This window comes from Streptomyces sp. NPDC040718, assembly GCF_055593565.1.
Window position 1 is genome coordinate 109,053 of record NZ_JBVIXO010000010.1, and the last position, 57,671, is coordinate 166,723.

General features: G+C 74.3%; 50 protein-coding genes and 1 pseudogene (2 of these 51 cut by a window edge). 22 read left to right on the forward strand and 29 right to left on the reverse strand.

Translation table 11 applies throughout. From position 1 onward, the window contains the following. On the forward strand, positions 1–942 hold the end of the coding sequence (katG, locus tag ACZ597_RS24310; protein WP_471333742.1) for a catalase/peroxidase HPI. Its footprint begins 1,290 nt before the window's first position; the window shows 942 of its 2,232 coding nt (coding positions 1,291–2,232); the start codon falls outside the window, past its left edge; the stop codon is at positions 940–942. Positions 943–1,000: 58 nt separating this feature from the next. On the opposite strand, the gene ACZ597_RS24315 is transcribed toward katG, so the two are convergent. After that, positions 1,001–1,486: a DUF6193 family natural product biosynthesis protein gene (locus tag ACZ597_RS24315; RefSeq protein ID WP_471333744.1), complete on the reverse strand. Its 486-nt coding sequence runs from the start codon at positions 1,484–1,486 to the stop codon at positions 1,001–1,003. Between the two features lie 65 nt (positions 1,487–1,551). On the opposite strand from ACZ597_RS24315, the gene ACZ597_RS24320 reads away from it, so the two are divergent. From ACZ597_RS24320 to ACZ597_RS24340, 5 genes are all read left to right on the forward strand, one after another. Next, the gene (locus tag ACZ597_RS24320; RefSeq protein ID WP_471333747.1) at positions 1,552–3,396 is read left to right on the forward strand and encodes a serine/threonine-protein kinase; all 1,845 of its coding nucleotides are present in this window, start codon (positions 1,552–1,554) and stop codon (positions 3,394–3,396) included. A 110-nt stretch (positions 3,397–3,506) separates the two neighbouring features. Next, a complete protein-coding gene (locus tag ACZ597_RS24325) occupies positions 3,507–4,856 on the forward strand; it encodes a cytochrome P450 (protein WP_471333750.1) in 1,350 nt (449 codons plus the stop codon). Further along, complete coding sequence (locus tag ACZ597_RS24330) at positions 4,853–6,088, forward strand: cytochrome P450 (protein WP_471333752.1); 1,236 nt, start codon at positions 4,853–4,855, stop codon at positions 6,086–6,088. Before ACZ597_RS24325 ends, ACZ597_RS24330 begins: the two co-directional genes overlap by 4 nt. 42 nt (positions 6,089–6,130) lie before the next feature. Beyond that, entirely contained in the window at positions 6,131–6,433 is a 303-nt protein-coding gene (locus ACZ597_RS24335) for a DUF1876 domain-containing protein (RefSeq protein WP_471333755.1), read from the forward strand. Between the two features lie 34 nt (positions 6,434–6,467). Continuing rightward, positions 6,468–6,851: a hypothetical protein gene (locus tag ACZ597_RS24340; protein ID WP_471333757.1), complete on the forward strand. Its 384-nt coding sequence runs from the start codon at positions 6,468–6,470 to the stop codon at positions 6,849–6,851. A 398-nt stretch (positions 6,852–7,249) separates the two neighbouring features. Here the strand turns inward: ACZ597_RS24340 and ACZ597_RS24345 are convergent. From ACZ597_RS24345 to ACZ597_RS24370, 6 genes and pseudogenes are all read right to left on the reverse strand, one after another. Continuing rightward, positions 7,250–7,432, reverse strand: a pseudogene (locus tag ACZ597_RS24345) (NADH-ubiquinone oxidoreductase chain 4L); the annotation flags it as partial. After that, positions 7,432–8,214, reverse strand: coding sequence for an MnhB domain-containing protein (locus ACZ597_RS24350; protein WP_471333760.1), 783 nt, complete (start codon positions 8,212–8,214; stop codon positions 7,432–7,434). The pseudogene ACZ597_RS24345 and the gene ACZ597_RS24350, both read right to left, overlap by 1 nt. Further along, positions 8,211–8,480: a Na(+)/H(+) antiporter subunit B gene (locus tag ACZ597_RS24355; RefSeq protein WP_471333762.1), complete on the reverse strand. Its 270-nt coding sequence runs from the start codon at positions 8,478–8,480 to the stop codon at positions 8,211–8,213. The genes ACZ597_RS24350 and ACZ597_RS24355 overlap by 4 nt, the downstream gene beginning before the upstream one ends. Continuing rightward, a complete protein-coding gene (locus ACZ597_RS24360; protein ID WP_471333765.1) occupies positions 8,473–8,784 on the reverse strand; it encodes a monovalent cation/H(+) antiporter subunit G in 312 nt (103 codons plus the stop codon). Before ACZ597_RS24360 ends, ACZ597_RS24355 begins: the two co-directional genes overlap by 8 nt. A 1-nt stretch (position 8,785) precedes the next feature. Beyond that, on the reverse strand, positions 8,786–9,070 hold the full coding sequence (locus ACZ597_RS24365; RefSeq protein WP_471333768.1) for a monovalent cation/H+ antiporter complex subunit F: 285 nt from the start codon (positions 9,068–9,070) through the stop codon (positions 8,786–8,788). After that, positions 9,067–9,531: a hypothetical protein gene (locus ACZ597_RS24370; protein WP_471333770.1), complete on the reverse strand. Its 465-nt coding sequence runs from the start codon at positions 9,529–9,531 to the stop codon at positions 9,067–9,069. The genes ACZ597_RS24365 and ACZ597_RS24370 overlap by 4 nt, the downstream gene beginning before the upstream one ends. 169 nt (positions 9,532–9,700) lie before the next feature. Between ACZ597_RS24370 and ACZ597_RS24375 the strand changes: the two genes are divergently transcribed. Further along, positions 9,701–10,540, forward strand: a complete 840-nt coding sequence (locus tag ACZ597_RS24375) for a class II glutamine amidotransferase (RefSeq protein ID WP_471333773.1) — start codon at positions 9,701–9,703, stop codon at positions 10,538–10,540. Positions 10,541–10,580: 40 nt separating this feature from the next. On the opposite strand, the gene hypE is transcribed toward ACZ597_RS24375, so the two are convergent. The 17 genes from hypE to ACZ597_RS24460 all read right to left on the reverse strand — a co-directional run bounded on the left by hypE (position 10,581) and on the right by ACZ597_RS24460 (position 26,388). Further along, positions 10,581–11,642 (reverse strand): hydrogenase expression/formation protein HypE, encoded by a 1,062-nt coding sequence (gene hypE, locus ACZ597_RS24380; RefSeq protein ID WP_471333776.1) that lies wholly within the window; start codon positions 11,640–11,642, stop codon positions 10,581–10,583. Beyond that, positions 11,635–12,768, reverse strand: coding sequence for a hydrogenase formation protein HypD (gene hypD / locus ACZ597_RS24385; RefSeq protein WP_471333779.1), 1,134 nt, complete (start codon positions 12,766–12,768; stop codon positions 11,635–11,637). The genes hypE and hypD overlap by 8 nt, the downstream gene beginning before the upstream one ends. Then, a complete protein-coding gene (locus tag ACZ597_RS24390; protein WP_471333782.1) occupies positions 12,765–13,100 on the reverse strand; it encodes a HypC/HybG/HupF family hydrogenase formation chaperone in 336 nt (111 codons plus the stop codon). Before ACZ597_RS24390 ends, hypD begins: the two co-directional genes overlap by 4 nt. Beyond that, on the reverse strand, positions 13,069–15,468 hold the full coding sequence (hypF, locus tag ACZ597_RS24395; protein WP_471333785.1) for a carbamoyltransferase HypF: 2,400 nt from the start codon (positions 15,466–15,468) through the stop codon (positions 13,069–13,071). The genes ACZ597_RS24390 and hypF overlap by 32 nt, the downstream gene beginning before the upstream one ends. Then, on the reverse strand, positions 15,468–16,319 hold the full coding sequence (hypB, locus tag ACZ597_RS24400; RefSeq protein WP_471333788.1) for a hydrogenase nickel incorporation protein HypB: 852 nt from the start codon (positions 16,317–16,319) through the stop codon (positions 15,468–15,470). Before hypB ends, hypF begins: the two co-directional genes overlap by 1 nt. 3 nt (positions 16,320–16,322) lie before the next feature. Then, the gene (locus ACZ597_RS24405; protein WP_471333791.1) at positions 16,323–16,706 is read right to left on the reverse strand and encodes a hydrogenase maturation nickel metallochaperone HypA/HybF; all 384 of its coding nucleotides are present in this window, start codon (positions 16,704–16,706) and stop codon (positions 16,323–16,325) included. Positions 16,707–16,816: 110 nt separating this feature from the next. Then, on the reverse strand, positions 16,817–16,918 hold the full coding sequence (locus ACZ597_RS24410) for a DUF6893 family small protein (protein WP_471333793.1): 102 nt from the start codon (positions 16,916–16,918) through the stop codon (positions 16,817–16,819). After that, positions 16,915–17,403, reverse strand: a complete 489-nt coding sequence (locus tag ACZ597_RS24415) for a hydrogenase maturation protease (RefSeq protein ID WP_471333796.1) — start codon at positions 17,401–17,403, stop codon at positions 16,915–16,917. Before ACZ597_RS24415 ends, ACZ597_RS24410 begins: the two co-directional genes overlap by 4 nt. Continuing rightward, on the reverse strand, positions 17,400–18,794 hold the full coding sequence (locus ACZ597_RS24420) for a hypothetical protein (protein WP_471333799.1): 1,395 nt from the start codon (positions 18,792–18,794) through the stop codon (positions 17,400–17,402). Before ACZ597_RS24420 ends, ACZ597_RS24415 begins: the two co-directional genes overlap by 4 nt. Continuing rightward, complete coding sequence (locus ACZ597_RS24425) at positions 18,791–19,498, reverse strand: DUF6084 family protein (RefSeq protein ID WP_471333801.1); 708 nt, start codon at positions 19,496–19,498, stop codon at positions 18,791–18,793. The genes ACZ597_RS24420 and ACZ597_RS24425 overlap by 4 nt, the downstream gene beginning before the upstream one ends. After that, the gene (locus ACZ597_RS24430) at positions 19,495–20,166 is read right to left on the reverse strand and encodes a DUF5947 family protein (protein WP_471333804.1); all 672 of its coding nucleotides are present in this window, start codon (positions 20,164–20,166) and stop codon (positions 19,495–19,497) included. Before ACZ597_RS24430 ends, ACZ597_RS24425 begins: the two co-directional genes overlap by 4 nt. Next, positions 20,163–20,696 carry a hypothetical protein gene (locus ACZ597_RS24435; protein WP_471333806.1) on the reverse strand — a complete coding sequence of 178 codons (534 nt, stop codon included), beginning with the start codon at positions 20,694–20,696 and terminating at the stop codon, positions 20,163–20,165. The genes ACZ597_RS24430 and ACZ597_RS24435 overlap by 4 nt, the downstream gene beginning before the upstream one ends. Next, a complete protein-coding gene (locus ACZ597_RS24440) occupies positions 20,693–22,477 on the reverse strand; it encodes a nickel-dependent hydrogenase large subunit (RefSeq protein WP_469116361.1) in 1,785 nt (594 codons plus the stop codon). Before ACZ597_RS24440 ends, ACZ597_RS24435 begins: the two co-directional genes overlap by 4 nt. Before the next feature lie 82 nt (positions 22,478–22,559). Beyond that, positions 22,560–23,615, reverse strand: a complete 1,056-nt coding sequence (locus tag ACZ597_RS24445; RefSeq protein WP_470964181.1) for an NADH-quinone oxidoreductase subunit B family protein — start codon at positions 23,613–23,615, stop codon at positions 22,560–22,562. A 70-nt stretch (positions 23,616–23,685) separates the two neighbouring features. Continuing rightward, entirely contained in the window at positions 23,686–25,458 is a 1,773-nt protein-coding gene (locus ACZ597_RS24450) for an enoyl-CoA hydratase-related protein (RefSeq protein WP_471333810.1), read from the reverse strand. A gap of 160 nt (positions 25,459–25,618) precedes the next feature. Further along, positions 25,619–25,873, reverse strand: a complete 255-nt coding sequence (locus ACZ597_RS24455) for a hypothetical protein (protein ID WP_471333812.1) — start codon at positions 25,871–25,873, stop codon at positions 25,619–25,621. Beyond that, a complete protein-coding gene (locus tag ACZ597_RS24460; protein ID WP_471333815.1) occupies positions 25,870–26,388 on the reverse strand; it encodes a DUF6328 family protein in 519 nt (172 codons plus the stop codon). Before ACZ597_RS24460 ends, ACZ597_RS24455 begins: the two co-directional genes overlap by 4 nt. A gap of 398 nt (positions 26,389–26,786) precedes the next feature. Between ACZ597_RS24460 and ACZ597_RS24465 the strand changes: the two genes are divergently transcribed. The 15 genes from ACZ597_RS24465 to ACZ597_RS24535 all read left to right on the forward strand — a co-directional run bounded on the left by ACZ597_RS24465 (position 26,787) and on the right by ACZ597_RS24535 (position 49,197). Continuing rightward, a complete protein-coding gene (locus tag ACZ597_RS24465) occupies positions 26,787–28,007 on the forward strand; it encodes an MFS transporter (RefSeq protein WP_471333818.1) in 1,221 nt (406 codons plus the stop codon). Between the two features lie 245 nt (positions 28,008–28,252). Beyond that, entirely contained in the window at positions 28,253–32,032 is a 3,780-nt protein-coding gene (locus ACZ597_RS24470) for a non-ribosomal peptide synthetase (protein ID WP_471333821.1), read from the forward strand. Then, the gene (locus ACZ597_RS24475; RefSeq protein ID WP_471333824.1) at positions 32,029–33,324 is read left to right on the forward strand and encodes an ATP-grasp domain-containing protein; all 1,296 of its coding nucleotides are present in this window, start codon (positions 32,029–32,031) and stop codon (positions 33,322–33,324) included. Before ACZ597_RS24470 ends, ACZ597_RS24475 begins: the two co-directional genes overlap by 4 nt. Beyond that, complete coding sequence (locus tag ACZ597_RS24480) at positions 33,321–34,295, forward strand: peptidase (protein ID WP_471333827.1); 975 nt, start codon at positions 33,321–33,323, stop codon at positions 34,293–34,295. Before ACZ597_RS24475 ends, ACZ597_RS24480 begins: the two co-directional genes overlap by 4 nt. A 3-nt stretch (positions 34,296–34,298) precedes the next feature. Further along, positions 34,299–36,107, forward strand: coding sequence for an asparagine synthase (glutamine-hydrolyzing) (gene asnB, locus ACZ597_RS24485; RefSeq protein WP_471333830.1), 1,809 nt, complete (start codon positions 34,299–34,301; stop codon positions 36,105–36,107). A 31-nt stretch (positions 36,108–36,138) separates the two neighbouring features. Next, positions 36,139–36,969, forward strand: coding sequence for a hypothetical protein (locus tag ACZ597_RS24490; RefSeq protein ID WP_471333832.1), 831 nt, complete (start codon positions 36,139–36,141; stop codon positions 36,967–36,969). A 13-nt stretch (positions 36,970–36,982) separates the two neighbouring features. Next, positions 36,983–37,897 (forward strand): aminotransferase class IV, encoded by a 915-nt coding sequence (locus ACZ597_RS24495; RefSeq protein ID WP_471333835.1) that lies wholly within the window; start codon positions 36,983–36,985, stop codon positions 37,895–37,897. Positions 37,898–37,961: 64 nt separating this feature from the next. After that, positions 37,962–38,912 (forward strand): AEC family transporter, encoded by a 951-nt coding sequence (locus tag ACZ597_RS24500; RefSeq protein WP_471333838.1) that lies wholly within the window; start codon positions 37,962–37,964, stop codon positions 38,910–38,912. Positions 38,913–38,978: 66 nt separating this feature from the next. After that, entirely contained in the window at positions 38,979–39,941 is a 963-nt protein-coding gene (locus ACZ597_RS24505) for a TauD/TfdA dioxygenase family protein (protein WP_471333840.1), read from the forward strand. 60 nt (positions 39,942–40,001) lie between these two features. Beyond that, positions 40,002–40,970 (forward strand): cyclase family protein, encoded by a 969-nt coding sequence (locus ACZ597_RS24510; RefSeq protein WP_471333843.1) that lies wholly within the window; start codon positions 40,002–40,004, stop codon positions 40,968–40,970. A gap of 103 nt (positions 40,971–41,073) precedes the next feature. Then, positions 41,074–43,818: an ATP-binding SpoIIE family protein phosphatase gene (locus tag ACZ597_RS24515; protein WP_471333845.1), complete on the forward strand. Its 2,745-nt coding sequence runs from the start codon at positions 41,074–41,076 to the stop codon at positions 43,816–43,818. Between the two features lie 36 nt (positions 43,819–43,854). Further along, a complete protein-coding gene (locus tag ACZ597_RS24520) occupies positions 43,855–45,384 on the forward strand; it encodes a sugar ABC transporter ATP-binding protein (RefSeq protein ID WP_471333848.1) in 1,530 nt (509 codons plus the stop codon). Then, the gene (locus ACZ597_RS24525; protein WP_471333851.1) at positions 45,381–46,442 is read left to right on the forward strand and encodes an ABC transporter permease; all 1,062 of its coding nucleotides are present in this window, start codon (positions 45,381–45,383) and stop codon (positions 46,440–46,442) included. Before ACZ597_RS24520 ends, ACZ597_RS24525 begins: the two co-directional genes overlap by 4 nt. 32 nt (positions 46,443–46,474) lie before the next feature. Next, complete coding sequence (locus tag ACZ597_RS24530) at positions 46,475–47,635, forward strand: substrate-binding domain-containing protein (protein WP_471333854.1); 1,161 nt, start codon at positions 46,475–46,477, stop codon at positions 47,633–47,635. Between the two features lie 134 nt (positions 47,636–47,769). Further along, the gene (locus ACZ597_RS24535) at positions 47,770–49,197 is read left to right on the forward strand and encodes a hypothetical protein (protein ID WP_471333856.1); all 1,428 of its coding nucleotides are present in this window, start codon (positions 47,770–47,772) and stop codon (positions 49,195–49,197) included. Positions 49,198–49,241: 44 nt separating this feature from the next. On the opposite strand, the gene ACZ597_RS24540 is transcribed toward ACZ597_RS24535, so the two are convergent. The 5 genes from ACZ597_RS24540 to ACZ597_RS24560 form a co-directional block, all read right to left on the reverse strand. Then, on the reverse strand, positions 49,242–50,585 hold the full coding sequence (locus ACZ597_RS24540; RefSeq protein WP_471333859.1) for a M1 family metallopeptidase: 1,344 nt from the start codon (positions 50,583–50,585) through the stop codon (positions 49,242–49,244). A gap of 35 nt (positions 50,586–50,620) precedes the next feature. Then, entirely contained in the window at positions 50,621–54,568 is a 3,948-nt protein-coding gene (locus tag ACZ597_RS24545; protein WP_471333861.1) for a Pls/PosA family non-ribosomal peptide synthetase, read from the reverse strand. A gap of 152 nt (positions 54,569–54,720) precedes the next feature. After that, a complete protein-coding gene (locus ACZ597_RS24550) occupies positions 54,721–55,080 on the reverse strand; it encodes an NYN domain-containing protein (protein WP_471333864.1) in 360 nt (119 codons plus the stop codon). A gap of 6 nt (positions 55,081–55,086) precedes the next feature. Next, complete coding sequence (locus tag ACZ597_RS24555) at positions 55,087–56,517, reverse strand: alpha/beta hydrolase (RefSeq protein ID WP_471333867.1); 1,431 nt, start codon at positions 56,515–56,517, stop codon at positions 55,087–55,089. Between the two features lie 11 nt (positions 56,518–56,528). Then, positions 56,529–57,671: the 3' portion of a CHAT domain-containing protein gene (locus ACZ597_RS24560; protein ID WP_471333870.1), read on the reverse strand. Its footprint extends 1,005 nt past the window's final position; only the last 1,143 of its 2,148 coding nucleotides appear in the window; its start codon lies off the right edge, out of view; its stop codon occupies positions 56,529–56,531.

Genomic DNA, 57,671 nt, shown 5'->3' on the forward strand with positions numbered 1-57,671 from the left:
GGCCCCGAGGTCCCGTCCGAGACCCTGCTGTGGCAGGACCCTCTGCCGGCCCTCGACCACGAGGTGGTCGACGCCGCGGACATCTCCGCCCTCAAGGAGCGGATCCTCGGTTCCGACCTGACGGTGTCCCAGCTGGTCTCCGTGGCCTGGGCGGCGGCCTCGTCCTTCCGCGGCAGCGACAAGCGCGGCGGCGCCAACGGCGCCCGCATCCGCCTCCAGCCGCAGGCCGGCTGGGAGGTCAACGAGCCCGACCAGCTCGCCGCCGTGCTGCGCGTCCTGGAGGGCGTCCAGGAGTCCTTCAACTCCGCCCAGACCGGCGGCAAGCGGGTCTCCCTCGCCGACCTGGTCGTGCTCGCCGGCACCGCCGCCGTCGAGCAGGCCGCCAAGGACGCCGGCCACGAGGTCGAGGTGGCCTTCACCCCGGGCCGCGTGGACGCCTCCCAGGAGCAGACCGACGTCGAGTCCTTCGCGGCGCTGGAGCCCGCCGCCGACGGCTTCCGCAACTACCTCGGCAAGGGCAGCCGCCTGCCGGCCGAGTACCTGCTGGTCGACCGGGCGAACCTGCTGAACCTGTCCGCCCCCGAGCTGACCGTCCTCGTCGGCGGCCTGCGCGTCCTGGGCGCGAACCACCAGCAGTCCAAGCTGGGCGTGTTCACCGACGCCCCCGGCACGCTGACCAACGACTTCTTCGTCAACCTGCTCGACCTGGGCACGACGTGGAAGCCCGCCTCGGCGGACCGGAACACCTTCGAGGGCCGCGACGCCGCGACGGGCGCCCTGAAGTGGACCGGCACCCGTGCCGACCTCGTCTTCGGCTCGAACTCCGAGCTGCGGGCGGTGGCCGAGGTGTACGCGAGCGACGACGCGGAGCGCAAGTTCGTGGAGGACTTCGCCGCCGCGTGGAGCAAGGTCATGGACCTGGACCGGTTCGACCTGGTCTGAGCGTCCCCGCCCTTCTGATCACGACGCCCGGGCCGGCCGGCCCGGGCGTCGTGGCGCTTCATCGCCCGCGGGTGTCGTCCCCCGGGCGGGCGGGCGCGAGGTCCGCCGGGCGGTGGGCCAGCACGAGGGCGAGCGCTTCTTCCGGGGTGCCGAACTCCTCCACGACGCCGGCACCTTGGCCGTGGCGGACCCGGAACCGCCCGTCGGCCAGCGGCTCGACGGAGGGCAGCGGGGTGACGTACGGGATCGTGGTGGTCGCACTGAACTTCAGGATCATGTGACTGGTGAACGGGTACAGCTGCCGCAGCTCCGGGACGGCGCGGGCCGCCTCGACGAGCTCGACGATCCCGGGGTGGCGCCTGCCCGGGCTGCGGACCATGGCGTATTCGGTCGACCACTTCCAGGACCGGGCCACGCACTCCCACTTCGCCTCCACGGCGGCGGCCGGCCCGCGCCGGTGGGCGGCGGCCAGGTCGACGCGCTCCGGGAACGGGGGGAAGTCCGGGTGGCCGCTCCCGATGGGGCGGAATTCGTTCGGGATCACCACTGGAGTATGGCGGCGCGTCAGGTAGATTTCTAGAAACTCATTCCAATTCTGACGGGGCTGACGTGTTAGAGCTGAGGGGAAGCGGCGCCGAGCCGCTGGAGGCGGACGACCCGCGGCTGATCGGGCGTACGCCGCTGGCGGGCCGGCTGGGCGCCGGCGGCATGGGGCGGGTGTACCTCGGGGTCCTGGACGGACGGTACGTCGCCGTCAAACAGCTCCTCGCCTCGGTCGTCGGCGAGGACGAGGACTTCCGGCGCCGCTTCGGGCACGAACTCGACAACCTCGCCCGGCTGCCCGAGAAGGCCACCGCACCGCTGCTCGACAGCGACCGCACCGCGAACCCCCCCTGGTTCGCCACGGCCTACATACCCGGGCTCACCCTGCGCGAGGCGCTCGCCCTGCACGGCGGGCCGCTGCCCGCGCGGGCGCTGTGGCTGCTGCTGCGGGAGGCCGCGGAGGGTCTGGCGGCGGTGCACGCGCTGGACATGGTGCACCGGGACCTGAAGCCGTCCAACGTCATGCTGACCCTCGACGGGCTCACCCTCATCGACTTCGGGGTCGCCCGGGCCGCCGAACAGAGCCAGCTGACCCGGACCGGGATGGTCGTGGGCACCCCGGCGTACATGGCACCCGAACAGGCCTCGGGGGCGAAGGCGCTGAGCGGCGCCACCGATGTGTTCGCGCTGGGCTCGGTGCTGGCGTACGCGGCCTGCGGCCGGCCGCCGTTCGGCGAGGAGTCCGGCCACGGCGTGCTGTACCGCATCGTCCACGAGGATCCCGACCTGGAGCCGCTGCTGGAGATCGACGCCGGCCTCGCGGAGGTCGTCGCGGCCTGCCTGGCCAAGGACCCCGAGGGCCGGCCGACCGCCGCCGAGCTGCTCGAACGGGCCTCGGAGCAGGGGCCGTTCGAGGCCCCGTCGTGGCCCGCGGCGGTCGCCGGACGGCTGGCCGAGCGGGCGGCGTTCGCGGCGGACGTGCAGGAGATCGACGTACCGACGCTCCCGCTGGGCGGCGGGAAACCCGCCCCGGATGCCGGGACTCCGGCTGAGGCGCCGGCCGCCGCCGCCCGGCCCGACCGGCGCCGCCGTACCAGGGTCCTGCTGGCCGTGCTCCCGGTCGTCGTGGTCGCCGGCGGTACCACCATCGCCGTCCAGTACATCCCGCACGTGACCGCGCCGCCCCGGGCGGGCGCGCAGCCCTCCGGGTCCTCCCCGGCTCCGGGCGGGGCCCAGGGCCCGGGCCCGGCCCCGTCGTCCGCGCCGTCGGGCCCGCAGCCGTCCGCGCCGGGCGGCAGCCCGTCCGGTCCCGCCTCCGCGCCGCCGGGGCAGCAGCCCCCGGCTCCGGGCCAGGGGCCGGGCGCCCAGCCGGCCCCGCCCGCCGCGAACACCGGCGCGGAACCGGGCACGGGCTCCGGCGCGGGGCCCGGCACGGGCACGGCCCCGACGGCCGGCACCCCGAACGGCCCGGGCGGTTCCACCGGCCCCGGCGGCTCCGCCGGCACGCCCGGGGGCGGCGGCACGCCGCCGAAGCCCACCCCGCAGCCCCCCGCCTCCGGCACCCACCGCTACGGCAACGGCGACAACGGCCAGTGCATCACCCAGGTGTTCGGCTCCTCCGACTACGGGAGCTGCTCCGACTCCACGGCCCGGTGGACGGTGCGCAGCCAGGGCGACGGCAGCTTCAAACTGGTCAACCAGCAGACGGGCGGCTGCCTCTACGGCAACATGCTCGGCCAGGCCGTCTTCGTGGGCGACTGCGGCCAGGACCTCGCCCGGACCTGGCGCACGGGCTCGGGCGGCACCCTGCGCAACGACTGGAACGGCGGCTGCCTGGACCTGGGCATGAGCAGCGGCCTCGTCACCAACTCCTGCAACGGCAACGCCTCACAGCGCTGGTCGCCCCAGTAGCCGCCGACGGCGTGTTGGCCACGCGATGTCGGCTCAAGGCGCCCTCGTACGCCGGCCCGCGCCCGCGTACAGTCCGTGCTGCCCGACCTCTGCCGGACAGGAGAACAGCCTTGGCCACACACGCCGTTACCGGGCAGCCCGCCCGGGGAGGGGCTTCCGGAGGGGGCCTGCCGGTACCCGAGCTCGACGCCGCCGACGTCGAGCGGTGGCGGGCCGGAGGGGGCGGGCTGATCGAGCTGCTGGGCCTGGCGCGCGAGCGGCTCGGCGGCCTCGCCGCCGTGCGGATCGGTCCGGAACCCACCGTGCTGGTGACCGGGCCGGAGGCCGTGCAGCACGTGCTGGCCCGCAACCCCGACGGGTACGTCAAGCGCTCCCACCGGGCCCGCCTGCTGATCGGTGACGGGCTCCTGGCGGCGACCGGGGACGCGTGGAAGCGGCAACGGCGGCTGCTCCAGTCGCAGTTCACCGGTACGGGCATGCGCCGGTACGAGGGGCGGATCGCCGCCGCGGCCCGCACCACGGCGGAACGCTGGGCCGGGTACGCGTGCAGCGGGGAGGCCTTCGACGTCGGCGAGGAGATGCGCCGCTTCGCCCTGGACACCATCTGGCGCGCGCTCACCGGCCACCCCCTGGACGACGCCACCGCGCGGGAACTCACCGCCGTGGCGGCCGTGGTGGCGGCCCTGCCGAGCCTGCCCGCGGACGAGGTCGGGGCGCGGGGTTCGGTGGCCGCCGACCTCGCCCGGATCGACGCGGTCGCCCGGCACGCCGTGGCCGCCGCCCGGGGCGGGGAGACGGGCCCGGAGGGTCCGGGGCTGCTCCAGGTGCTGGTGGAGGCGTCCGACACGTACCCGGAGTACACGGACCGGTTGCTGCGCGACGAGCTCGTCACGCTGCTGGTCGCCGGGCACGAGACCACCGCCACCACCCTGACCTGGCTGTACCTGCTCCTCGACCGCCACCCCTCGGCCCGCGACGAGGCCCTCGCCGCCGGCCCGGAGGGCTCCCCGGAGCGCCGGGAGGCCCTGCAGGCGCTGGTCAGCGAGACGCTGCGGCTCTACCCGTCGGCCTGGATCCTGCCCCGGCACGCGGCCGTGGCCGACACCGTCGCCGGCCACGCCGTCCCGGCGGGGACGGACCTGCTGGTGTGCCCGTACCTCACGCACCGCGACCCGGAGCTGTGGCCGGACCCCGAGCGCTTCGACCCCGGCCGGTTCACCACCCCGGGCGCCAAGCCCTCCCGGCAGGGCGCCTACCTGCCCTTCGGCATGGGCCCGCGGGCCTGCCTCGGCACGCAGTTCGCCCTGCGCGAGTCGACCGCCCTGCTGGAGCTGCTGCTGCCCCGCCACGTGCCGGTGTTCGACTCCGTCCCGGCCGGGGCGGAGTACGGCATCACGGTCCGGCCGGACGGCCCGGCCCCGGCGAGGCTGGCTCCCCCGCTCGGCGGGAGGCCCTCGTGACCCTGCCCGAGCGGACGCCGGGACACGCCTGGCGCGACGACCTGTACCGCGACCCGTACCCGCTGTACGCCCGGGCCCGGCGGACCGAGGGGCTGACGTACCTGCCCGCCTTCGACGCCTGGCTGGTGGCGCGCGACCGGGACGTACGGGAGGTGTTGCTGCGCGCGGAGGACTTCTCCTCGGTGAACGCCCTGACCCCCGACGTCGCGCTCCCGGACGCCGTCCTCGGGGTGCTGGCGGGCGGGTTCGGGCCGCGGCCCACCGTCGTCTCCTCCGACGGCACCGCCCACCGCCGGCACCGGGCACCGCTGAACCGGGGGCTGTCCTCCGCCCGGGTGGCGGCGCTGCTCCCGCACGTCCGCTCCTGCGCGCGGGAGCTGGTGGACGGCCTGCCCGCGTACGGGCCGGTCGAGCTGGTGGCGGCGTACGCCCGGCAGCTGCCGGGGCAGGTGATCGGGCGGCTGATCGGGCTGGACCCGGCGGACGTGCCGGCCGCCGTGCACGGCGGCTACCGGGCGGAGGAGCTGCTGTTCCGGCCGCTGTCGCCGCAAGAGCAGGTGGCGGCCGCCGGGGACGTGGTCGCCCTTCAGCACCTGCTGGACGGATACGTACGCGCGCGGCGCGAACGGCCCCGGGACGACCTCTGCTCGGCCATGGTCGCGGCCCTGGCCCCGGGGGCCGGCGCGCTGACCGCGGAGCAGCGCCACGAGCTGGTGGCGAACCTCCAGAACCTGCTGATCGCCGGCTTCCTCACCACCAGCGCGCTCATCGCCACCGCCCTGATGCACCTGCTCGGCGACCGGCGGCAGTGGCGGATGCTCCGCGACGACCCGTCCCTGGTCCCGGCGGCGGTGGAGGAGGCCGCACGCCACGACTCGGCGGTCCAGGCCTTCCGGCGCAGGACCACCCGCCCGGTGACGCTGGCCGGGACCCGGCTGCCCGCCGGGGCGACCGTGCTGGTGGCGTACGGGTCGGCCAACCGCGACGGGCGGCGGCACGAGCGCGCCGACGCGTTCGACATCGGCCGCGGGGCCGCCGGACGGCCGCACCTGGCCTTCGGCTACGGGCCCCACGGCTGCCCCGGCTCCCGGCTGGCCCGCGAGCAACTGCGCCTGACCCTCGACCTGTTCGTCCGCCGCCTGCCGGGTCTGCGGCTGGACGGGGAGCGGCCGCCGCGCATGCGGCCCACCCTGATCCACCGGTCGCCGGAGGAGCTGTACGTGTCCTGGTGAGACCCTGGTAGCAGGAGGCCCCGTGAGGTCAGGAGGCACGCCATGTCACACGCCGAGGAATGGAAGGTCGGCGTCTACCTCATCGAGGAGGACGGTACGACGAAGGCCCGGGCGGTGCTGGAGACCGGGAAGGACACGCTCGTCGGCCGGGGCCGGGCGCGGTGCAATCCGCAGGACGTGGAGGTCCCCGCGATCGGTGACGAGCTGGCGGCGAGCCGGGCGATGCGCGACCTGGCCGGCCAGCTGAGCCGGGCCGCCGACAAGGACCTGGCCGCGCTGGGCGCCGCCCCCGACGCCCCGCGCACCGGGTACGGCTGGCCGGACGACTCCGGCGGCGGCCGGTAGGTGTGCGGCGGGCCGTGGCGGGCAGGCGCCCGGCATGGTCTTCCGTCATCCGGCGGAGAAGAGCGAGGACGGCGGGCGGGCCGGCCGCTTCGAGCGGCTGGCCGAGTTCGCCTCCAATTTCACCAGTTCCGCCTTCTTCTCCGCCCTGTGCGTGGCCCTGGTGGCCTGTTTCGTCGTCGTGCACGTGCTGGGTCTTCCCACGGACTGGCAGCACCTGGTCGGCGACTCGATCGGCGCGGTGTCCCTGCTGCTGCTGGCCCTGCTGAAGAACTCCGAGCGGCGCGCCGAGCACGCGATCCAGCGCAAGCTCGACGCGATCGCCGAGGCACTCCTGGAGGAGCGGGAGGGCAAGGAGGGCGCGCAGGGGAAGGCCCACGAGGACCTGGAGTCGGCGATCCGGATGGAGGAGCGCCTGTAGCGAGCGCCGCGCCCCGCTTCACATCTGGAGGGCGACGGCGACCAGGAGCGCGGCCATGCCCACCGCCAGCCAGGCCAGGTAGTCGCCGAGCAGCCCCGAGTGCAGTCGGCGCAGCGGCAGCAGCACGGCGGCCGCTGCCCTGCGCGGGGCCCGCTCGGGGCCTCGTACGGCGGCGGCGGCCAGCAGGCAGGCGAAGGCCGCGGAGGCCAGGCCGAGCCAGGTGCCGGCCGGGGTCCACTCCGCGGCGACGGCCTCCCCCGCCGCCGCGGCCGCCCCGCCGGTGCCGCCGGCCGAGGCGGCGTATCCGGCCGGGTCGGTGAAGAGCGCCGCCCCGTGGCCCAGGCTCTCGGCGACGGCCGGGACGGTGCCGACGAGCAGGCCGAGGAACAGCAGTGCCGGAGGTCCCCGAAGACGGGGGCGGTGGCGCCGCGCCGGTATCCGACGCCGAGCAGCATCAGGTAGGTGGAGGACTGGGCGACGGCGAGGCAGCCGACGGCGTGGATCAGGTTGCGGCTGGTGACCAGGCCGTACAGGGCGACCAGGAGCACCCATCCGGCGGCCAGGAACGGCAGGACGTCCATCAGCGCGCTTCCTCCTGCGGGTCGGTGGCGGCCGGGCGGCGGGGCCGTCCGCGGCCGGGTTCGGTGATCTCGACGGCCTGGTCGAGGAAGTGGGCGAGCAGCACGATCAGCCCGGAGCCGACCTCGATGCCCACGGCGAGGTTGAGGAGGGGGACGGTGCCGCCCGAGGTGATCGTGTTGAACGTGCCGAGGGGGAGCACGTTCCCCAGGAAGGCTCCGCCTGCCGCGAGGCCGGCCAGGCCCAGCGCGGTGAAGGACAGCGCGGCGAGGGCGTCGGCGACGTCCAGGGCGGCGAGCGGCCGGACCCGTTCGAGGACCCGGTAGTCGGCGGCGAGGTAGGCGAGGTGGAGGGCGGTGGCCAGGACCACTCCGCCCTGGAAGCCGCCGCCTGGGGTGAGCTGCCCGTGTGCCACCACGTACACGCCGGTGACCAGGGCGACGGGCAGCAGGACGGCGCCGAAGAGCCGGGTGGTGGGCAGGGCGCGTTCGGTGCGGGGCGGTTCGCGGTGTTCGTCGCGGGCGAGCCGCAGCAGCAGGGTGGAGCCGAGGACGGTGACGAAGAGGATCGACTGCTCACCGAGGGTGTCGAGGGCCCGGAGGTCGAAGTTCACGGCGGAGATCGTGTTGGCCGTGCGGTGGGCGAGGGCGGCGGCGACGGCGCGGTCGCCGTAGGGGTGGCGGTCGGTGCCGAAGGCGGGCAGGTCGAGGCAGGCGGCGGCGAAGAACGCCGCGAGCACGCCGGCGGCGCCGCCGAGGAGCGCGCCCCGGGCCCGTGCCTTCACGTCCGGTCCTCCCGTTCGTGCCGCTCGGCGGGCGGGCGGCGGACCTTGCGGGCCGTGAGCAGGATCAGCAGCGGGGTGAGCGCCGTGCCGACGGCCAGTTGGGACAGGGCCACGTCCGGGGCCTGGAGCACGACGAACAGCAGGGTCAGCGCGAGGCCCAGGACGGCGAGCGCCACGGCCTGCCGTACGGGCTCGCGGCAGAGCACGGCGAGCGTGGCGGCGGCGGCCACGAGGAGCAGGGTGGTGGCGGTCAGGGCGTCATCCATGCCGGGCGTGCTCCTCGTCCTCGTCGGCGGTGGCCTTGGCGACGGCGATGGTGGTCACGGTGGATCCGGCGGCGAGGAGCAGGCCGATGAGGAGGGTCTTCGCGGCGGCCCGGCCGATGCCCTGCTCCAGGGCCACCGCGCAGGCGATCAGCGGTACGCCGAGGCCGCCCGCCGGGGCCAGGGCGTGCAGCCGGGCGAGGCCCGCGGGCAGGAAGGGCAGGGCGGCCGCGGAGACGAGGAAGCAGGCCACGCCTGCCCACAGCAGGACGTGGGCCGCGAGGTGCGCGATGCCCGCTCCGGCCATCTCAGCCGTCCCCGTCGGGTGGGCGGGATCCGGCGATCCGGGTGAAGACGAGGACCCCGGCCGGGGAGAGCACCGCGAAGACGAGCGCGAGGTCCTGGTACGAGGAGCGGCCGTAGGCCATGGGCAGCAGCAGGAGGAGCGCGCCGGTGGCCGTGCCCGCCAGGCACAGTCCGGCCAGACGGCGTACCGCGCTGCCCCGGGCCGCCGCCCACAGGCAGGCCGGCCAGACGGCGGCGAGCAGTACCAGGGCGGCCGCCGACCAGGTGTCGGCCGGTACGGGGCTCACCGGGCGTCCCCTCGGCGGCCCAGCACCCGCTCCGGCCCGCCGGGGGAGGCGGCGAAGGTGTGGACGACGGTGCTCGGGCGCCCCTCGGGCAGGTCGACGACGCAGGTGTCGGCGGACCAGCCCAGCAGCACCCCGGCCCATCCCGGGTCGGCGCCCTCGCGCAGCCGCACCGTGCGGATCCGGCCGCGGCGGGCCGCGGGCCCGGCGGCGGGGAGCCGGACGAGGCGGGCCAGGCCCCGGACGGCGGCCAGGGGCAGCGCCAGGACCGCGCGCGGCGCTCCGGCGGCGCCGCGCACGCGGACGCCGGCCGCCCGGCGCAGCCGGCCCGCCACCCAGCCGGCCCCGGCCGCGCCGGTGGCCGCCACCAGCACTTCCACCGGGTCGAGGGTGGTGATCGCCAGCAGTGTGACGCCCGTCAGGACCGCCCACCACAGGAGGAACTCCAGCACCCTGCCCCTCACACGCCTCCCCCTCACCCGGTCGCAGGGACAGGTTCGCGGCATCCGGCGGCCGCCGGGGGCGGTGCGGCGGACGACTCGGGTGATGCCACCCGCCCGGCGCAACGGGAGGCGGTGCGATCGCGTGGCGGGTTAGGCTCGGACGGAGTGGCGCACGAGAGGGATGGTGCACATGTGTCGATGGCTCGCGTACTACGGCTCCCCGATGCTGCTCGATGCCGTCCTGTACCAGCCGGAACACTCGCTGATCGACCAGAGCCTGCACGCGCGGATGGGCGTGGAGTCCACCAACGGGGACGGCTTCGGCATCGGCTGGTACAGCACCGACGGTGACGGCACGCCCGCGGTGTTCCGGGACATCGGTCCGGCGTGGAACAACCGGAACCTGCGGGAACTGGCCTCGCACGTGCGGTCGCCGCTGTTCTTCGCGCACGTCCGCGCCTCCACGGGGTCGGCGATCCAGCAGACCAACTGCCATCCCTTCCGGCACGGCCGCTGGATGTGGATGCACAACGGTGCGATCACCGACTTCCACCGGCTCCAGCGCGACCTGTGCATGGCCGTGGACCCGGCGCTGTTCCCCTGCATCGAGGGTTCGACGGACTCCGAGGTGATGTTCTACCTGGCCGTCACCTTCGGCCTCGACCAGGACCCGCCCGGCGCGGTCGCCCGGATGGCGGGCCTGGTGGAACGGCTCGGCAAGGAGCACGGGGTCGCGGACCCGCTCCAGATGACGGTGGCGGTCAGCGAGGGCGAGCGCGTGTGGGCCTTCCGCTACTCCAGCCAGGGCAGGTCCCGTTCGCTGTACTACAGCAGCCGGGCCGAGACGGTGCGCCAGCTGTACCCGGAGCTGCCGTACCTGCGCTCCGTGTCCGACGAGACGCGGCTGGTGGTCTCCGAGCCGCTCGGAGACCTCCCGGGCGTGTGGAACGAACTGCCCGAGGCGAGCTACGCGGTGGTGCCGTGGGACGGCCCGGAGGACTACCTGCCGTTCATCCCCGAGCTGCCCTGACCCCGCCGCGCCCGCCCCGGGAGTCCCGGGCGGGCCGGAGTCAGCAGATCCTCGGCAGCTGCTCCCCGATCGGCAGGTCGACGACGCGCGTGCCGCCGAGGCCGGTGCGGGCCACGACGAGGCCGGGGTGGTCCTCGACCACCTCGCCGATGACCGCCGCCCGCCGGCCCAGCGGGTGGGCCCGCATGGCGTCGAGGACGGCGTCGGCGTGCTCGCGGGGTACGAAGGCGACGAGCTTGCCCTCGTTGGCCACGTAGAACGGGTCGAGGCCGAGGATCGCGCAGGCGTTGCGCACGGCCTCGGGGACCGGGACCCGGCCCTCCTGGACGGCCACCCCGGTGCCGGAGGCGGCGGCGATCTCGTTGAGGGCGGCGGCCAGGCCGCCCCGGGTGGGGTCGCGCAGGACGTGCAGATCGGGGGTGACGGCGAGCATGGACTGCACGAGGCCGCCCAGGGCCGCGCAGTCGCTGGCGATGTCCGCCTCGAAGCCGAGGCCCTCGCGGACGCTCATGATGGCCACGCCGTGCAACCCGATGTCCCCGCTGACGATGACCACGTCGCCGGGTACGACGCGCTGCGGGCGCAGGTCCACGCCCTCGGGGACGAGGCCGATGCCGGAGGTGTTGATGTACACGCCGTCGCCGTGGCCCACTTCGACGACCTTGGTGTCGCCGGTGGCCACCTCCACGCCCGCCGCGCGCGCGGCCGCGCCGAGGGCTTCGGCGACGCGGCCCACCGTGGCGGTCTCGACGCCCTCCTCCAGGATGAACCCGCAGGACAGGTAGGCGGCCGCGGCCCCGCTCATGGCGAGGTCGTTGACGGTGCCGTTGACCGCGAGGTCGCCGATGCTGCCGCCGGGGAAGAACAGCGGGCGCACCACGTACGAGTCGGTGGAGAAGGCCAGCCGGGCCCCGCCCAGGGTCAGGGTCGCGGAGTCGCCGAGCTGGGCGAGGACCTCGCCGCCGAAGGCGGGGGCGAAGACGTGCCGGACGAGTTCGGCGGAGAGCGCGCCGCCGCCGCCGTGGCCCATCACCACGCGGGGGTGGTCGCGCAGGGGGGCCGGACAGGTCCAGCCCGAGACGTCCAGTGCGGTGTCAGACAACGGGGGTCGCCTCCAGCGGTGCCGTCTTGGCGGTCGGGATCTCCAGGCGCCGGTAGAGGTAGTACGCGGCGCACGCGCCCTCGCTGGAGACCATGGTGGCGCCGAGCGGGGTGCGCGGGGTGCAGGCCTTGCCGAAGGCCTCGCACTCGTGCGGCTTGATCAGGCCCTGGAGGACCTCGCCGCTGCGGCAGGCGGCCGGCTCGCGGGTGTCGATGCCGGTCACCGAGAAGCGGTGTTCGGCGTCGAAGTCCCGGTAGCGGGGCGACAGCCGCCAGCCGCTGGCGGGGATGACGCCGATGCCGCGCCAGGCGCGGTCGGTGACCTCGAAGACGTCCTCCAGCATGGCGAGGGCGGCCGGGTTGCCCTCGGGGCGGACGGCGCGGGCGTAGGCGTTGTCGACGGTGTGCTCGCCGCGCTCCAGCTGGCGCACGGCCCGGCGCACGCCCTCCAGGATGTCGAGCGGCTCGAATCCGGTGACCACGATGGGGACGCGGTGGCGGGCGGCCAGTTCGGGGTACTCGGCGGTGCCCATCACGCTGCACACGTGCCCGGCGGCGAGGAAGCCCTGGACCCGGCAGCTCGGCGAATTCATGATCGCCTCGATGGCCGGGGGGACCCTGACGTGGGAGACGAGCAGGCTGAAGTTGGTGATGCCGCGCTTCTTCGCCTGGTACACCGTCATGGCGTTGGGCGGCGCGGTGGTCTCGAAGCCGATGCCGAAGAAGACCACCTGGCGGTCCGGGTTCTGCCGGGCGATGCGCAGGGCGTCGAGCGGGGAGTAGACGACGCGTACGTCGCCGCCCTCTCCGCGCACCTGGAAGAGGTCCCGGCCGGTCCCGGGGACGCGGAGCATGTCGCCGAAGGAGCAGAAGATCACGCCGGGGCGGGAGGCGATCTCCAGGGCCTTGTCGATGACTTCGAGCGGGGTCACGCACACCGGGCAGCCGGGCCCGTGGATCAGTTCCACCTGCTCGGGGAGGAGCTGGTCGATGCCGTGCCGGATGATGGTGTGGGTCTGGCCGCCGCAGACCTCCATCAGCGCCCAGGGGCGGGTGACGGTGGCGTGGATGTCGTCGAGCAGCCGGCGGGCGAGGCCGGGGTCCTGGAACTCGTCGATGTACTTCACTGCTGCGCCGCCTCCCGCGGGACCTCTTCGTGGTCGTCGTCCGTGAAGGGCCGGGGGGCGCCGCCGGCCTCGGCGGCCTGCTCCCACGGGTCCCCGAACTCCTCCTGGAGCATGCCGAGTTCGGCGAAGAGCTCCAGGGTCTTCAGCGCGGACTCCTCGTCCAGGCGCTGGAGGGCGAAGCCGACGTGGACGATGGCGTACTCGCCGACCCTCAGGTCCGGCAGGTATTCCAGGCACACGTCCTTGACGACGCCGCCGAAGTCGACGGTGGCCATGCGGGTGCCGTCCCGCTCACCGATGTCAATCACTCTGCCGGGTACCGCCAGGCACATGGGCCCCTCCTTGCTGTGGTTGTTCCGTGGCGCGGCCGGCCGCGGCCGCCGCCACCATGAGCTGGCCGAGGGCCAGTCCCCCGTCGTTCGGGGGGACCCGGTGCTGGCGCAGTACGGTGAAGCCGTGCTCCCGCAGCAGCCGTGAACAGGCGGCGGAGAGCAGGGTGTTGGCCATGACCCCGCCGGTCAGGGCGACGGTGTCGAGGCCGTGCTCCGCGCGGGCGGCGAGGCAGGTGTCCGCGACGAGGGCGGCCACCGCGGCGTGGAAGCGGGCCGCGACCGGCCCGGGCCCGAGGCCCGCCCGTACGTCGGCGGCGACGGCCGCCAGGACGGGCGCCGGGTCGGCGGTGTACGGTCCGGGGGTCCCGGGTGGCGGGGGGCTCAGGGCGAACCGGTAGCCGGGGTGCGGGTCGCCCGCGGGGGCGGCGAGGGCGGCCGCCTCCAGCTCGACGGCTGCCTGGGCCTCGTACCCGGCGAGGTGGCAGACGCCCGCCAGGGAGGAGACGGCGTCGAAGAGGCGCCCCATGCTGGAGGTGGGCACGCAGTTCAGGCCCCGTTCCAGCTGCCGTTCCAGTACGGGCAGTTCGCCGGGCGGGCAGGCGGCCACGGGGGGCAGGTCCGGGGTCCGGCCGAGGCCGGCGGCCCACAGGTGGGCCAGGGCCATGCGGTAGGGGCGCCGCACGGCGGCGTCGCCGCCGGGGAGCGGGACGTACGCGAGGTGCGCGAAGCGGGTGTGGCCGGTGTAGTCGGCGAGCAGCACCTCGCCGCCCCAGACCGCGCCGTCGTCGCCGTACCCGGTGCCGTCGAAGGCGATGCCGATCACGCGGCGGCCGCCGTCCAGGCCGTGTTCGGCCATGGCGGAGGCGATGTGCGCGTGGTGGTGCTGGACGCGGACCAGGGGGCGGGCGCCCGCGCGGCGCGCCGCCCAGGCCGTGGAGCGGTAGCCGGGGTGGCGGTCGGCGGCGAACAGGGCGGGCGCCACCCCGGTGATGGACTCCAGCTGCCGCTCGGCGCGTCCGAAGGCGGTCTGGGTGGCCAGGTCGTCCATGTCGCCGATGTGGGCGGACAGCCAGGCCTTGCGGCCCTCGCCGAGGCAGAAGGCGTTCTTCAGGTCTCCCCCGGCGGCGAGCGTGGGCGGCACGGCCAGCGGCAGTGCGAGCGGCAGCGGGGCGTGGCCCCGGGAGCGGCGTACGGTCAGCGGCTCGCCGTCGCAGACGCGCACCACGGAGTCGTCGCAGGGGACGTGGATGGGGCGGTCGTGGGTGAGCCAGGCGTCGGCGAGGTGGCCGAGGCGCTCCAGGGCCTCGGCGTCATCGGTGACGATGGGCTCGCCGGAGAGGTTGCCGCTGGTCATCACGAGCAGGCGCGGCCCGGGCGGGTCGCCGGGCAGGCCCAGCAGCAGGTGGTGCACGGGCGTGTAGGGGAGCATCACGCCGAGGTCCGGGCTGCGCGGGGCGACTTCGGCGGCGAGTGCGGCGGCCGACGCGGGGCGGCGGCGCAGCAGCACGATGGGCCGCTCGGGTCCGGTGAGCAGGGCCCGTTCGGCGGGGCCGATCTCGGCGAGGTGCTCGACGTCGGCGAGGGAGCGGGCCATCAGGGCGAAGGGTTTGTCCCCCCGGGCCTTGCGGCGGCGCAGTTCGGCGACGGCCGCGGGCCGGGTGGCGTCGCAGGCGAGGTGGTAGCCGCCGAGGCCCTTGACGGCGAGGACCGCTCCGGCGGCGAGGAGCCGGCGGGCCTCGGCGACGGGGTCTGCGGGGTCGGCGGTGCTCTCGCGCGGCGGTGCCCCGGTGAGCAGGCGCAGCCCGGGCCCGCAGGCCGGGCAGGCCACCGGCTGGGCGTGGAAGCGCCGGTCGGCGGGGTCGGCGTACTCGCGGGCGCAGTCGGGGCACATCGGGAAGCGGGCCATGGTGGTGTGGGCCCGGTCGTACGGCAGTCCCGTGACGATGGTGAAGCGGGGTCCGCAGTGGGTGCAGGTGATGAACGGGTGGCGGTGTCGGCGGTCGGCCGGGTCGGCGAGTTCGGCGAGGCAGTCGGCGCAGGTGGCGACGTCCGGGGGGACGAGGGTGCGGGCGGGGCCGCCGGAGCGGGAGGGGATGATCGTGAACCCGGCGCCGCCGGCGACGGGGAGCGCGTGGTGGTCGACGGCGTCGACGACCGCGAGCGGCGGGGCGGCGGCGGCGAGGCCCTCGCAGAAGGCGGTGACGGCCGCGGGTGCCCCTTCGACCTCGGCGACGACGCCGTCGGGGGTGTTGGTGACGTGGCCGGCGAGGCCGAGTCCGGTGGCGCGGGTGTAGACGTACGGCCGGAAGCCGACGCCCTGCACCACGCCGCGGACGGTGACGCGGCGGCGTTCAGCTGCCGCGTCCATCAGCGGGGTTCCGCCTCGTCGGCGGGCCCGCTGGGGGTGTGGTCGTGTACGTACCCGGCGCCCGGACCGTGGACGTGCCCGCGGGCGTGGCCGGGTCCCGGGTGGGTGTGGCCCGGCCCGTGGGAGTGGCCGTGGGTGTGGGCTCCGTGGGTGTGGGGCGGGGGTTGGTGGGACATGACCGGGGTGTGGGGGCGGGTGCCTTCGGCGGTGCGGAGGGCGTGCGCGAGGAGGAGGCCGGTGCCTTCGGCCGAGCGGGACGAGGTGCGGAGCACCTCCACGCCGGGGTTGACCCGCTGGACGTTGGCGCGGAAGGCGGCCTCGTCGAAGTCCACCGCCTCCGCGATGTCCGTCTTCGTGATCAGCACCAGCTGGGCCAGGCCGAAGGCGGTGGGGTACTTCAGCGGCTTGTCCTCGCCCTCCGTCACCGAGGCGAGCACCACGCGGAGGGACTCCCCGAGGTCGTAGGAGGCGGGGCAGACCAGGTTGCCGACGTTCTCGACGAAGAGCAGCCGGGTGTCCTCGGGCAGCCAGCCGTCGAGGTGGCGGCCCAGCATGTGGGCCTCCAGGTGGCAGAGGCCGTCGGTGAGGACCTGCTTGACCGGCGCGCCCGAACGGGCCAGCCGCACCGCGTCGTTCTCGGTCGCCAGGTCGGCCGTCAGCGCGGCCACGGGCACGCCCCGCTCCCGGGCGAGGGTCAGTTCGCGTTCCAGCAGGGCCGTCTTCCCGCTGCCCGGGCTGGAGAGCAGGTTGACCACCGCCGTTCCGCGGGCGGTGAGTTCTTCACGCAGGGCCTGCGCGGCCCCGTCGTTCTTGGCGAGCACCGCCTGTCGCAGGTCGACCACTCGGCACACGGCTCAGGCCTCCTCGGGGATCGGTTCGAGGGCGTCTTCGTCTTCCCAGACCACGCGGAGGATCCGCAGTTCGCGCCCCGTCAGGAGCTCCACGGCGGTGGCCTTCCCGCAGTCGGGGCAGCGCAGGTCGGGGGGCATGCCGACGGCCCACTCCGCCGCGCAGGACGCACAGCGGGCGCGGGCCGTCACGGCGTGCGTGACGAGCTCGGCGCCTTCGAGGGGCGTCGCGGTGCAGGCGAGTTCGAAGGAGAAGGCCAGTGCGTCGGGGACGACACCGGCCAGTTCCCCGATCTCCAGCTCCACGCGGCTCACGGAGCGTGCCGCTCCGGCGTGGGCCGCCTCCGCCACCTGGTCCACGACGGCCATGGCGATCGACATCTCGTGCATCGGACTCCGTCCTGCCGGGCCTCATTAGACCGGCGGGGCGGGTGCCCGGTGGGCGGGCGCGCCGACGCACGGGGGACCCGTACGCCGTTCGGGCGGCGCGGACCCTGCGGTCACATGCGGCTGATGCGCAGGTAGCGCTTGAGGTCGGGGAGCATCGTCACCAGGACGGCGCCGAGCACGGCGGCCATGGTGAACGCGACGGCCTTCTTCACGGGGTTCTCCTCGGGAGCAGTTCCTGGACCATGCGTACGGCGTGGGGTACGGCCGCGGCCACGGGCGGGCTCAGGCCGATGCCCTCCTCGACGGTCGCGGGTTCGCAGCCGACGACGAGGGTGCGCCGGGGCGGGGTGGCGCCGGTGCCCGCGCAGAGGCCGTCCAGGAGGGCGAGGACCGTGTCGGGGGACATGTCGTGCCCGTCGAGCACGGCTCGGCCGGGGGCGACGGGTCCGGTTCCGTCGGCCTCGATGAGGTGGAGGGTGCCGGGTGCGGCGCCCCGGGCGGTCGCGTCGACGATGACGAGGGTGTCGTAACCGTCGAGGAGCTGGTAGGCGAGGTGGACGCCGCGCACGCCGAAGTCGACGGCCTCCACGCCGTCGGGCAGCGGGTGCGCGGCCAGGGCGCGGACCGTCTCGACGCCGAAGCCGTCGTCGCCGAGGAAGACGTTGCCGATGCCGGCGACCAGGGTCCGGCCGTTCACTCGTCCTCCAGGGGGGTGACCTCGTCGGGCTGGAAGTACAGGAACCGGCCCTGTTCCCGGCGGATGTCGGCGCCGGGGTCCCCGTCGACGGTGACGGCGAGGTGCACGCCGCCGTCGACGTCGTGGAGGACCGCTTCGACGCGTGCGGCGCTGCCCCGCAGGAACAGGTCCTGGGCGTCGGTGCGGCGCAGGCCCGGCCGCAGCAGGACGCGGCTGCCGGGGCCGACGGAGCGGCCGTCGACGGTGATCCGCTCCGGGGCGGGTTCGGCGGCGGCCCCGTGGGCGGGGTCCCACCAGGGGGTGTCGGGGGTGAACACGTCCTCGGGTACCTCGGTGCGGTCCGGGCCGGTGATCTCGCGCAGGGCGCGGACGGCGCCGTGCAGGCGTTCCAGGACCTCGGGGGGCATGGAGTCCGCGAGGTCGACGACGGCGGCGGCGCGGGGATCGGTGCCGCGGGCCTCGCGTTTCTCCTGGTCGGTGAGGGCGGCGGTGCGCAGGGCGAGGATCTCGTCGATCTCCAGGGCGTCGTACATGGCGCCGGCGCTCTCGGGGGCGATGGCGGCGTGGTCCTCCAGGATGATCGGGGAGGACAGGACCACGTCGGCGCGGCCGTCCTCCCCGGCGAGCACGGGCCAGGTGTGGCGGTTGTCGCAGCCGCGGACGGCGGGCCGGGCCCATTCGGGCGGGTCGGTCATGGACAGGAAGGAGCCGGCGCTGAGGCCCAGCAGGAGGTGGGCGGCGACCAGGGACCGGGGCAGGGCGCTGTCGCGGCCGGCGCCGGGTTCCGGGGTCCACGTGGCGGTGTTCTCGACGACGGCGGTGAGCCTCAGCGCCCGGTAGGGCACGTCGAGTTCCTCGGCGCGCAGCCGGACCTCGGCGTCGATCCGCTCGGCGCGCCGGACCAGCCGGCCGCGTTCGCGGCCGTCGGCGTCGAGGACGGGCTCGGTCTCCTCGCGGGCGGGGCGGACGAGGGGCAGGGTCACCTCGCCGGCGGCCAGCTCGGCGACGGGCACGGTCAGCTCGGCCTGTTCCTCGGTCCCCTCGTCCCAGGGGACCAGGACCCGGTCGGGCAGGTGCAGTTCGGGCACGGCCTCGAACGAGCCGTCCCCGAGGGCCTCTTCGACGGTGCGCCGCCAGGCCTGGAGGAAGCGGAGTTCGAGGTGGAGGACGGCCTCGCCCCTGGGCTCCATCACGAGTTCGGTCCGCTGGAAGGAGTGTTCGCCGTGCGCGGGGCCCCAGGCGGGCGGCACGAGGACGCCGAACTGCCAGCGCATCCGGTTCTTGGCGGCGGAGGCGCGGTAGGGGTACAGCACGTAGCCCTCGAAGAGGACGGCGTCGGCAAGTTGCCGGGCGGCCGCGAAGCGGGTGTCCGGCGGGGAGGTGGTGGTCACGGCGCGGTCCTCCCGGCCAGCCGGTCGAGCAGTGCGGCGGCCCGGAGGGGCTCGGGGCCGGCGTCGTGGGCCGTCGGGGCCGCGGCGGCGTCCAGGAGGGTGCGTACGGTCGACTCCCAGGAGGCGAGGGCGTGGCGAGAGCGGAAGGCGAGCAGCTCGTCCATGGTGTCGCGGGGCAGTCGCAGCCATCCGCAGCCGGGGAAGTGCTGTTCGATCATCTCGCGCCACACGGTCACGGGCATCCGGTAGGAGGCCTCGCGGTCCCAGGGGACGGGTTCGACGCGGAAGCCGCCGGAGCCGGTGAAGGCCGTGCCGGAGAACAGCATCAGCAGCGGTACGTCGCCGTCCTCCAGGGCGTCGAAGTAGCGGGTGGCCGCGATGTCCATGTCGTAGGTGCAGGGCACCGGCACCTCGGTCTCGGTCTCCCCGGTGAAGCTCGGGACCATGACGGCGACCTGGGCGAACTGGACGGGCTGGAGGGTGGTGCCCCAGCGGGAGCGCTCGCCGAACAGGTCCTGGAGCGCGGCGGCCTCCCCGGGGCCGTAGCCGCGGCGGGCCGGTTCGATGCGCAGCTGGCAGCGCAGCGCGAGGGCGTGGACGCGGGTGGCGCCGGGGGCGGCGACGCGCAGCCGCAGCAGGAGGGTGGGGCCGGCGGCGTAGGGGTCGGCGCGCACCCCGGTGCAGGTGAAGGTGAGGTCGGTCATGGCCGCGGCTCCCCGGCTGCCGTGGCGGGCTGCCGTCCGGCGGGTACGGCGCGCCGTTCGACCTCGGCGAAGAAGGCGTCGAGGGCGGCGCGGGCTTCGGCGCCTCCGTCGAAGCCCTGCCACAGCAGTCTCATGCGGCCCACCAGTTCGTAGCAGATGTCGATGGGGACGAGGTAGCAGGCGGTGCGCCCGTGCGAGCGGCGCAGCAGCAGTGCCTCGACGTCGGGTTCGAGGAGGGCGGCGAGCGGGCCGGCGCCGAGGACGCGCTGCCAGGTGGCGGGGTCGAGTTCGCTCTCGGTGGCTCCGGCGGGGCTGGGGTAGAGGGCGACGAGCCGGTCGAGGGCGGCGTTGCGGAAGAAGAAGGCGACGCCGACGGGGATCTGGAGGAGGTCCCAGGCTTCGTCGTCCCAGCGGTGGCCGGGGTCGCTCAGGTAGCGGTCGGGGACGGTGCGGAAGCGGCCCGCGGCGGCGCCGGGGCGGTCGAAGAGGAGGGCGCAGGGGGCGCAGGCGCAGACCAGGGCGCGCTTGTCGGTCTCCACGAGGTGGCGGTGGGCCTCGCGGGCCACCGCCGTTCCGCACAGTTCGCAGGTCTCGGGGCGGGGGGCGCGGGGCCGGGTGAAGCGCCGCAGTCCCCGTTCGGGGGTGGCCGGGTGGCGGTCGGGGCTCACGGGACGCGCGCCGGGGCGTGGGGCCGGGTGGTGATCTGGAGCAGCGGGGGTGCCGGGGCGGCGGGTGCCAGTTCCACGGCGGTGACTTCGGGGGCGAAGGCGGCCACGGCGTCCTCGATGCGCCGCAGGGTGTCCTCGGGGCCGCTGCCGCAGCCGCAGCCGGTGTCGGGGACGGTGCGCAGCCGCAGGGTGCCGTCGCTCTCGTCGTAGCCGGCGAGTTCGGCTTCGGGCAGGGTGTCCAGGGCGCGGGCGATGCGGGTGTGGACGTCCTCGGGGTGGAGGCCGTGCAGGGTCAGCAGGCTCGCCGTGAGCTCGTCCTCCAGGAGCGCGGCCAGGGGGTCGGCGCCGGGTGCGAGCGCGGTGAGGCCCTCCACGATGCGGCCGAGGCCCGCTCCGTAGAAGTCCATGAGTACGCGGACCAGTTCCTCGGCGGCCTCGTGGGTCTGCCGGTCGCCGGTGGCGGCGAGCCGGTCGAGGACCTCTTCGATCCGGCGGCCGGCCTGGAGGCCGTCGGTGGTCGCGGCGCTCATCCGCCCAGTCCGCTCAGGCCGGTGGGGACGTGCATGGACTTCACGGTCTTGCCGCCGCCGACGTACATGTGGACGCCGCAGGGCAGGCAGGGGTCGAAGCTGCGGACGGCGCGCATGATGTCGATGCCCTTGAAGTTCTCCGGGGGGTTCTCCTCGAAGATGGGGGTGTTCTGGACGGCGTCCTCGTACGGTCCGGGGGTGCCGTAGCTGTCGCGGACGCTGGCGTTCCAGGGGGTGGGCGGGTAGGGGTGGTAGTTGGCGATCTTCCCGTCGCGGATGACCATGTGGTGCGAGAGGACGCCGCGCACCGCCTCGGTGAAGCCGCAGCCGATGGATTCGTCCGGCACCTCGAACTTCTCCCAGGTCTGGCTGCGTCCGGCGCGCACCTCGGCGAGCCCCTTCTCGGCGCAGTGCAGGGCGATGCCGGCCGCGTACGCCTGGAAGTAGGTGCGGGCGCGGTTGCGCTCCAGGGCGTTGCTCCACTTCGGGATGCGCCACTCGAAGGTGGTCTCCGGCTTGGTCATGGTGCGCGGCAGGTTGATGACCACGCTGTGCCCGGTGGCCTTGACGTAGCCGACGTCGACCAGTCCGGACAGGGCGGTGGACCAGAGGCGGGCGATGGGGCCGCCGCCGGTGTCGAGGGCGAGGTGGTCCTTGCCGTCGAACCAGCGGGGGGACATCACCCAGCTGTACTTGTCGTCGAAGGCGCGCTTCTGCGGGGCGGGGATGGTGTGCTGGTTCCAGGGGTGGCGGGGGTCGACGGGGTTGCCGAGCGGGTCGTGGGTGACGAACTGCTCCTGGCCCTCCCAGTCGTCGTAGTACGAGCTGCCGAGGAGGATGCGGATGCCGAGGTTGATCTGCGTGAGGTCGTTGGTGACCAGCTTGCCGTCCACGACCACGCCCGGGGTGACGAACATCTTCCGTCCCCAGTCCGTCATGTTGGCGTAGGTGAAGTCGCAGTACTCGGGGTCGTTGAGGGCGCCCCAGCAGCCGAGGAGGACGCGGCGGCGGCCGACCTCCTCGTAGCCGGGCAGGGCCTCGTAGAAGAAGTCGAAGAGGTCGTCGTGGAGGGGGACGACCCGCTTCATGAACTCGACGTACCGCATGAGGCGGCTCATGTAGTCCGTGAAGAGCTGGACGGAGGCGACGGTGCCGACGCCGCCCGGGTAGAGGGTGGAGGGGTGCACGTGGCGGCCCTCCATCAGGCAGAACATCTCCCGGGTGTAGCGGCTGACCTGGAGGGCCTCGCGGTAGAACTCGCCCTCGATGGGGTTGAGGGAGCGCATGATGTCGGCGATGGTGCGGTAGCCGTGCTCGGCGGCGTGCGGGGACTCGGTGCGCTCGGCGAGTTCGAGGACGCCGGGGTTGGTCTCGCGGACCATCTTCTCGCAGTAGTCGACCCCGACCAGGTTCTCCTGGAAGATGTTGTGGTCGAACATGTACTCGGCGGATTCGCCGAGGTTGATGATCCACTCGCCGAGGTGCGGCGGCTTCACGCCGTAGGCCATGTTCTGCGCGTACACCGAGCAGGTGGCGTGGTTGTCGCCGCAGATCCCGCAGATGCGGCTGGTGATGAAGTGCGCGTCGCGGGGGTCCTTGCCGCGCATGAAGACGCTGTAGCCGCGGAAGACCGACGAGGTGCTGTAGCACTCCGCGACCCGCTTCTGCTTGAAGTCGATCTTCGTGTGGATGCCGAGGCTGCCCACGATCCGGGTGATCGGGTCCCAGGCCATCTCGACCAGCCCGCTGCCGTCGCCGGCCGCCTTCGTCTTCGGTGTCATCGTGTCTGCCGTGGCCCTTCTAGTGAGCGGGAGCGGGGTGTTCGTCGCGGCGGAGCGGGAAGCAGCGGGCGCGGGGCCGCCGTCACCAGGGCGGGCGGTAGCCGGTGGTCAGCTGGCGGCCCTTCTGGCGCCACTTGGGCTCCTTGTCCACGGTGTGGGTGGTGACCGCCCTGAGCCTGCGGATCACGGCTCCGTAGGCGCCGCTGGCCTTGGTGGACAGGGTCGCGCCGGGCGGCTTGTCCATGAACGGCATGAACTTGTCGGGGAAGCCGGGCATGGTGCAGGCGATGCAGATGCCGCCGACGTTCGGACAGCCGCCGATGCCGTTCATCCAGCCGCGCTTGGGGACGTTGCACTTGACGACCGGGCCCCAGCAGCCGAGTTTGACCAGGCACTTGGGCGAGTCGTAGGTGTGGGCGAAGTCGCCCTGCTCGTAGTAGCCGGCCCGGTCGCAGCCCTCGTGGACGGTGGCGCCGAACAGCCAGGTCGGGCGCAGCTTGTCGTCCAGCGGGATCATCGGCGCGGATCCGGCCGCCTGGTAGAGCAGGTAGGTGAGGGTCTCGGAGAAGTTGTCCGGCTGGATGGGGCAGCCCGGAACGCACACGATCGGGATGCCGGCCTTGGACTTCCAGTCCCAGCCCAGGTAGTCGGGGACGCCCATGGCACCGGTGGGATTGCCCTCCATGGCGTGGATGCCGCCGTACGTGGCGCAGGTGCCGATGGCGACGACGGCGAGGGCCTTGGGGGCGAGCCGGTCGATCCACTCGCTGGTGGTGATGGGCTGGCCGGTCGCCGGGTCGTCGCCGAACCCGCACCAGTAGCCCTCGGGCTTGATCTTCTCGTTGGGGATCGAGCCCTCGACGACCAGGACGAAGGGGTCGATCTCTCCGCGCTCGCCCTTGAAGAACCATTCGATGAAGGTGTCGGCGCCGCCGACCGGCCCGCACTCGAAGTCGATCAGCGGCCAGTGCACGGCGATCTTCGGCAGGCCGGGGAGCACTCCCGTGACGATCTCCTCGATGCTGGGCTGCATCGCGGCGGTCAGGGACACCGAGTCGCCGTCGCAGCTGAGTCCGGCGTTGATCCAGAGGATGTGGATCGGGGGGTCCTCTACCGCGCTGGGCGTTGCTGCATCCATGGGGGGTGCTCCTTGGGGAGGGATGCGGGAGGGGTGGGCCGGGGCCTGGGGATCTGCCCCACCCTTCTTGCTAGCAGGACCGCGGTCCCGCCGCCCTGTCGGAGGGGGCCGGTCCAGTGACGGGCGGCCGCCGCGAGGGCAGGGGCGCGGTGTGCCGGCCGGGTACCGCGCGGGCGAGGTGCGGCGGGGTCCGGTCGGCGGGCTCCTTGCGCACGAAGGCGCGGCGCAGCGCGTGGTACGGCGCCGCCGGGTCGTGGAAGGTCTCCCGCATCCGGGCCAGCTCGGCCTCCCGGTAGGCGGCCAGCGGGGTGACGGCCTCGTCCCGGTCGCGCCGGGCCTTCTTGCGGGCGATGGCGGACTGGGTGGCGGGCGAGGCCGCGAGGCGGACCGCGAGCCGGGCCGTCTCGTCCGCGAACTCCTGGGGGCCGCAGTCGAGGGTCCGGTCGCTGAGGCCGAGCCGGCGGGCGGCGGCCGCGCTCAGCGGCAGGGCGTCGGCCATGAGCCGCTCGGCCACGCCGGTGCCGGTCCGGCGGGGCAGGGTGTAGGTCCAGTACTCGGATCCGTACAGCCCCATGAGCCGGTAGTGCGGGTTCAGGACGGCGCCGGACCTGCACCAGACCTCGTCGGCGGCGAGGGCGAGCATGGCCCCGCCGGCGGCCGCGTTGCCGCCGACGGCGGCGACGACGAGCCGGTCGGTGGTGGTCAGGACGGCCTCCACCAGGTCGTCCATGGCGTTGATGTTGGCCCAGGACTCGGCGGCGGGGTCGGCGGCCGCCTCGATGACGCCGAGGTGGATGCCGTTGGAGAAGAAGTCGCGGGTGCCGCCGAGGACGAGGACGGAGGTGGGGCGGGAGCAGGCGGCGCGGTAGGCCGTCAGCAGGCGCCGGCAGTGGCCGGTGCTCATGGCGCCGCCGGGGAAGGAGAAGGTCAGGAAGCCGGCCCCGCCCTGTTCCCGGTAGCGGATGTCGGTCCAGGTCCGGGCGCCCGCCGGGGGGCCGTCCGGTGGGGCGGGGACCTCGGGGAGGGCGGGCAGCCGGTCCCCGAGGGCGAGGACGGCGGGGAGTTTGACGGGGGCGGGCTCGCCGGGGGTGCGCTTGGCGCGCAGTTCGGGGATCCAGACGGCGCCGTCGCGGGTGGCCCGGCAGACGGCTCCGGCCCGGGTGGCGAGCAGCTGCCCGGGGGCACCGCGCAGGGTGTCCTCGGGGTGGCCGCCGTGCAGGAACCACTGGCCGCCGAGGAGTTCGTCGAGGACTCCGGGCCGGGAGTCGGCGGCGCGCAGGGCGCGTACGACGGTGTCGGTGGTGTCGTGGTCCCAGTCGATCCGGCGGTGCGGCTGGCGCAGGTAGGGGCGGGCGGTGGCGGCGCCCTGCGGGGCCGGGACGTGGGTTCCGGAGGCGAAGCGCTCGACGGCGAGCAGGACGGCCGCGAGGGCCGCGTCGGAGACCTCGCCCCGGTAGGAGTCGCTCTTGCCGACGGGCGCGAGCGCGCAGTCCGCGGTCGCCCAGACGTCGCCGGCGTCCATCTCCTCGTCGGCCTGCAGGACGGTGACGCCCCACCGGGTCCCGCCCTCGGTGACGGCCCAGTCCAGGGAGGAGGGGCCGCGGTCGCCGACGGGGCCGGGGTGCACGATCAGGCAGGTGTACGCGGACCAGACCTCGCGAGGTACGGCCGTCTTCAGCATCGGCGCGACGACGAGGTCCGGGTGGTGGCGGCGGACGGTCTCGGCGAGGTCCGTGCCGGGCAGGGCGAGCTCGAACGCCACGCTGTGGCCGTGGTCCCGCAGTTCGGCGTGGACCCGTTGGGTGAGGCTGTTGAAGGCGCTCGCGACGAGCAGGACGTGCACGTGATCTCCCAGGCGTCCGGAACCCCGCCATCGGCGGGCGGTGCGGGTACGGCCGCTGGCGATCGTGGGCCCCTGCCGCCCGTGGCGGGCCGAAGCCCGGCAGGGGTGTCACCCGGAAGTGGTGCGGGGAGGCCGCCACCTGGTGGATCGGCGGTCCCGCTCAGCGGTCGTCGGTCTCCCGCTCGGGCCGGGACCGGTGCTGCGGCGGGTGGTGGGGGCGTACCTGCTCCTCACGTCCGACGCCGGGCCGCTGCCGCTTCGCGGAGTGGCCGCCCGCGTCCTCGTCCGGCCCGGCGTCACCGGCCCGGCCGACGACCGCCTCGTCCGCCTCCCGCCGGGCCTCGGGGTCCCCGCTCTCGCCGGGCGCCCGTGACGGCGGGGTCCGTGACCAGCTGTGCTGCCGGTGCTCGCTCATGTCGTACTCCTCGTCTTCGGGGTTTCCCCGGCCTCTTCGGACGTGTAGCGGATCCGGGCCCACAGCGGCAGCGCGTACCAGCACAGCAGGTACCAGGCGACCACGGCGGAAACCAGCCATGGCACGAGGCCGTGGGGGGCCGCGACCCTCAGCACGAGGAAGAGGGCGGAGGTGCAGGTGGCCAGCAGCAGGAGGATGCCGGTGAAGGTGAGGCGCGAGGCCCAGCGCACCGCCTCCGGCTTGATACGGCGCCCCGAGACGATCCGGTGGAAGGAGACGGGGCCGATGAGCGCGCCGGTGGCCAGGGCGCCGAGGACGACCGTGGCGGTGTAGATCGCCTTGTCGGTTTCGGCCAATCCCTGGAAGTGCGGGGTGAAGGCGACCGTGAGCAGGAATCCGAAGAGGATCTGCACCCCGGTCTGGGCGACCCGGATCTCCTGGATCAGCTCCTGCCACTGGCGGTCCGCCCGCTCCTCCGCGCTCTCGTCGCGCCCCTGGGGTCTCTCTCGCGGCATACGGCCTCCTCCGTCCGCCCCTCGCCTGCCCGGCGGACGGCCCGCCAACCCCCCGCGGGCCCGGAATTCAGCCGTCCGCCCTATGCCCTACCGGCCGGTAAGGGCAGGTCGTCGACCGTTTCTGCACATTCTTTTTCTTCACGCTTTACCCGATCCAGGAATTTCGGTCATGTGACCGGGGTCACAGGGACATTTCCTGGACAGCCCGACCTAGATCAAGTTTCGATATGGCCTGCGCGGCCGACGATCTCGGTCCGCGAACACGGGGAATTTCCCGAATCCTGTCGTCGGCAACGGCGCTTGACGAGGAGTGGGGGCGTGTCAGTGACCCTGGCGTGCGCACGAGGAAGATCCACGACGTCCGTTCGCGTCCACGCGGACCGCATTGCGGCAGGCCGATGCTGAGCCGACTGCTCCCGCCCGCCGGCCCGGCACGCGTCCTCACCGGCATCACCCTGGTCCACACCCTGGGGCAGGGCCTCTGGATGGCGCTGAACGCCATCTTCGCCACCGCCGTGCTCGGGCTGTCGCCCGGCCGGTTCGCCATCGGCGTCGGCGTCGCCGCCGGCATCGCCCTCCTGGTCAGCACCCCGACCGGGCACCTGGCCGACCGCATCGGCCCGCGCTCCGTGCAGATCTGGTCCTTCATCGCCCTCGGGCCGCTCACGGCGGCCCTGCTCGCGGTGCAGGGGTTCGCGTCGTACCTGCTGGTGGTGAGCGCGCAGGCGGTCGCCTACAGCGCCAGCCGCAGCGCCCGCATGGCCATGGTCGCCGGACTGGTGCCGCCGCAGGACCGGGTCTCGGTCCGCGCCTACCTGCGGGCCACGAGCAACGTCAGCGTCTCGGTGGGCGCCGCCCTGGCCGGCCTGCTGCTCGCCGCCGACTCGGTCCGGGCGTACGAGGCGGCCGTCGTCTTCAACGCCTCCACCTACCTGGCCACGGGGCTGCTCACCCTGCTGCTGCCCCCGGTGGCGGCGCAGCCGGCCCGCCCCGGACCGGCCCTGACCGTGCTGCGGGACCGGCCCTACCTGACCTTCGTGGTGCTGGACGGCCTGCTGTCCATGCACAACCTGCTGCTCGACGTCGTCCTGCCGCTGTGGGTGCTGCACCGTACGAACGCACCGCGCTGGATGATCGCGGCGATCCTGCTGACCAACACGGTCGCCGTGGTCCTGCTCCAGGTCAGGGCCGCGCGCGGTACCGACGAGCCGAGCGCGGCGGCCAGGGCCTCCCGGTCCGGATCGCTGTGCCTCGCGGTCGCCTGCGTGGTGTTCTCCTTCAGCGGCGGGGTCTCCGCGACGCTCGCCGGGGCGCTGCTGCTCCTCGGAGCCCTGGCACACGTCCTGGGCGAGATCCGGCAGTCGGCGGGCAGCTGGGGGATGTCCTTCGCGCTGGCGCCCGAGCACGCCCAAGGCCAGTACCAGGGCACGTACGCGATGGGCTCGGACCTGGGCAAGATGATCGCTCCGGCGCTGCTGACCTGGCTCGTCATCGACCACGGCGGCCTCGGCTGGCTGGCCATGGCCCTCGGGTTCGCGCTGGCCGGAGCCGCCATGCCGCGCATCGCCGACCGGGCGCTGCGGGGCCGGGAAGCCGCCCCGGACGCCGTCGCGGCGTGACGGGGCCGCACCCCGCACCTCCTTTCCGCCCGAATTTTCCGCCATTCATTTCCCTGTTCCAGTTCCGGTGTTTTTCCGTGCCGTCGCGCCCTTTCCGAGTTCCGGGCCGGCGATGCCGCGCGGAGTGTGAATCACCCGCCGCAATGCAATTCGATTGTGCGGGGTCCGTACAGGTGCGCCGTGCGTCCATTCGGCATGTCCGCCGTACGGCAGGTGAACGAAATGCAAACGAGGGGACCATCACTGTGGGCGACATTTCCGCCGACTCACCGCAGGCCCTGCAACTGCCCGTGCGGGACGCCGGGCACGGCGCCGGGGACGGCGCGGGCAGCGGTACGTACTCCTGGTCCGGCGCCGTGCCGCCGCCGGGCGGGGCGGCCGCGGGGGCCGCGGCCGCCGACCTGTGGCACGCCGCGTTCGCCGTGCTCGTGCACCGCTACAGCGGACAGGACGACATCGTGCTGGCCAGGGCGGGCGGCGTGCACGGCGCGCCGGTCGCCGTCCGCTCCCTCCTCGCGCCGGAGCAGACCCTCCCGGCCCTCGCGCTGGCGCTCGCCGCCGCTCACCGGGAGGCCGTGCCCGGCGCCGCGGCCGACTTGGGCGCCGGTCTGCGGGCGGGCTTCCTGGAGTCGGACGGCGCCTCGCCCGTGCCGGAGGGCTTCGCGCTGCTGCTGGAGGCCCGGCCCGGACCCGACGGCCCGCTGTTCACGCTGCACTACGACCGGGCCCTGTTCCCGCCGACGCTGATCGCGCGGATGGCCGCGAACCTGGACACCCTGCTGGCGGACGCGGCCGCCCGCCCCGGGACGCCCGCGGGCGAGCTGGCCCTGCTGTCCCCCGAGGAACGGCGCCGGCTGCTGCACGGGTTCAACGACACGGCCCTGCCCTACGACCGCGACACCCCGCTGCACGCCCTCGTGGAGGCCCAGGCCGCCCGTACCCCCGACGCCCCCGCCGTCGAATGGCGGGGCGACGTGCTCACCTACCGCGGGCTCGACCGGCAGGCCAACCGGCTGGCGCGCGCCCTGGCCTCCCACGGGATCGCCCCGGGCTCGCGGATCGGCCTCTCCCTGGGCCGCACCCACCACGCCGTCGCCCTGCTGCTCGCCGTCCACAAGGCGGGCTGCGCGTACGTACCGCTCGACCCCGCCTACCCGGCGGACCGGCTGGCCGCGATCGCCGCCACCGCCGACCTGGCCGCCGTGGTCCACGACGGCGACGAGGCCCCGGCGTGGGCCGGCGACGGTTCCGTACGGGCGCTGCCGTGGCGGGAGCTGCGGGAGAAGGCGGACACCGAGGACGAGCGGCCCCCGGCCGTCACCGTCGGCCCGGAGGCCGCCACCCACCTCATATACACCTCCGGCTCCACCGGTCTGCCCAAGGGCGTGGTGATCAGCCACCGCAACGTGGCCGCCCTGCTCGCCTGGGCCGGGGAGACGTACGGGGCCGAGGACCTGCGGCGGGTGCTCTTCTCCACCTCGCTCAACTTCGACCTGTCGGTGTACGAGCTGTGGGCCCCGCTCACCCGGGGCGGCTGCGTCGTCGTCGTGGACAACGTGCTCGCGCTCACCGAGGACGAAGGACTGGGCCCGACCCTCGTCAACACCGTGCCCAGCGCCCTGAACGTGCTGCTCCAGCGCGGGGCGGTGCCCGCCTCCACCCGCGTCCTGAACGTGGCCGGCGAGCCGCTGTCCCGGGAACTGGTGAACGGGGCCTTCGCGTCCACCGGCGTCGAGCGGCTCTACAACCTCTACGGGCCCTCCGAGGACACCACCTACTCCACCTGGAAGTGCTTCACCGGCCCCACCGACGGCGCCCCCACCATCGGCGTGCCCGTCCACAACACCACCGCCCACCTCCTGGACCCGCTCGGCCGCCCGGTACCGCTCGGCGCCACCGGCGAACTCCACCTGGGCGGCGACGGCCTGGCCGCCGGCTACATCAACGACGCGGAACGCACCGCGGCCTCGTTCGTCGCCGCTCCCGCACACCTCGGCGAGGTGCCGGGCGGGCGGCTGTACCGAACCGGCGACCTGGCCCGGTGGACGGAGGAGGGCGAGCTCCGCTTCCTGGGCCGCCGGGACAACCAGGTGAAGGTGCGCGGCTTCCGGATCGAACTCGGCGAGCTGGAGGCGGCGCTGCGCGGGGTCGTGGGCCTGAAGGACGTCGCGGCCCTGGCCGTGCGCACCGACGGCGACACCCGGCTGGTCTGCTACGTGGGCCTGGAGGGCGACGCCGTCACCGTCGGGGCCATGGCCGCCCACCTGCGGGCCAAGCTGCCGCACTACATGCAGCCCGCCAGGATCGTCGTCGAGGAGCGGCTGCCCCGGCTGCCCAACGGGAAGGTCGACCGCAAGGCCCTGGCCGCCCGGGACGTCGACTGGGGGCGGCAGGTCGTCGACGGCGAAGCCGTCGACGACCCCGACGAGGCCGAGGTCGCGGAGGTCTGGTCCGAGCTGCTCGGTCTGTCCCGGGTCTCCGCCGGTCTGGACTTCTTCTCCGTGGGCGGCCACTCGCTGCTCGCCACCCTGCTCGCGGCACGCCTGTCCGACGCGGCCGGACGGCCCGTCCGGGTGGCGGAGATCTACCGGCACCGCACCCTCGCCGAGCAGGCCGCGCTGCTGCGCCGCACCCGCGCCGAGGCGGCGGGGGCGGCCGCCGCCGGGGCGGTGGCCGGGCCGGCGGAGCGGCTGCGCGCCGTCGCCGACACCCTGCGCGAGTCGGCACGCGGCCACGGCGTACCGGGAGCCGGCGCCGCCGTGTTCCTGGACGGCGCGCTGGAGCTCACCTACCACGGCGTCACCGACACCGTCTCCGGCGCCGCGTACGGGCCGGACACCCGCCAGCGCGTCACCTGCGTCACCAAACCGATGCTGGCCTTCGTCGCGCTGCGCCTGGTCGACCGGGGTCTGCTGGGGCTGGACCAGCCGCTGGACGAGCTGCTGCCGCAGGCGTTCCGGCGCCGCGGCGGGGGCACCGTGAAGGTGACCCTGCGGCACCTCCTGTCGCACACCAGCGGGGTCGACGACTCGTACGAGGTGTGGCACGACACCGGCCTGCCGGACCTCGGCTCCTACATCGCCACCCTGCCCGCCTACGGCCAGCTGTTCGAGCCGGGCGAGGTGTTCGCGTACTCGGCGGTGGGGACCTCGATCGTCGCCGCGCTGATCGAGAAGCTGCTCGGGGTCCCGTGGCGCCGCGCCGTGAACGAGCTGATGCTCGCCCCGCTCGGCATCCGGGAGGTTCCCGAGACCCTCACCGAGGGCGGCCACTACGGGGGGACGGTCTCGGCCGGCTACGTGTGGACCGAGCGGGTCAAGGGCTACGTGCGCCACGACCCGCCGCCGCAGACCATCGCCGACGACGCCGCGGGGTCGTTCTCCGTGTGCCTCACCCTGGACGAACTGGCGAGGATCGCGATGCTCGCCGTGGACGACGGCGTCGCCCCCGGCGGCGAGCGCCTGCTGTCGGCCGGCCTGGCCCGCGAGATGCGCACGCCCCAGATCCCCGTCCCCGGCCACCACTTCATGCACGCGTGGGGCCTGGGCTGGCTGATGTTCGGACCGTCCGCCTTCGGCTTCAACTCCAACGGCAGCGGCCACCACAACTTCATCCAGATCTTCCCCGGGCAGCGCTCCTTCCTGCTGCTGCTCGCCAACGCCTACCCGGCCTTCGGCCTCTACGAGGACCTGCTGCGTTCCCTCACCGGCGAGGGGCTCATCCGCACCGGGCGGCCGTTCGAGATGGAACTCGACGACTGCACCGGCCTGTACGCGTCCGACGGCTACCGGCTGGAGGTGCTGCGCGGCCCGGAGCACCTGCACTACGCGTACTCCGAGCGGCAGCCGGGCGGTGCGTGGCTGTGCCTGGACGAGGGCGACCTGGTCCTGTCCGGCGCGGGCGGCTTCAGCTCGATGTCCGAGAGGAACGTCCTCGCCGGTTCGATCTCCTTCATCCCCACCCCCGGTACCGCCGTCCCGGGATTCGTCCGCATCGGCCAGCGCTTCGCGAGGAAGACACGATGACCGACCCGATCCGCCCCCCGCACCCTTCCGCACCCGACGCCCGGCACGTGGTCTTCGTGACCTGGAAGGCCGGCAACGCCCCCGCGTTCGAGGCCGCCAAGCGGCTCGGCCACCACGTGACGCTCATCCGCTCGCTGCTGATGGAGCAGGCGCAGAACATCGACTTCGACACCTCCCCGTACGCGCGCTTCGTCGACCGGGTCCACGTCCTGAAGGACGCCACCGACCCCGCGGCGCTGCGCTCGTGCGTACGGGAGGTCCACCGGGAGCGGCCGGTCGACGGCTTCGTCGCCACCGTCGACGCGCTGGTGGTCCCGGTCGCGCGGATCGCCGAGGAGATCGGCGTGCCCTTCACCGACGCCGGGGCGGCCGAGACGGCCAAGCAGAAGGACCGCTGCCGGGCGGTCCTGGCGGCGGCCGGGGTGGACACCACCCGGTACGCGGTCGTCGGCGGCTTCGAGGAGGCCGCGGCCTTCGCCGCCTCCGGCGGGTATCCCGTCGTCGTCAAGCCGGCCCGGGGCTCCGGGAGCGAGGGCGCCCATGTCGTCGCGGACGAGGAGCAGCTGGCCGCCGTCCTCGACGGGGCCCCGGACGAGGCGTACGCGGCGGGCATCCTCGTCGAGGAGTACCTGCGCGGGCGGTTCGTCTCCGCCGAGATCGGCCTGGTGCACGGGCGGTTCCTGCGGCTGGCCGTCAGCGAGCGATCCACCTGGCACCGGCACGAGGCCCTGGAGACCGGTACGACGATCCCCGCCGGGATCCCGTCCGAGGAGCACGACCGGGTGATGCGGTTCGCCGAGGAGGTCGTCGGCGCCGTCGGCCTGCGGCTCGGCGTCTTCCACGTGGAGGTGATGCTGGGCGCGGACGGCACGCCCCGGCTGATCGAGCTCAACCCCCGCATCATGGGCTCCTGCCTGCCGAACCTGTTCCGTCTCGCGGGCGGCGGTGACATCTTCGAGCTGCTCGTCCGGATCCATCTGAACGAGCCGATCGAGCGGGGGCCAACGGCCTTCGACGGGTACGCCACGGTCCGCTGGTTCGGTGCCGCCGACCGGGTGCCCACCCCGGTGCGGGTGCCGGACCTCGGCTGGGCCGCCGAGCGGTACGGCGACAGCCTGCACTCGTTCACGGTCCGCTTCCCCGAGGGCGGCACCCTGCCGCCCTGCCGGGGCAACCTCGGGAACTTCGGCGAGGTCCAGGTCGTGCACCCCGACCGGGCGGAGTCGATACGCATCGCCGAGGACATCGTCGCCGGCACGGCCGAGCGGCTCGGCATCGAGGTGACGAGGTGAGGACGACGACCACGACCGCTTTCTTCGACCAGACCCGCCGGCAGCTCGCCCGGCTGGGCCTGCCGGACGGGGACCCGCAGCTCACGCCCGACTCGGACGCCGTCTTCGCCGACGGCGGGCACTTCCGCATCGAGGTGCCGACGGTGAACTCGGTGGAGGCCGCGGAGCGGCTGCTGGGCGAGAGCCGGCGCCGGGGCTTCACCGTCAACCGCATCACGGAGACCCGCGGCATGTACCGGCACACGGCCCGGGAGATCGGCGAGTACGTGGCGCTCGGCGAGGAGTTCGGCGCCGAGGTCCTGATGTCGGTCGGCCCCCGCGCCACCAACGACATCGGGGCCGGGGCGCAGACGCCCGAGGGGGCCCGGATCGGCTACCGGCTGCGCGGGCAGGAGCAGATCGTGCGCGCCGTCGAGGACGTCAAGCGCGGGATCGGCCTGGGCGTGCGCGGGTTCGTCGTCTACGACGAGGGCCTGCTGTGGGTGCTGGGGCGGCTGCGCACCGCCGGCGAGCTGCCGGCCGGGATCCACCTGAAGGTGTCCGCGCACTGCGGTCAGGGCAACCCGGCGTCGGCCCAGATGCTGGAGATGCTCGGTGCGAACAGCTTCAACCCGGTGCGCGACCTGACGCTGCCGATGATCGCGGCGCTGCGGCAGGCGGTGACGGTCCCGCTGGACCTGCACGTGGACAACCCCCGGACCTCGGGCGGGTTCATCCGCACCTACGAGGCCCCCGACATCGTCCGGGTGGCGGCGCCGGTCTACCTCAAGACGGGCAACAGCGCGCTGGACGGCCACGGCGTCAGCCCGTCCCCCGCGCAGCTGGACGACATCCTGCGGCAGGTCGAGCTGGTCACCGAGTTCGTCGGCCGGCACCACCCCGGGGCCCGGCAGAGCCGCGCCGGATCCGCCGCCCTCTCCCTCGAAGCCGCCGGGAGCGTCCCCGCCCCCGGCCGCCGGACGGAGGTGTGAGCCATGTGCCGCATCCACGGCTGCTTCGGCGGCGAGCCCGCCGGGCGGGAAGTGCTCGACGCCGTCGCGGCGGCGATGTTCGAGGGCGGGCCCGACGCGCAGACCGTCCGGCGCGGTGACGGCTGGGCGCTCGGCAACAACCGGCTCGCCATCCAGGGCATCGCCTCGGGCGACCAGCCCTTCGTGCGCGGCGCGCTGTGCTGCGTGTTCAACGGCGAGATCTACAACCACCGGCAGCTGCGCGCCGAGCTGGCCGCGCGCGGGTACTCCTTCGAGGGCGACTGCGACGGCGACGTGCTGCTGCCGCTGTACGAGCTGTACGGCGACGCCTTCACCAGCCGGCTGGAGGGCATGTTCGCGATCGCGGTGGTCGACGAGCGGGAGGAGCCGTGCCTGAAGCTCTTCACCGACCACGCGGGGATGAAGTCGCTGTACTACTACGTGTCCGCCGACGGCCGGCGGCTGTGCTTCGCCTCCGAGCTGCGGGCGCTGGCCCGTTTCCCCGACTTCCCCGACGAGCTGGACCCGCTCGCGGTCGACCGCTACCTCGGCGGCAAGGCGGTCTGGGGTCCGGCGACCGTGTACACCCGGGTCCGCACCCTGGAGCCCGGCTCGGTGCTGCGCTTCGCGGACGGGCGCGAGACCCTCACCCGCACGGCCCTGGAGCCCGCCGAGGTCGACTGGCCCGGCGGCGAGCCGACCGTGGGGGCGGCGGCGGAGCTGCTGGACGGGCTGCTGCGCACCGAGATGGGCCGCATGCTCGACGCGGACGTCCCGGTGTGCGTGATCACCAGCGGCGGGCTCGACTCCAGCTACACCACCGCCCTCGCCGCCCACCTGGTGTCCGACGTGGCCTCGTTCAACATCGCCTACCGGGGCGACTGGCCGGCCGACGAGCGCCACTGGGCGGCGGAGGTGGCCCGCCACTGCGGTACGGAGCACCATCAGGTGCTCCTCGACCCGGCGGGGTTCCCGGAGCTGGTGGAGCGGTTCACCCGCCACCTCGACCAGCCGAACAACGCCCCGCACAGCCTGAGCACCTTCGCCCTGTTCGAGGCCGTGCACGAGGCCGGGTTCAAGGTGGCCCTGACGGGTGACGGGGCCGACGAGCTGTTCGCCGGGTACGCGCGGTTCACCAAGGCGGACCGGGACGGCGACTCCGCCTGGCACCGGGCCTACCAGGACACCATGGCCGTCGCCGGCCCGTCGACGCTCGGCCGGCTCTACACGCCCGGCCACCTGGAGCGCGTACGGGCGGCCGGGGGTCACTTCGGGGACCTCAGCGGGGACGAGCTGGCGCGCCGGGTGCGCTCCGGCCCGCACGGGAAGCTGGAGACGCTGCTGCGCTACGACCAGGCGGAGCGGTTCCCGTACTACATCCTGCGCCGCGTGGACCACCTGAGCATGGCCCACTCGGTGGAGGCCCGGATCCCGTTCCTCCAGCCGTCGGTGGTGCGCCTGGCGCACGCGCTGCCCGCCGCCGTGAAGGTGGCCGGCGACACGGTGAAGGCGCCGGTGGCGCTCGCGGCCCGGCCCTGGGTGCCGCGCGGCGTCATCGACCGGCCCAAGCAGCCGTTCACCCTGCCGGTGGCGGCGATGATCAGGCCGGGCGAGGCGCTCTACGACATGATCGGCGACCTCCTCCTCGGCCCGGGCGCCCGCTGCGGCGCGTACGTACGCCGGGACGCCGTCCGCGAACTCTTCCGCTCCCAGACCGAGAGCCCGGGGGCGCACGCCGCCGAACTGCTCTGGTCCCTCCTGGTCCTGGAGACCTGGCTCTCCGCTCGCGGTCTGACCCCCGCTCCCTTCTGAACCCCGCCACCCCCGAGAAACGAGACAGGACATGACCGACACGCCCGAGTCCCGCCCCGCGATCACCTCGCTGCTCGCCGGCGTCACCAAGGCCGACATCCGTCGCGACCCCTTCCCGCACGTCGTGATCAGCGACGCGCTGCCCCGGGAGCTGTACGACGCGCTGGCGAAGTCGATGCCGACCGCCGAGTACATCGGCGAGCGGATCGGGAAGCCGATCACCTCGAACGAGCGCTACAACTACATGTCCGAGATGGTCCTCGCCGACGACACGATGGCGCGGGTGTGGAAGGACTTCGTCACCTACCACTCCTCCCCGGCCTTCTACGAGGAGTTCCTCGACCTCTTCCAGGAGGACCTGCTCGCCAACCTCCCGGAGGCCGAGGAGCTGGTGGGTCCGCTGCGCGAACTGCGCGTGGGCCGCCGCAACCGGGACGGCTTCGAGACGCACGACATCCTGCTGGACTGCACCGCCGTCATCAACTCGGCGGTCACCGGCCGCCCCTCGGCCTACCGGGGCCCGCACGTGGACAAGCCGCACAAGCTCTTCGGCGGACTGTTCTACATGCGCCTGCCCGAGGACGACGCGACCGGCGGCGACCTGGTGCTCTACAAGTACCGGCCGGGCGCGCACAAGTTCCACACCAGCGCCTCCGAGTACGGAGACAACCGCTTCGACATCGACCCGCAGTACGTCGAGGAGGTCACGACCGTCCCGTACCGGAGCAACACCCTGGTGCTGTACCCGATCAACCCGCTCGCCCTGCACGGGGTGTCGGTGCGCAGCCTGACCCAGCACCAGCGGCGCTTCATCGCCCTCGTCGGGGACCTGCCGCGGCAGCTCTTCGACCTCGCGCTCTGAGGAGGGGACGACTGTGATCCCCTTCGACCAGCGCACCGGGAAGATCTGGTACGACGGCGCCCTCGTGGACTGGGGCGACGCCCGGCTCCACGTGCTCAGCCACGGACTGCACTACGCGTCCAGCATCTTCGAGGGCATCCGCGTCTACGGCGGCGAGGCCTTCATGCTCAGGGAGCACATCGCGCGGCTCGGCGCCTCGGCCCGCATCCTGGACTTCGAGCTGGAGTACACCGAGGAGGCGCTGTACGAGGCCACCCGCGCGGTGGTCGCCGAGGCGGGCATCACCGAGGGCTACGTGCGGATGAACGCCTGGCGGGGCTCGGAGATCATCCAGACGGCGGCGCTGAAGACGTCCGTACACACCTCGGTGGCCGCGTGGGAGCTCCCGGCGGGCTACTACGCGGCGGAGGACGCCGTGGACCAGGGGATCTCCCTGGTCACGGGCCGCTACCGCAGGCCTTCGCCGGAGTACGCCCCGGTCAAGAGCAAGGCCGCCGGCAACTACATGATCGGCACGGTCAGCAAGAACGAGGCGCTGCGGGCGGGCTTCGACGACGCCGTGCTCCTCGACGACCGCGGGAACTTCGTCGAGGCGACCGGGGCGCACCTGTTCTTCACCAAGGACGGGGTGCTGTACACCCCGACGACGCGCTGCACGATCGACGGGATCACCCGGGCGTGCGTACTGGCGATCGCCGGGCGGGAGGGGATCGAGTGCGTGGTCGCCGACCTGGCCCCGGCGTTCGCGGGAGAGGCGGACGGCGCGTTCCTGTGCGGGACCGCGTGTGAGATCCTCCCGGTCGGCCGGCTCGATGATCATCACTACGACGTCGCCGGCAACGCGGTGACGCGCAGGATCGTCACGGCCTACCGGGAGCTGGTCCAGGGGCGCGCCGAACTGCGCGCTCCCGGCGGCCGGGCCCGGTAGGGAACCGTCGCGACAGGGAAACAGGCCCCTTTCCCGAGGGGGCCGCAACAGCAAGGGCACGTGCATGGGAGCGGTTGATGCTCTGGAAAAACTCGCACCGGTGGTGCTGGCCTTCGGATGCGGGGTCGTCCTGGCGCGGCGGAAGGTGGTGCCGGCCGAGAGTTCCAAGGTGTTCGCGGACTACGCGTTCCTCTTCGCCGTGCCCTGCTTCCTCTTCGGGAACATCTACCGCAGCGACCTGGGGGCCCTGTTCAACTGGCGGGCCATCAGCGGTTACGCGGCCGCGGCCTGCGCCGCTGCCGCGCTGATCGGGGTCCTGGCCTGGGTCCTGGGCGTACGCGATCCGCGCGGCGTGGCGCTGCGCATCATGGCCGCCGTCCAGGTGAACACGGCCTACTTCGCCGTGCCCGTGTTCATCATGCTGTTCGGGAACGCGGCGCCGATCTTCCCGGTGCTGCTGTTCCAGGTCTGCGTGCTGTCCCTGATCGTCATCTCGATCATGGAGCTGGGCCGGCCGGACCGGGTCGGCAGTCCGGCCCGGCGGCTCGGGTCCGCCGTGGCCGCCTCGCTGATGACCCCTGTCGTGATCGCCTGCAACGCGGGCATCGTGCTCAACCTGCTGCCCGTCACGGTGCCCGGGGTCGTGCTCGACAGCTTCACGTTCGTCGGGGACAGCGCCTCGCCCGTCGCGCTGTTCGCCCTCGGCCTGCACCTCGGCGGAAGCGGGATCAAGATCCGCGGCACCACGATGGAGGAGGTCTGGATCACCGGCTTCAAGTGCGTGGCACTGCCGCTGATCACCTACACCGTGTGCCGCTTCGTCTTCGGGGTGGAGGGCGAGTGGCTGAGCTACCTCGTCCTCATCGCGGCGATGCCCGCGCCGCAGAACCTGTTCATCTTCGCCCAGCGCTACGACGTCGGGGTCGACATGTCGGCCTCGCTCGTCATCAAGAGCTCGGTCCTCGCGCTGCTGCTGCTCCCCCTGTGGACCCAGCTGGTGGCCCGTCCGACCTAGGGGGCCGTCCGGCCCCGATCCGCCGGACACCCCCGAGCCGTACCGATCTTCCAGAAAGGCACAACCGTGACGCAGACCGCACAGCCCACCAGGATCTCCGTCGAGCAGGTGGCCGGCCGCATCGGGGCCGAGATCTCCGGGGTCGACCTGGGCCGGGAACTCGACGAGGCCGTGGTGGACGAGATCCGCCGGGCCGTCCTCGTCCACCGGGTCGTCTTCTTCCGCGGCCAGGACATCACCCACGCCCAGCACATAGCCTTCGGCCGCCGCTTCGGCGCGCTGACCCGCCGCCCGGGCAAGAAGCACGGCGTGCACCCCGAGGGGCACCCGGAGATCCTCACCGTCGACCCGAAGGCGGACACCGCGCGCTACGGGGCGGACTTCGAGGAGCACTACCGCCGCAAGTGGTCCTCTCCGCTGGCCGGATGGCACAGCGACCTCACCCAGGCCGTCAACCCGCCCAGTCTCTCCATCCTGCGGGCCGAGCGGACCCCCGCCTTCGGCGGCGACACCCAGTGGACGAACACCGTCGCCGCGTACGAGGGCCTGTCGGCGCCGCTGCGCGAGTTCGTGGACGGGCTGACCGCCGAGCACGCCTTCTTCACGGCCGTGCACCTGCGCCACTCCGACGAGCGGGACCGCGAGATCCTGCGGATCTACTGCGAGGACCCGCAGGTGGCCGTCCACCCGGTGGTGCGGGTCCACCCCGAGACCGGCGAGAGGGCCCTGTTCGTCAGCCCCGGCTCGACCACCCGGATCACCGGGTTCACCGAGCTGGAGAGCCGCCACCTGCTGGACATGCTGTTCCAGCACCTGACCAGCGCCGAGTACACGGTCCGCTTCCGCTGGGAGCCGGGCAGCATCGCCCTCTGGGACAACCGCAGCACCTGCCACTTCGCCCCCACCGACTTCGCGCACCTCGACGTCGACCGGGTCATGCACCGCGTGACGGTACTGGGCGAGCCCGCGCGGGGGCCGCACGGCTTCGTCTCGCAGCTCGTGGAGGGGGAGCCGATGCGGGCCTGGTAGACGGCGCGCCCCGGCGGGCATAGAGGTCGGGCCACGGACCCACGGACCCCGGAGTGCCCCATGAGCCCCAGCGCCGCCGATGCCCCCGCTCCCCCGCCGGAGGGTCCTCCCGGGGCCGCGGCCGTCTCCCGCCGGGAGTTCGACGCCCTGTTCGACGCGGTCCGCACCTGGGGCCGGTGGGAGACGGCCGGGCGCGGCGCCTGGAACAGGGTGACGGCGGACCGGGTGCGCGGGGCCGCCGCGCTGGTCCGCTCGGGTGCCGTCGTGCCCCTGGGGCGCCCCTGGGACACGGCCCCCGGGCCGGACAACGCGCGGCCGGCCCTGCACCACATGACCGACCTCGGCGACGTGGAGGAGCCGGAGCCGTCCGCGTACAAGGACTTCCTGGGCGCGGACTACCACGGCAAGTCGGTCAGCCACCTCGACGCGCTGTCGCACATCGGCTACCGGGGGCGACTCTACGACGGCCGGGCGGCGCACGAGGAGGCCGGCGCCGGGGGCGTCCGGTTCGGCTCGGTGGCGGACCTCGGCCCGCTGGTCACCCGGGGCGTGCTCCTGGACCTGCCCGCCGTCCTGGGAGTGCCCTGGCTGGAGCCGGGACGGGCGGTGCGGGCGCGGGACGTCCTGGCCGCGGAGGAGGCCCTCGGCGTGCGGATCGGGGAGGGCGACGCGGTACTGCTGCGCTCCGGACGGTTCCGCCGCCGCCGGGAGCTGGGCCCCTGGGACCCGGCCACCGGCAGCGCCGGCTGGCACGTGGACGCCGTACCGCTGCTGGCCGAGCGGGCCGTGGCCCTGCTCGGCGCCGACGGGGACAGCGACGTACGGCCCTCGCCCGTGGAGGGCCTGCACTCCCCCGTCCACACCCTCGCCATCACGGCGATGGGCGTGCCCCTCCTGGACAACCTCGACCTGGAGGCGCTCTCCGCCGCCTGCGCCCGCGCGGGCCGCCATGCGTTCATGCTCGTCGTGGCCCCCCTGAACGTGCCGGGAGGGACGGGATCACCCGTCAATCCGGTCGCGGTGCTGTGACCGGCCAGGGGCCGCGTCACCCCCACCCCCACGCTCCGGCAAAAGGTGAGGAATATACTCAAAATCGGTCCATCGAGCTGCTCCGACGAGGGAAGTGGTGCACATGGGGGTCGTGGACGACCGCACCGGCCCCGTGCAGTCCCGTGACCGGTTCCTGCACGGCGGGTCAGCCGAGTCGGTCGTGCGGAGCGTGCGCAGTCCGATCCTGAGTTCGTGGCAGCGCAGCATGCTGCTGGGACTGTCGCCGGACCAGACCGAGCTCCCGTTCACCGAGGACTTCGACGCGGAGGGCCCCGTCGTCCGCGCCGCCGCACCCGTGCTCGACCGGCTGGCGTCGCTCTTCGCGGGCAGCCGGATGAACATCTGCCTCGCCGACGGCCACGGCACCGTGCTCGAACGCCGCTTCGGCGACAAGTCCCTGCCCGGCCGGCTGCCGGCCATCCAGACCCAGCCCGGCTTCGTGTTCACCGAGCGGGTCGCGGGGACCAACGGGATCGGCCTGACCCTCGCCGAGCGGCAGCTCGTCCAGGTCAACGGCGCCGAGCACTTCGCCGAGCGCTCCCAGTCCAGCGCCTGCACGGCGGCGCCCATCCGCGACCAGCTCAGCGGGCACATCGAGGGCGTCCTGTGCCTCGGCTACCCCTACAGCGACGGGGACCCGGCACTGGTCGCGGTCGTCCGCCGGGCCGCCGAGGCCATCGAACGGCGGCTGATGGAGCAGAGTTCGGCGCGCGAGCGCGGGCTGCTCCAGGCGTACCTGGAGGCGGGGAGCCTGGTCCGGGCCCACGGGGACACACTCGACGGGCATCCGGTCTCCCTCGCCGAGCTGCTGCTGAGCGAGCTGGAGCAGAGCGACCACACGACCCTCAAGGAGAAGGCCACCGAGCTGCTGTCCGGCGCGCACCGGGCCGCCGCGGAGGTGTCCCTCTCCCACGGCCGCCGGGTCACCCTCGTCAGCCGGCCCGTGACGAGCCCGGACGGGGTGGAGGGGATCGTCGTCGAGGCGCTGCTGCCCGACGAGGAGGAGCACCACGCCCCCGCCCCGGCGCCCCTCCACGCCCACGCCGCCCCGCCCCCGTCCGGGAGCGCGCCCGCCGCTCCCGCCCCGGGGGCCGGCGCGGTGCGGGGGCTGGTGCTGGTCGGCGAGCCGGAGGTGGGGAAGTACGCCGTCGCGGCACGCCGGCGCCTGGAGCTGCTGGCCGAGGCCAGCACCCGTATCGGCACCACGCTCGACGTGGGCCGCACCGCCCGGGAGCTGGCCGAGACGGCGGTCCCGAGGCTGGCGGACTTCGTCACCGTCGACGTGCCCGAGTCGGTGCTGCGCGGCGAGGAGTCCGGCGACCCGACCGGGGAACTGCACCGCACGGTGGTGCACGGCATCCGCGACGACTGCCCCTTCTACCCGGTCGGCGAGCGCCTGGTGCTCCGCCCCACCACACCCCACATGCGCTGTCTGGCCACCGGGCAGCCGGTGCTGGAACCCGAGCTGAAGGCGGCCTTCGGCTGGATCGCCCAGGACCCGGAGCACGCCGAGCTGCTCCTCGCCCACAGCGTCCACTCGCTGATCACCGTTCCGCTGCTCGCGCGGGGGGTCGTCCTCGGCGTCGCGTGCTTCTACCGCTCCCGCAACCCCGCCCCGTACGGGGACGACGACCGCTCCCTGGCCCAGGAGCTCGCCGCCCGCGCCGCCCTGTGCATCGACAACGCCCGCCGCTACACCCGCGAGCACACCCTGGCCCTGAGCCTCCAGCGCAGCCTGCTCCCCCACGGTCTGCCCGAGCAGAGCGCCGTCGAGGTCGCCCACCGCTACCTGCCCGCCGAGTCCGGGGTGGGCGGCGACTGGTTCGACGTCATCCCGCTGTCCGGGACCCGCGTCGCCCTCCTCGTCGGCGACGTCGTCGGCCACGGACTGCACGCCGCGGCGACGATGGGCAGGCTGCGCACCGCCGCCCGCAACTTCGCCGAGCTGGAACTGGCACCCGACGAACTGCTCACCCACCTGGACAACCTCATGGTGCGCCTGGACCGTGAGGAGGGCGGGGACGACCCGGCCCTCGGCAGCAGCGCGATCGTCGGCGCCACCTGCCTGTACGCGGTCTACGACCCGACCACCCAGCGGTGCACGCTGGCCCGCGCCGGCCACCCGCCGCCCGCCCTGCTGCTCCCCGACGGCACCGTCACCTTCCCCGAACTGCCCGCCGGGCCCCCGCTGGGCCTGGGCGGTCTGCCGTTCGAGTCCGCCGAGATCCACCTCCCCGAGAACAGCCGGCTGATCCTCTACACGGACGGGCTCATCGAAGACCGCCACCGCGACATCGACCTCGCCCTCGAAGAGCTGCACCGCACCCTGGCCGCCGACCCGGAGCGCTCCCCCGAGGACACCTGCCGGGCGGTCCTGGACGCCCTGGCCCCCGAGCACCCCGCCGACGACATCGCGCTCCTGGTCGCCCGCACCCGCGCCACTCCCCCGGACCGGATCGCCGCCTGGGAGGTGCCGGCCGACCCGGCCCGCGTCGGCGAGGTCCGCGCCGCGGCCGTGGAACAGCTCGCCCGGTGGGGCCTGGAGGAGTCCTCGTTCGCCACGGAACTGCTGCTCAGCGAGCTCGTCACCAACGGGATCCGGTACGGCGGCGGCGGGCCCGTCCGGGTGCGCCTGATCCACGACCGCACCCTGATCTGCGAGGTGTACGACTCCAGCAACACCGCCCCGCGCATGCGGCAGGCGGCCAACACCGACGAGGGCGGCCGGGGCCTGTTCCTCGTGGCGCAGCTCGCCCAGGCCTGGGGCAGCCGCTACACGCCCGACGGAAAGGTCATATGGGCGGAGTGCGCCCTGGACGCGGCGTGACCCGGTCCCGGCGGCAAGGTCATCTAGAGTCGAGGAATGAGCCCACCTCCGCGTTTCGGTGGAGAACCCCTCGTCCGCGTGCGCGGCCTGCGCAAGCGCTTCGGCGGCACCCTCGCGCTGGATTCGGCCGACCTCGACCTGTACCGGGGCAGCGTCCTCGCCCTGCTCGGCCCCAACGGCGCCGGGAAGTCCACGCTCATCAAGGTGCTCGCCGGGGTCCACCACGCCGACGCGGGCGAGGTGACCGTGGCCGGCCTGCCGCTCGGCTCCCACGGGGCCGCCCGGCACATGTCCTTCATCCACCAGGACCTCGGGCTGGTCGAGTGGATGACGGTGGCCGAGAACATCGCCCTGGGCACGGGCTACCCCCGCCGCGCGGGCCTGATCTCCTGGCGGCGGACCCGGCAGCGGTGCGAGGAGGCGCTGGGGATCGTGGCCGGACACCTCGACGCCGACGCCCGGATCGCGGACCTCGCCCCCGCGGAGCGTTCGCTGGTCGCCATCGCCCGCGCCCTGGCCTCGCGGGCCGAGGCCATCGTCCTCGACGAGCCGACCGCCACCCTGCCCGCCGCCGACTGCGCCCGGCTGTTCGGCGTACTGCACGCCCTGCGCGACCGGGGGCACGGCATCCTCTACGTCAGCCACCGGCTCGACGAGGTGTACCGGGTCGCCGACTCGTTCGCCGTCCTGCGCGACGGCCGCGTCGTGGAGCACGGCCCGCTCGCCGGGTACGGACCGGACCGGCTGGTGCGCGCCGTCGTCGGGCACGAGCCGGCCGTCCGGCGCCCCGCGGCGCCCGCGGCGGCCGCCGGCCCGCCCCTGCTGCGCCTGGAGGGGGTGCGGGCCGGGCACGCAGGACCGGTCGGCCTGGAGCTGCGCGCCGGCGAGATCCTCGGGATGGTCGGCCTGACCGGCGCCGGGCACCGGGAGCTGGGCCGCGCGCTGGCCGGCGTCCGGCCGGTGCGCGGCGGGCGGGTGCTGCTCGGGGGCCGCCCGTACCGGCCGCGTACGGTCCGGGACGCCGTCGGCGCCGGTGTCGGCTTCGTGGCCGGGGACCGCCAGGCGGAGGGCTGCGCCCCGGAGCTGACGGTGCGGGAGAACTTCCTGGCGAACCCGCGCGCCGCCGGTGTGCCCGCATGGCGCTGGACCTCCCCGCGGCGCGAGCGCGCCGAGGCGGCCGCGCTGATCGACCGGTTCTCCGTGCTCCCCCGGGACGGCGAGGTGCCCATCGCCACGCTGTCGGGCGGCAACCAGCAGAAGGTGATGGTCGGCCGGTGGCTGCGGGGCGGGCTGCGGCTGCTGGTCCTGGAGGAGCCGACGGCCAGTGTGGACGTGGGGGCCAAGGCGGTGGTGCACCGGCTGCTCGACGAGGCCGCCGCGTCCGGCGTGGGGGTGCTGCTCGTCTCCAACGACTTCGACGAGGTCGCGGACCTCTGCCACCGCGCGCTGGTCTTCGTCCGCGGGACCGTGGGCGCCGAACTCGCCGGCCGGGAACTGACCGTGGCCGAACTGACCCGGACGGCCTCGGCCATGCCGGCCGCCACCGGAACCGCGACGGGCCCATGACCCCTCCCCCACCGCCGCGTTCCCCGCTGGAGCGCCTGCGCGGGCACCACATCGGCAGCTACGGCCTGCCGGTCCTGGCCGCCCTGCTCTTCCTGGTCTTCTCGCTCCTCCTGCCGCAGACCTTCCCCACCCGGGACAACGTCTCCGCGATCCTGTCGAACCAGGCGATCCCGGCCGTCCTCGCACTGGGGGCGACGATCCCCATCGCCACCGGCAGGTTCGACCTGTCCATCGGCTACGGGCTCGGCCTGGCGCACGTGATGGTCATGCGGCTCGTCGTCACGGAGGGCTGGCCCTGGCCCCTGGCCTGCCTGGTGGTGGTGTGCGCGGGAGCGGTGGCGGGAGCGCTGACCGGTGTGATCGTCGAGTTCGGGCAGATCGACTCCTTCATCGCCACCCTGGGCACCGGCAGCATGATGTACGCGGTCACCGGCTGGATCACCGGCGGTGCCCGGATCGTGCCCGGCCCGGAGGGCATGCCCGCCTCCTTCACCGCCCTGTACGACTCCCGGTTCCTCGGGCTGCCGCTGCCCGCCTTCTACGTGCTGGCCGTCGCGGCCGTCCTGTGGGTGGTGCTGGAGCGGCTGCCGGCCGGCCGGTACCTGTACGTCATCGGCTCGAACCCGCGGGCCGCCGCCGCGATCGGCATCCCCACCCGCGCCTACTGCGTGGCCGCCTTCGCCGGCTCGGGTCTGGTCACCGGTTTCGCGGGGGTGCTGCTCGCCGCCCAGCAGCAGACCGGCAATCCGAGCACCGGACTGGACTACCTGCTGCCGGCCTTCGTCGGCGCCCTGCTCGGGTCGACCACGATCAGGCCCGGCCGCGCCAACGCCCTGGGCACCGTGGTGGCCGTCGCCGTGCTCGCCGTCGGCCTCGCCGGGATCGGCCAGCTCGGGGCCCAGTTCTGGGCCACTCCGCTGTTCAACGGCGGGACCCTGCTCATCGCCGTCGGGCTGGCCGGCTACGCGGCCCGCCGCCGGCTGGGCGCCGGTGCCGCCGCCTCCCGCCGGCCGCCCGGCCGGGAACCGCCCGCGCCGGTCCAGGCCGGCCCGTCGTAGCAATCCGTACGCGCACCCACGCCAGGAGCACCGTGTTCCCGAAGCACCCGAACCCGAGAACGCCCGTCAGCGCCGCGGCCCTGTTCGCGGCGGCCGTCGCCCTCCTGGCCGGGTGCGGCGGCGGTCCGCCGTCCGGCGACGGGCCGTCGAAGGCCGGCTGTCCCGAGGCCCTTCCCCGGGCCGAGGCCGCCGTCCGGCGGGCCGAGACCGCCGACGCCTCCTGGAACGGACCGGCCTCCGGTCCGGCGGCGGTTCCCGGCAAGAACATCGTCTACGTGGCGCAGACCATGACCAACCCGGGCGTCGCGGGAGTCGCCAAGGGCGTCGAGGAGGCGGCGAAGGCCATCGGCTGGACGGTCCGGGTGATCGACGGGGACGGCACCCCGGCCGGCATCCAGGCGGCCCTCAGCCAGGCGGTCGCCCTGAAGCCCTCGGGCATCGTCATCGGCGGGTTCGACCCGCGCCCGGCCTCGCGGCAGATGGCGGCGGCCCGCGACGCGCGCATCCCGGTCGTCGGCTGGCACGCGGTGGACTCCCCCGGGCCCAGCCGGGACCCCGCCCTCTTCACCAACGTCACCACGAAGGTGGAGGACGTGGCGAGGATCAGCGCGGACTGGATCATCGCCCGGTCCGGAGGTGACGCCGGGGTCGTCCTGTTCACGGACGACTCGATCCCGTTCGCCCGGAACAAGGCCGACCTGATCGAGCGGGAGCTGGCCACCTGTTCCGGCGTACGGCTCCTGACGAACCAGAACATCCCGATCCCGGACGCGAGCAGCCGCACCCCGCAGGCGGTCTCCTCCCTGCTCGCCCGGTTCGGGAAGGACTGGACCCACTCGGTCGCCATCAACGACCTGTACTTCGCCGACGCCGCCCCGGCCCTGCGGGCCGCCGGACGCCCGGGGTCGGGGCCGCCCCTGAACATCGGCGCGGGGGACGGCGACCCGTCCGCCTTCCAGCGCGTCAACAGCGGGCAGTACCAGGCGGCCACCGTGCCCGAGCCGCTGTCCCAGCAGGGCTGGCAGATCGTCGACGAGTTCAACCGCGCCTTCGCCGGACAGCCCGCCAGCGGCTACGTCGCGCCCGTGCACATCGCCACGGCCGGCAACAGCGGGGGCGCCGCCTCCTGGGACCCGCCCGGCTACCGCGAGGCGTACCGGAGGATCTGGCAGGCCGGAGAGCCTCATGAGTGAAGCTTCAACCACCTTGTACCGCAGGAGAGTTGACCCTCGGCCGATATGACCGGCGCCGTGCGCGCGTGGCATGATCAACCTTCACGTTACCTACCAGTAACGGCACTTCCCCCCAATTCGAAGGTCACACCCACGTGCGTACGCTCGCCAGACGCCTCCTGCTGCCCGGCCTGACCGCCCTCGCGCTCACCACCGCCGGCTGCTCCTCCCCCGCCCCCGCCGGCGCGGCCGGACCGGGCAGCCCCGCGGCCCTCCCCTCCGCCTCCGACGGCACGCAGCGGCTGGACGTGGACGCCGCGCCGCAGGGGGCGGGCACACCCTCCGCCATCGCCCGCACCCGCGCCGGACAGGGCCCCGAGAAGGCCCCGCTGAAGGTCGCCTCGTACGACAAGGCCAGCGGACGGGCCGTCATATCCGCGGCCCCGCAGGGCGGCGGGGCCTCCCCGAAGCGCTCCGCAGCGCCCTCCGCCGGCCCGTCCGCCGGCGCCTCCTCCGCGGCCGCCAAGCCCGTCGCGGTCGGCGACGTCATCGCCAGCGCCCCGGCGCCCGGCGCCCCCGACGGCCTCCTCGCGAAGGTCACCGAGGTCGTCGGCAAGACCGACCGCGGCACCGAGGTGAAGACCGCTCCCGCGACACTGGCCGCCGCGCTCGGCGACGACAAGGCCGACGGCAAGGTCCCCGTCGACCCGGCCTCGGTGGTCGTCGAACCCCTGATGAAGGGCGTCACCTTCTCCTGGGCCAAGGGCCAGGGCGTCAAGTTCGGGCCCCAGGGCGCCAAGCTGCCCCTGGGCAACCTGCGGCTCGACGTGGACGCCGCCGTGGACACCGCCAAGGACGCCCCCGCGTCGGCGGGCGCCTCGGTGTCCGGCTTCGTACAGCTCGCCCCCCAGGTCGAGTTCTCGTACGACGGCAGCAAGGGCGGCGGCCACGGTCCGGACGCGGCGTTCCTCGGCATGAGCGGCGACTGGTCCTCCCAGTGGGCCCTGAAGGGCCGCGCCGCCGCGAGCACGGGCGCGCCCAAGCGGATCCCGTTCGCCAAGCTGCGCAGCAACCCCGTCCTCCAGGTCGGACCGGTCCCCGTCGTCGTCAACCTCGAACTGACCTGCTACATCCAGGTGGAGGCCGACGGCAAGGTCACCCTCGACGTCCAGCAGGACGTCAAGGGCGACTTCCGCGTCGGCGGCGGCTACGCCACGGGCAAGGGCTGGACCCCGGTCAGCACCTCGGCCGTGCGCAGCACCCCGGTGAAGGCGGCCGTCACCGCCGCTGGCCGGGTCAAGGGCGCCCTCGGCGCCGAGGCCTCCGTGGGCCTGTACGGGGCCGTCGGCGTCACCGCCGACTTCGCCCCCTACCTGCGCGGCGAGGCCGACGCCTCCGCGAGCGCGTCCACCGACGGGAAGACCGCGGCGAACGGCTCCTGGGCGCTGTACGGCGGCTTCGACCTGAGCGGGCAGCTCCAGCTCCAGCTGTCCGTGTTCGGCACCCCGGTCGTCGAGCGGCGCATCCCGCTGGGGGCCCTGCACCGCGAATGGCCCCTGGTGAGCGGTCGCGCCGGGCAGTGAACCCACCCGCCCGGCCGGGCCCCGCTGCGCGCAGCGGGGCCCGGTCAGGCGGCCGGTTCCGCTCCGGGCGGCGGGGGCAGCGGCGGCAGGGCCGGCCCGTGCAGCCAGGCCGCGAACAGGCCGTCCAGCGGCCCGGCGGCGTAACCGCCCGCGTGGGCGGTGAAGGCGGCCGTGGTCACCACGCCGTACCGGTGCAGGGCCGCCCAGTCGCGGAGCATCCGGAAGAACGCCCCGTCGCCCAGGGCGCAGCGGACCGCGTGCACGGTCAGGCCGCCCCGCTGGTAGAGCCGGTCGTCGAACATCAGCCGGCGGCCCGGATCGGCGAGCTCCAGGTCCTGCGGCAGCGCGGCCAGCAGCCGGTGCGCGGCGTATGCGTGCTGGTGCGCGCTGCGGCCTCCGGAGCGCTCCGACCAGAGCCATTCGGCGTACTTGGCGAAGCCCTCGTTGAGCCAGATGTGCCGCCAGTCGGCGATGCCCACGCTGTTGCCGAACCACTGGTGGGCCAGCTCGTGCGCGACGAGCCGCTCGGAGCCCCGCGCACCGTCCACGTGGTTCGTCCCGAACAGGGACAGCCCCTGCGCCTCCACGGGGACGTCCAGTTCCTCGTCCGCCACGACCACCGTGTACTCGCCGAAGGGGTAGGGGCCGAAGAGCTCCTCGAAGAGCCGCATCATGGCGGGCTGCCGGGCGAAGTCCCGGGAGAAGCGCGGCAGTACGCGGGCGGGCACATGGGCGGTCTGCGGCGCCCCGCCGAGGCCCGGGTCCCCGAGCAGCACCGTCTGGTACTGGCCGATGGCCAGCCCGACCAGGTAGCTGGGGGTGGGCGCGGGCTGCTCGTACACCCAGGTGGTGGTGCTGGCCCTGGTGGTCCGGGTGAGCAGGCGGCCGACGGCGGCCACCGTGTAGGCGGACGGGGTGTTCAGGGAGATGTGGTAGGCGGCCTTGTCGGCGGGCCGGTCGTTGCACGGGTACCAGGAGGGCGCGCCGACGGGCTGGCTGGCCACGAGCGCCCCGTCGGTCAGCTCCTCCCAGCCGAGGCCGCCCCAGGGGCTCCGCACGGGTTTCGGGTTGCCCGCCCAGTGGACCTCGACGGTGAAGGCGGCGCCGGGGCGCAGGGGTTTGGCCGGCCGGACGCGGAGCCGGCCGGCCCGGTGGGTGTAGTGCGGGGCACGGCCGTCCACCAGGACCCGGCCGATCCGGAAAGCGGCCAGGTTCAGGTGGAACTCGGCCAGCGGGGCCGGGCCGGCGATGGCGCTGAGCCGTGCGGTGCCGGCCAGCCGGTTGGGCCCGGGCCGGTACTCCAGGGCGAGTTCGTAGCGGTGCACCCGGTACCGGGGGTCGCCGTTGTCCGGGAAGTACGGGTCCGCCGCCGCGCTCTGGCCACTCATCGCCCGTTCCGCTCCCGCTCTGTGCCCCGGTCTGCTCAGGACCGCCACGCCTCGATCGGATTGCCCAGCCAGCGGGTGTCGGCGGGGACGGACTCCCCGGCCATCACGAGGGAGGCGGGACCCAGGGTGCTGCGTGCCCCGACCGTGCTCCCGGGCAGGACGATTCCGCCCGGGCCCAGGGTGGCGCCCTCGCGGAGGACCACAGTATCCGTCCGCAAGATCCGGTCGTGGAAGAGGTGCGTCTGCAACACGCAGCCCCGGTTGACGCTGACCCCGTCACCGAGGGTCACCAGGTCCGTCTCGGGCAGCCAGTAGCTCTCGCACCACACGCCACGGCCGATGCGGGCTCCGAGCCCGCGCAGCCACAGGACCAGCAGCGGGGTTCCGGGGACGGATCCGGCGAGCCAGGGCACGGCCAGCACCTCCACGAAGGTGTCGGCCAGCTCGTTCCGCCAGACGAAGCCGCTCCACAGCGGGTGTTCCGCCCGCCGGTGCCGGCCGACCAGCAGCCACTTGGCCGCCACGGTGACGGCGCAGGCGGCCGCGCCCGCGGTGAGCAGGACCGCTCCGGACAGCAGGGCGGCGCCCGGGACCCCCAGGGCGGGCGTCGCGGCCAGCGCGCAGAGCGCCGCCAGGGTCAGGACGGCGAGGGCGGCCGAGCAGAACACGGGCACGAGCCGGCAGGCCTCGACCAGGCCGCGCGCCCACAGCAGCCGGGCGGGCGGGTCGTAGGTCCGGCCGCGGTCGGCGGCCTCGGCGGAGCGGGGCAGCCGCACCGGCGGCAGGCCCAGGTAGGAGCTGCCCTTCTTGGCCTTCTTCGGGGTCGCGGACAGTACCCCGACGAGCCCGCCGTCGGGCACGCTGCGGCCGGGCGCGGTCATCCCCGAGTTGCCGAGGAAGGCCCGGCGGCCGATCTCGGAGCGGCCGATCCGGATCCAGCCGCCGCCGCGTTCGCAGGGCGCGGTCAGGGTGTCGTCGGCGAGGAACGCGCCGTCGCCCACGGTGGTGAGGCTCGGCAGGGCGAGCACGGTGGACACCTCGGCGCCCCGGCCGACGCGCATGCCGAGCAGCCTCAGCCACACCGGGGTGACCAGGCCGGCGTACAGCGGGAAGAGCGTCGCCCGGGCCAGGTCCATCAGCTGGACGACCGCCCATGCCTGCCAGCCGACCCGGCTGTGCGTGGGGTGGTTCCCGGTGCGCAGCCCGAGGCTGAGCAGGCGTACGGCGGCCAGTACGAGCAGCGCGTACGCCAGGGCGAAGGCGAGCGCGCCGGGCACCACGGCGAGCAGCGCCCCGCGCAGGGCCGCGGCGGGTCCGGCGCCGGCGGGCACGAACCGGCCGGCGACGAGCAGCGCGGGGAGGGCGGCGAGCAGCGGCAGGGCCGTGAGGCAGAAGCCGGTGGCCCCGTACATGGCCCGCCAGCGGCGGGCTCGCGGCGGGCGCTCCCCGGGCCAGTTGTGTTTGGCCCTGCCGGTCCTGACGGCGGGGGCGCCGGCCCAGCGCTGGCCGGCCGGTACCTGGCCGGCCACGGCGGATCCCGGTGCCACCTCGGCCCGCTTGCCGACGCGCGCGCCGGGGAAGAGCATGCTGCGGGTGCCGACGACGGCTCCCGCGCCGATCCGGACGGGCCCGATCTCCAGGCGGTCGCCGTCCAGCCAGTGGCCGCTGAGGTCCACCTCCGACTCTACGGCGCAGCCGCGGCCGAGCCTGAGCATGCCGGTGACCGGGGGCAGGGAGTGCAGGTCCACGTCGGGGCCCACGCGGGCCCCGAGGGCGCGGGCGTAGCGCTGGAGCCAGGGGCCGGTGAGGGAGGTGGCGCCGGAGCACTCGGCGAGCCGCTCGGCCGTCCACAGCCGCAGGTGCACGCTGCCGCCGCGCGGGTGGCGTCCGGCCCGTACGCCGCGCAGCAGCAGGCGGGCGCCGCCGGCGGCGACGGCGAGGCGGCCGGGCGGGCTGAACAGCAGGGCCGCGCCGGCGGCCACGTACCACCAGGAGGCGGTCGGCGCCCACGGGTACGGTCCGAGGCGGTGCAGCAGGTTGCCGAGGGCCAGCAGGGCGACCGTCCAGCGCAGGCCGACGAGGGTGAACAGCGGCAGCAGCAGGAGGCACTGGGCGGCCTTGGCGCGCGCCGGGACCGGTGTGACGGTGCGGGCGGCGCCGTCCTCGCGTACGGACCGCTCCAGCCGCCGGGCCAGTTTGCGCAGCGTCGGGTTCTGGTAGACGTCGAGGACGGCCACCGCGGGGTAGCGGGTGCGCAGCCGGGTGGTGAGCTGCGCGGCGGCGAGGCTGTTGCCGCCGGTGGCGAAGAAGTCGTCGCCCGCGCCGCTCACGGGTACGCCCAGGGTCTCGCTCCACTGTTCGGCGAGCCAGGCCTCGGTGCCGTGGAGCGGCTCGGCGGGTCCGGTGGTCTCCAGGCCGGGCAGGGGCCAGGGCAGCGCGTCGCGGTCGACCTTGCCGGAGGTGCGGGTGGGCAGGGCGTCGACCTGCGCGAGCAGCGGCACGAGGGCGGCGGGCAGCTCGGCGCGCAGCCGTTCGACGGCGGCGGTGCGGTCCCAGCCGTCCTGGGTGACGAGGTAGCCGACGAGCAGCTGGTTGCCGCCGCGGGCGGTGCGTACGGCGGCGGCCGCGCCGGCGACGCCGGGCAGGGCCTGGAGCGCGGCGTCGACCTCGCCGAGTTCGATCCGCCGGCCGCCGAGTTTGACCTGCTCGTCGGCGCGGCCGAGGAAGACCAGGCCCTCCGGTTCGGCGCGGACCAGGTCGCCGCTGCGGTAGGCGCGCGGCCAGCCGAGGGATGCCAGCGGGGCGTACTTCTCGGCGTCCTTGGCCGGGTCGAGGTAGCGGGCGAGGCCGACGCCGCCGATGACGAGCTCTCCGCTGCCGCCCATGGGGACGGGCTCGCCGGACCCGTCGACCACGGCGAGTTCCCAGCCGGCGAGCGGGAGGCCGATCCTGACGGGCTCCTCGCCGGTCAGCGGGCAGGCGCAGGCGACGACGGTGGCCTCGGTGGGGCCGTACGTGTTCCAGACCTCACGCCCCTCGGTGACCAGGCGTGCGGCCAGCTCGGGCGGGCAGGGCTCGCCGCCGAAGATCAGCAGCCGGACCTCGTCGAGGGCGGCGGGGTCCCAGAGCGCGGCCAGGGTGGGCACGGTGGAGACCACGGTGATCTCCTGTTCCACCAGCCAGGGGCCGAGGTCCGCGCCGCTGCGGACCCGGTGGCGGGGTACGGGGACGAGGCAGGCGCCGTGGCGCCAGGCGAGCCACATCTCCTCGCAGGAGGCGTCGAAGGCGACGGAGAGTCCGGCCATGACCCGGTCCCCGGGGCCGATCGGCTCGTCGACGAGGAACAGGGCGGCCTCGGCGTCGACGAAGGCGGCGGCGCTGCGGTGGCTGACGGCGACGCCCTTGGGCCGGCCGGTGGAGCCGGAGGTGAAGATGATCCACGCGTCGTCCCCGGGGCCCGGCCGGGCCCCGGGCGCGGGGGCGGCCGCGGGGGCGGCGCGGCCGGCGGGGTCGATGCGCCGGCCGGGGCCCAGTACGGCCCGGACTCCGGCTTCGCCGAAGACCAGCCGGGCCCGCTCGTCGGGGTCCTCGGCGTCGACCGGCACGTAGGCGGCACCCGCGGCGAGGACGGCGAGGACGGCCACGTACAGCTCGTTGGTGCCGGAGGGGACGCGTACGCCGACCCGGTCGCCGGGTCCCACTCCGGCGGCCGCGAGGGCGCGCCGGCGGCGCTCGACCCGGGCGGCCAGGGCCCGGTAGGTGAGCCGGGAGGCGCCGTCGTCCAGGGCGGGTTCGTCGGGGTGGGCCCGTACGGTGGCCTCGAAGACGTCGAGGAGGGTACGGGCGGGGGCGGCGGGCCCGGCGGAGAACCGGGCGGACTTGCCGGGCTCCCCGGATGGCTCCGCTTCGTCGGGGACCGGGTCGTCGGGCAGGGCTCCGTCGGCCGTCAGGGTGAGTTCACCGCGTTCGGGTGTGGCTGCCATAGGCCCTCGCGTCTCGCTCCCGGACACGTCCGGGGTGCCGGTGGAGCCCGGGTCTGCCCGGGTTGTTCCGGTCCGGCGGAGAACAACCCACCAGCCTAGTTCGCCGTCGGGGATTTTCCCGTGGAAGGCCGGGGCGTGGCCGGAAGGCGTAGCTAGGACGGTCGCACGGTGCGGGGGCCCGCGCAGTGGGCTCCGTGCGCCTTCACCCGTTCGCGCAGCGCGCGGTCGGCGGTGACCACCACGCAGGGGCGGCCGGTGTGGGCGGCGGCGAGTTCCACGATGCGGTCGTCGCCGCTCCCGGGCGCGGAGTCGACCCGGACGCCGGGTACGGACGCGATGCCGCGGGCCGCGCCCTCGACGACGAGGATGACCTCCTCGCCGGTGTCCCGTTCCGCGAGCCGGTCGCGCAGCCGCTCGGCGGCGCCCTTGCGGTCGCGCCACCATCCGTCGGGCACGGAGCCGACGACGTTCGCCGCGTCGACGATGAGGACGGAGGTGGGGGGTTCGGTCACGTTCCGTCATTCTGCCACGGCCGTCTCCGGGGGTGCGACGACGAAGACGTCGGACAGCGGTGAGGTGTCCGCGCTGGCACTGATCAGGAGGTCGTAGGTGTCCGGGGGCAGGACGCCGAGGTCGAACCGCTGCCGTTCGCGCGGGACCGCGACGGCGCGGTCGACGACCGGCGGCAGGCCGGTGGTCCGGCTGGTCACCGTGAGCCGGGCCGGGATCTCGGGCAGTGCGCTCTCGCTCAGTGAACTGTCGGCCCCGATCTCGCAGACCACCGGTTCTCCGTCGAGGTAGAGGTCGTCGCCCAGGTAGTTGAACCAGCAGGTCACCAGGGAGCGCAGGTCTCCGATGTGGATGTCGTGCAGGGACTGGAGGATGCCCTTCATGTGGTTGAGCATGGCCTCGTGGTTCTGCAGGCTGCCGTGCTTCTGCGGGACGAAGGTGCGGGCCTCCTCGGAGCCGGACAGGGCGGCGGAGAGCTGGGGCACCGTGCCGTCGCCGCCTTCGTCCTCGTCCCCGCGGACCATCAGCGTCTCGACCTTGTCCCCGATGATCCTGGCCGACTGACGGGTGGGCTGGTCGGTGCCGACGATCGGGTAGTAGACGACCTGGCTGGACTCCCACGCGGGGTTCTTCCGGTTGGCGTCGGCCGCGTCCTCCATCTCCTTGTGGAAGTCGGTGAGGTGGCTGCTCCACTGCTCCTGCCAGCCGGGGAGCCCGGCCTTGGCGGGGATGGCCGCCGTCCCGTCCGGCCCGTAGACGCACCGGTAGACGGGGGCGAGCTGGTGCAGGCCGGTGAAAGAGCGCAGGAGCCGGGTGAGGTCGTGTTCGAAGGGCCCGATCCGCTTCTGGAAGCCGTTGCACAGGAACTCGACGGCGTTGAGGGATCCGTAGTAGGGGGTGCCGAAGGTCACGACGGCCCGGGTGTCCCTCCAGCCGCCGAGCACCTCGACGTAGTAGCGGGAGACGAGGCCGCCCATCGAGTGCCCGACCAGCACGAGCTGGGCGGCGGAGTTGCCGCTCTTCTCGCGCCAGGCGGACAGCCATCCCGCGCTCCGCTCGGCCAGCTGCCGGGCGGCGGCCCGGTTGTCGCGCCGCCAGTCGTACGGGAAGGGGAAGTAGTTCTCGCCCGGTGTCAGTTCGAACCGGTCCAGCAGGAACTTCTCGGTCGCCGTGTAGCCGTCGATCTTCCACAGGCCGGGCAGGGTGTGGAGGTCGGGCACCAGCCGGCTGGCGACGACGTCGTCGCCGAGGTCGTCCTCGTGCCAGTCGTCCTGGCCGTCGGGCAGTTCCAGCTCCGCCAGGGAGCGGCCCAGGCTCTTCAGGGCGCCCATGACCGCCGAGGCCGAGGGGGCCCACACGTCCTTTCCCTTCCGCGTCAGTACGCTGCCGGTGATGCCGGGGAGCAGCACGACGACGTCGGGCATCGGGCTCTTTCCCATGAGCTGACCTCCTAGCTCTCTCGCGGGTCGGGCGGCTTCTCGTTCTCGGGTGGGACGAACGGTTCGGAGGCGTCCCCGTAGTGCTGGTAGGCGGCCCAGGAGCTCCACCGCTGCGGGTCCTGCGTGCCGTCCACCGGCCCCTCCTGGGTGCGCTGCTCGTAGAGCCTCTTGCGTGCCGACCGGACGGCCGCGCCCACGGTCGGCTTGGTCTCGCTGGGGCTGCACGTGAACAGGTGGGTGTAGAACTCCTCGGCGAAGGAGATCCCCTGGTCGTCGGGGATCCGCCAGGCCGCCCCGATGTAGTGGCCGACGCCGATGCGCAGGAACTCGTCGGCGAGGCTGGGTACGAGGGCGGCCTGCGGGTTCCCCCACGGGCTGGGGCCGGGTGCGCCGTCCGGTGCGCCGGCGGCTCCCAGGCGGGCGGTGTGGCAGGCGTTGGCCACGACGATCAGCGGCGGATGCTCCAGCCTGCCCACTTCCTGGGCGGTCAGCAGGCCGTCGGCGAAGACCCAGCCCGACCGCCGTCCGGTCCCGGAGGGGTCGAAGGCGCTGTGGCCGCAGTAGTGGACGATGTCGTTGCGCCCGCACAGCAGGGCCCGCAGGACGTCGAGCCGCCTGGCGGGTTGCACGCCCGGCTCGCGGTCGGAGTTCGCCGACCCGAGGAAATGCGTGACCTTGACGCCCAGGGTCGAGAGGCGGGTGGCGACGGCGATGGCCTCCGCGCGGGCGCCCGGCAGCTGGAGGTCCTTCTCGGGGTCGCCCGGGTCGCCGATCACCAGGGCGCGCAGCGGGCCGTCCGCCGGCCCCTCGGGCATCACGCGCGCGTAGGTGGTGCGCAGCTGGCGGGAGAGCAGGGTACGGATCGCCAGGGGGTCGCACTGCTCGCCGCCGGTCTGCTGGACGACCTCCGCCAGGAACTCCCAGGGTACGGAGGCGGTGTCGCGGTCCAGCTCCAGCAGAACGGTGGCGTCGTCGGTGAGCAGCCTGCGGAAGTCCTCCGGGACCATGAAGCGGGAGAGCAGGTCGGGCAGGTCCCACGAGTCCTGGACGGTGGGTTCCGTCAGCCGCGCCACGAGTTCGCGCAGCAGGTCCGTGTCCACCTCGAGGACTCGTTCCGGTACGGTGGCGCGCCCGCTCAGGGCGGCCCAGCGCAG

Bases quoted from the DNA above. Each gene is read 5' to 3' on its own strand.
- ACZ597_RS24525 (WP_471333851.1), top strand. From the start codon at position 45,381: ATGACCCCTCCCCCACCGCCGCGTTCCCCGCTGGAGCGCCTGCGCGGG.
- ACZ597_RS24360 (WP_471333765.1), bottom strand. From the start codon at position 8,784: ATGGCCGGAGCGGGCATCGCGCACCTCGCGGCCCACGTCCTGCTGTGG.
- ACZ597_RS24375 (WP_471333773.1), top strand. From the start codon at position 9,701: ATGTGTCGATGGCTCGCGTACTACGGCTCCCCGATGCTGCTCGATGCC.
- ACZ597_RS24355 (WP_471333762.1), bottom strand. From the start codon at position 8,480: ATGGATGACGCCCTGACCGCCACCACCCTGCTCCTCGTGGCCGCCGCC.
- ACZ597_RS24515 (WP_471333845.1), top strand. From the start codon at position 41,074: ATGGGGGTCGTGGACGACCGCACCGGCCCCGTGCAGTCCCGTGACCGG.
- ACZ597_RS24545 (WP_471333861.1), bottom strand. From the start codon at position 54,568: ATGGCAGCCACACCCGAACGCGGTGAACTCACCCTGACGGCCGACGGA.
- ACZ597_RS24335 (WP_471333755.1), top strand. From the start codon at position 6,131: ATGTCACACGCCGAGGAATGGAAGGTCGGCGTCTACCTCATCGAGGAG.
- ACZ597_RS24475 (WP_471333824.1), top strand. From the start codon at position 32,029: ATGACCGACCCGATCCGCCCCCCGCACCCTTCCGCACCCGACGCCCGG.
- ACZ597_RS24340 (WP_471333757.1), top strand. From the start codon at position 6,468: ATGGTCTTCCGTCATCCGGCGGAGAAGAGCGAGGACGGCGGGCGGGCC.
- asnB (WP_471333830.1), top strand. From the start codon at position 34,299: ATGTGCCGCATCCACGGCTGCTTCGGCGGCGAGCCCGCCGGGCGGGAA.
- ACZ597_RS24405 (WP_471333791.1), bottom strand. From the start codon at position 16,706: ATGCACGAGATGTCGATCGCCATGGCCGTCGTGGACCAGGTGGCGGAG.
- ACZ597_RS24540 (WP_471333859.1), bottom strand. From the start codon at position 50,585: ATGAGTGGCCAGAGCGCGGCGGCGGACCCGTACTTCCCGGACAACGGC.
- ACZ597_RS24455 (WP_471333812.1), bottom strand. From the start codon at position 25,873: ATGAGCGAGCACCGGCAGCACAGCTGGTCACGGACCCCGCCGTCACGG.
- ACZ597_RS24390 (WP_471333782.1), bottom strand. From the start codon at position 13,100: ATGTGCCTGGCGGTACCCGGCAGAGTGATTGACATCGGTGAGCGGGAC.
- ACZ597_RS24460 (WP_471333815.1), bottom strand. From the start codon at position 26,388: ATGCCGCGAGAGAGACCCCAGGGGCGCGACGAGAGCGCGGAGGAGCGG.
- ACZ597_RS24520 (WP_471333848.1), top strand. From the start codon at position 43,855: ATGAGCCCACCTCCGCGTTTCGGTGGAGAACCCCTCGTCCGCGTGCGC.
- ACZ597_RS24555 (WP_471333867.1), bottom strand. From the start codon at position 56,517: ATGGGAAAGAGCCCGATGCCCGACGTCGTCGTGCTGCTCCCCGGCATC.
- hypF (WP_471333785.1), bottom strand. From the start codon at position 15,468: ATGGACGCGGCAGCTGAACGCCGCCGCGTCACCGTCCGCGGCGTGGTG.
- ACZ597_RS24425 (WP_471333801.1), bottom strand. From the start codon at position 19,498: ATGACCGACCTCACCTTCACCTGCACCGGGGTGCGCGCCGACCCCTAC.
- ACZ597_RS24440 (WP_469116361.1), bottom strand. From the start codon at position 22,477: ATGACACCGAAGACGAAGGCGGCCGGCGACGGCAGCGGGCTGGTCGAG.
- ACZ597_RS24445 (WP_470964181.1), bottom strand. From the start codon at position 23,615: ATGGATGCAGCAACGCCCAGCGCGGTAGAGGACCCCCCGATCCACATC.
- ACZ597_RS24435 (WP_471333806.1), bottom strand. From the start codon at position 20,696: ATGAGCGCCGCGACCACCGACGGCCTCCAGGCCGGCCGCCGGATCGAA.
- ACZ597_RS24465 (WP_471333818.1), top strand. From the start codon at position 26,787: ATGCTGAGCCGACTGCTCCCGCCCGCCGGCCCGGCACGCGTCCTCACC.
- ACZ597_RS24490 (WP_471333832.1), top strand. From the start codon at position 36,139: ATGACCGACACGCCCGAGTCCCGCCCCGCGATCACCTCGCTGCTCGCC.
- ACZ597_RS24510 (WP_471333843.1), top strand. From the start codon at position 40,002: ATGAGCCCCAGCGCCGCCGATGCCCCCGCTCCCCCGCCGGAGGGTCCT.
- ACZ597_RS24500 (WP_471333838.1), top strand. From the start codon at position 37,962: ATGGGAGCGGTTGATGCTCTGGAAAAACTCGCACCGGTGGTGCTGGCC.